Consider the following 44,470-nt stretch of genomic DNA (forward strand, 5'->3'; position numbering starts at 1 on the left):
ATTACAGATAAGTATGCATACAAAAACAACACTTTCTACGACCGTATAACAGGTGAAATTGTAGATTTACCAAAAAAAGAAGCTCAAGCCCTCATTAAACGTGCACAAAATGAATTACGAATGTCTGACAAAATTATTGAAGGCGATTTATTACGCTTCTCAGAAAGCAATAAAATTAAAACTGGCGAAGTACAAACTAAAATTAAAGAAACAGAAAAATAATCTATATATGAAAAAGGAGCAACTTATTACAGTTGCTCCCTTTTACTTTTATTCTACGCTTGTTTCTAAAGCTACATCCGTATAGGTATTATCATTACCTATATTTAAAATTACTTCACATTGACGCAATCTCAATTCAAAGAGCATGATAGAATCATGATAGATTTCAGGATTTGATTTCATCTTATGTAATATCTCTTGTTTTTCTTGTATTTCTAAATGCGTGTTTTCTACAGCTTGCTTTAAGGAGTTAAATGGATTCCTAAAGAATATATTAATATCTCGCTCTTGTGTGTTTTCAAACAGCTCAAATTGCAAGAAAAATTTCTTCATAATAGAAGCCGTTACCTCAGTATAATCTTCATTTTCTACATACTGTTTGTATTTGTTATATAGCATAGATTTATTTTTAGGAAGAACTCCAAATAATTTACCGGCACTTTTCAGTAAAAATTGTGCTGGCGTAAATCGACGTAAAATATTTACTTCATCCATTTGTATTCTAGTCGTCATCCTGTCAGTATCTCTGCGCCAGTCATCAAGCACTTTAAAGTCACATTCTAACTGTATTCTATTTTCTCCAAATAGTGAATTAAGCCCTTCACTAAGTTCTTCTAAATACGTTTGGCTTTGAAGAAGCTCATTATTAGAAGTTGCAATCCAATTTTGCATAGAAAGAGCAAGATTAGATAGTACAGTTTGTTCTAAATATTTATGCACTCTTTCATTCATTGCTTTATTTAGTTCCGTATCCATGTGCCCGAAATCACTTTCTTCACTAATTATATTAGAACAACTCTTTAATATCTTCGGGATATTTTCAGTAAGATCATTCGTAATTTCAGTCTTCATTGAACGATATGATTGTGTAATGAAATGAATTTTTTCCCTCTCAAATGCAGTAAGGTTATTAATGCTACCGTTTAGTTTCACTAGCATATCTTCATTCCAATTAATAGCATCCACTAGATTGTTTTCTTTCTCAACACGTTTATCCAAAAGATATGTAATTGTTTTTCGAATGAAATATAATAACTTTTCAGTACGTTCTGCATCGATATGTTTATGATTAAAGTTAAAATGAATAAACTCAGTTAAATCATTTAATTGTTGACTACTTGTATATAACGAAGAATAAGGGAAAATTCTCGCATGTGGGAAATATGTGTTTATTCTCGCTGCCGTATCATGTAATACCCTTTTTACTTCTGCTTCACTGTAAATGTTATCAATTTTATTTAATAAGAAATGAATTTGTAAATTTGGCGTATGTTCTTGAATACTTAATAGAATGTCACGTTCTTTATCAGTAAAAGGTGAATCCGCATTCAATACGAACAGTAATTCGTCTACAGAATTTAAATATTCGAATATCTCATCTCTAGTGTCGTTATTCCTATTAAAGCCAGGTGTCACTACAAATGTAAGTTTATTTTCATTTAAAAATCTGCATGGTAATTTAAATTCAACACATGCTCTATCTCTATATGTTTGATGGTGCTGGGACATCATATTATGGTAATCAGAGACATCTTCCGTTGTTGTAATTGCTGAGTCTGTTATGGCGTTTATTTCTATATGAGCATCATTTTTTAAAACTACTACATTTGAAATTGATTTTTCTAATATATTTTCTCCTAATATAGAGTTAATAAATGTAGTTTTTCCGTTTCCTGAAGTTCCCGTTACTAAAATACGATTTGTTCTTAAATCTGCGAGCTCGTCAACTAGCCATTTAAATCGGTGACCTATTTCTATATTGTGTTTTTGTGCCCATTGTGTAATAGATTCAAAAAGATGTAAGCTGTACTCTAAGCCATTTACATGATTAATAGAATGTGACAATAAGTTTTCTGCATGTTCTATATTTGCTGAATCTATTTTGGAAGGGAAAATCTCATCCCATGCCAATACAGCTGCAGATGGAAATACAGCATAAGATGGATTGACTACCTTTAACCAATTTGCTAACAGATTTGGTATGATATCGTTTAATTGTCTAAGCGTATATTGACCTTGAATTAATGCAAAGTACGTTTCTTCGTAAAGAGCAGAAACTTTGTTCCATATATCGGACGAATGTATTTCAATATGTAAGAAAAATTCATTTATTGTATTAAGCCATAATAAATAATTTTGTTCATCTTTATAACTGTTCCAAAGTGATGAAACCATTTGTGTAAATTGTACTTGATCTACATTATTTAATGTAGCTAATGCATCATAAAAATAGTCTGGTGAAATATGTTTAGTAAACCCTTTATCGATATATCCTTTTAACACCTCAAACCATGGATACGATTCTATTCGAATTAACTCATTCACAGCAAGCTCTACTGCACTATCAAAATCTTGCTGTTCCTCATAAAAGGAACGGGCAATTTTTGTGACATTCGGATAATCAGGATTTAAAGAAACTGCTTCTTTAATAACACCGAAAGCTGAGTCAAAATTATTTTGCTCAATGTAAAGAGAAAGTAATTGTAATCTAATTTCGGTCATCAATATTTTATTATCAGTAGTAATGGAAGTATAAATATTTTCAGCAAATGATAATTGATTAAGTTCGAAATAAGCATCCGCAATATTTTTTTGTGCCCATGGTGCTAATTCATTACTAACCTTCTCCCATTTAAAAATAGCTGCTTCAAAATCTTGATGACGATAATAAAATTCACCTTGTGCAAAACGGATATAAGACCCATCAGAAATCTCATTTTTTTCTTCGTTTACATAAGCTTGTCCAAGTACGTCAAGAGTTGGTTTTGTTTCATTTTCCATTAGGAATGTTTCATAATACACCTTTTTTATTAATTGTTTTTCTAATCTCATCTTTTCCCCCACTATATCTTGAAAATACATTTTTAAGATATGTCAATACTTTTTGTATGTATGCTTTTTATCTTAACAAAGAATATCTTTTGGAAAATTTCATTTTCCTTTCATTTTTCAAGTTAGATTGAATTTTTATGAGAAAAGTTTCAGTTTTTTTTCAATTTCCTTTCAGTTATGAAACAGCATTAAATGTTCCTAATAACCTAATAACACTATAATATCCCACATTATATTATCAGGAAAACCCTATATAAACCATATTATAAAAACAATCTATATTGAATTTATATGCATAATTCACTGTGCTGTCAAACAAAAAAACAACAATAGGAGCTAACAGCTATTCTTACCATTTCTTCTCAAATTGTTTTCCTTTAAAATGTTTCAGTGGTTATGTAATTAAATTCCATTAACCTATATAAATAACTAGTCCAAAAAAAATCTATATGCATATCATGTTATAGTAAAGAATTTAGGAGATCCTAAAAGGAGGCATTTTCATGTTTGAAGATAAATCTAAAATAAATTACCCATATGAATTTACTGAAACTACAACAGTTCCTCTAAAGAACCCCATTGATAAAAAATTCAAGAACGGGACAGGTACACATAACTTTCCAATTAAGAAGCACTATAAAGAACAAGTTCTATACACTGAAAAAATTAATAATAATAAAAATAAATAATTGTATAGATCCTTATAACGATTAGCCATGTATAGTTATTTGGTTAGTAATGTAGAAATCTTTATTATACAATTCATGCACCTTTTAAAAAGTGCTGTATACAGCGCTTTTTTATACATAGATAAATTTAAGCTAACGCAGCCAAGAAATAAACTGCAAAGTTACTCCACCATATTTTCGTTTAACAATTAAATCTACATATTAAAAGGGAGCAACAGTAAATGTTGCTCCCTTTTGAAATGTAATTTTATTCACCCTACATAACCCTCTTAAACATCTTCTCCAACTCATAAGTAGAATGATGCACAAGAATTGGTCTTCCGTGCGGGCATGTGTACGGGTTTGTTGTTGTACGTAGTTCTTCCAGTAAGGCAAATATTTGATCGTTCGTTAAATATTGATTTGCTTTAATGGATGCTTTACAGCTCATCATGATGGCTGCTTCTTCACGTAACTTTTTAATATCAACTTTTTTTAGTTTAACGACTTGCTCCATCATTTCATCGATAATTTCTGTTTCTTGTCCTTTCGGGAACCACGTTGGATGCGAGCGGACGATAAAGGATTGATGGCCGAATTGTTCTAAAAATAGCCCGACTTTTTTTAGTTCTTCTAACTGCTCTTCGACACGTAAAAATTCAGTAAGAGATAGATCAATACGGTACGGTACAAGTAACTCTTGTACTTCTTGCGCTACTCTTCCTACTTTATCACGGAAGTATTCATAATTAATACGTTCCTGCGCGGCATGCTGGTCAATCATATATAAGCCTTTATCATTTTGAGCGAAAATATATGTTCCGTGCATTTGTCCAATTGGATAAAGCGGTGGTAAGTCATTCCCATTCATTTCAATCTCTTTTATTTCCCGAACTTCTTCTTCTAATTCCTCTAGTTCAAAGTCCTCTTCATTACTGTCCCACGATTTCTCTTCTCGAATTGGTTCTTCAATTATCGGTCTAGTAGATGGCTGCCAACCTTGTTCTTCTCTTATGAGCGACTGTGGTGGTTGCCATTCTTGTTTCGGCGGTTGCCACAGTTGTGCTGGCTGTTTCACAGGCAGCGGTTCTTCTTGTTTTTCATCCATGCCAGTTGGTAAAACGATGTCCGGCATGGATGGTTCTTTCGGCTTCGCATGCTCAAACTGGAACTGTTCTTGCACACTTTCGTCTTTTTCTTTTTTCTTCGTTGTTACGCCTGCATCTGGAATGAGCTGTATTTTTTTAAATGCAGCTTGCAATGTTTCTTCGATCAGCTTTAGCAATTCTTGTTCTTTACTAAAACGAACCTCTAACTTCGCTGGATGTACGTTAACGTCAACTAGCATTGGATCCATTTCAATCGATAAGAAGCCAATTGGATACCGGCCGACTGGCAGTAATGTATGGTATCCTTGCTGAATTGCTTTCATTAGTACAAAGTTTCGAACGTAACGACCATTTACGATCGTTGACATATAATTACGAGATGCTCTCGTTACTTCTGGTAATGTTACATAGCCTTTAATTGTAAAGTCTAAAGATTCCGCTTCAATTGGAACAAGCTTCTTCGCAACTTGAATACTGTAAATCGATGCAAGTACTTGTCTTACATCACCGTTACCTGATGTATGAAGCAATTTCTTTTCATTATGAAACAGTTTTAACGATACTTCTGGATGTGACATTGCAATACGATACACGATATCTGTAATATTCCCGAGCTCCGTATGAATGGTTTTCATATATTTAAGACGCGCTGGTGTATTAAAGAATAAGTTTTGTACTGTAATATCTGTTCCTTTTCGGCTCGCAGTTTTCTCTTGCTTTATAATGTCTCCACCTTTAATGATGAGGTGTGTACCAGGCGCATCACCTGTGCTAGTAATTAATTCTAATTCACTAACAGAGGCAATACTCGGCAATGCCTCACCGCGGAAACCGAGTGTTCTTATACGAAACAGATCGTTTTCATCTTTAATTTTACTCGTCGCATGGCGTTCAAAAGCGACGATACAGTCTTCTTCTGCAATACCATCACCGTTATCAATGATACGAATTTTCGATAACCCAGCTTCTTCTAAGTGGATTTCAATAGATGTACTATTCGCATCGATAGAATTTTCCACAAGTTCTTTTACGACTGAGGCAGGGCGCTCTACTACTTCCCCTGCCGCAATTAAATTAGAGAGTTGGTCATCGAGTTTGCGAATTTTCCCCATCTACTTACTCATCCTTTCTTTAACTTCTTCTGTAAGCGATACAATTCGTTCATCGCTTCTAAAGGTGTCATATCAAGTAAATCGATTTTTTTAATTTGTGCAAGTACTGCGCTTTCTTTTTGATCAAGCACAGGCTTGTCTTGTTTTTTTGAAGATTGGTCTCCTCCAAAGAAAGATAGTTGTGACTCTTCTTCAGTCTCTTCTTTCTTTTCTTGTATTTCTGCCGGTTCTTCTTTTACAACTACAGGTTCTGGAACAACTTCTTGTACCTTTACTTCTACACGCTTTGGAATAATAATTTCTTCCTGTCCTTCTAGTTGTGCTAACACTTCTTTCGCGCGGGCAATTAAGCTATCTGGAAGCTCTGCAAGTTGCGCAACGTGAATTCCGTAACTTTTATCAGCTGCTCCATCTTGAATTTTATGAAGGAATACTACTTTTCCATTCTCTTCAATTGCTGAAACGTGTACATTTTTCAGTTGATTTAAACTCTCTTCTAACACAGTCAATTCGTGATAATGCGTAGAGAATAACGTTTTTGCACCAATTTGGTCATGAATATGTTCAATGATCGCTTGTGCAAGTGCCATGCCATCATACGTAGATGTACCGCGTCCAATTTCATCGAATAAAATTAAACTTCTTTCTGATGCGTTTGCAATTGCATTTTTCGCTTCTAACATTTCGACCATAAATGTACTTTGACCTGAAATTAAATCATCTGCTGCACCAATTCTCGTAAAGATTTGGTCAAATACAGGTAATACTGCTTCTGTTGCTGGTACGAAACAACCAATTTGTGACATAACCGTTACAAGTGCTAACTGTCTCATATACGTACTTTTACCAGACATGTTCGGTCCTGTAATTAAAAAGACATCCATCTTCTCTGGCATAATACAATCATTCGGTACATACAATTTCCCGTTCAATACTTTTTCAACGACAGGATGACGACCATCTTTAATAAAGATTTCACGCTTCGTTGTTAGTACAGGTTTTACAAACTGTTCTTCTTCACTAACTGTCGCAAAACTTTGCAGTACGTCTAATTCACTAATTACTTTCGCTAAATGTTGTAATTTCGGAATAAATACTTTTACTTCTTCACGAAGCGCTGTAAATAAATCGTATTCTAGTTGTACAATTTTTTCTTCTGCTTCTAAAATTAACGTTTCTTTTTCTTTCAGTTCATCTGTAATGAAACGTTCAGCATTAGCAAGCGTTTGTTTTCGTTCGTAGCGGCCTTCTGGAAGTGCTGCAAGATTCGCCTTCGTCACTTCAATGTAGTAGCCGAAAATACGGTTGTACCCGATTTTTAACGATTTAACTCCTGTAATATCACGCTCTCGTTTTTCAAGCTCAGCGATCCACGTTTTTCCGTTTTTACTAACGTAACGATATTGATCAAGCTTGTCATTATAACCGTCTTTAATAATATCTCCATCTTTAATAGAAAGCGGTGGGTTTTCTTGAATACTTCTTCCTAGTAATTCAGTTAAGCTCTCACATGGATCCGCCCCTTGAATTAACCTTGCTGCATAAGCATTATCTAACAAACTAATCGCTTCTAAAATAGCTGGTACTTGAAGTAAAGATCGTCTTAACTGTAATAAGTCCCTTGCATTGACATTACCAAATGCAACTTTTCCTGCTAAACGTTCTAAATCATATACTTCTTTTAATTTTTCTTTTAAATCTTCACGTAAGAAGTAATCATTTACAAATGTTTCAACCATTTCTAAACGCTCTTCAACTTTTTCTTTCTGAATAAGTGGACGTTCCATCCACTGTTTTAACATACGACCACCCATAGCTGTTTTTGTTTTATCCAATAGCCATAATAATGATCCTGTTTTTTCTTTCGTTCGAAGTGTTTCTGTCAGCTCTAAATTTCGCTTTGAATGCACATCAATTTTCATAAATTGATTCGTATAATAAATTTCTACAGGTTGTAAATGATCTAATGAACGTTTTTGCGTTCTTATCACATAGTTAAATAAGCGTCCAATTGCTTTAATTAACTTTGCTTGCGAAACATTTTTCACAAGATGTTCTAATCCTTCAGGAATTGCCGTTGCATCTTCATATGAGATTGTCATTTTTAACGTTTCAGTTAATTTATTTAATTCATCTTTAGAAAATGAAGAATCTACAACAATTTCTTTCGAACCAGTTGCATACACTTCTAATAAAATATCTTCTACTGAACCTGTTAACAACGTTACTGTATTTTGTCCAGTCGTTAAATCATTACAAGCTAATGCATATGATCCATCTTCAAAATGTGTTAATGCGGCTAAAAAGTTATTTTCTTTCTCATCAATCGTACGCCCTTCCATCATCGTTCCTGGCGTAATTAGTTGTACTACTTCACGGCGCACTACACCTTTAGCTGTTTTTGGATCTTCCACTTGCTCACAAACAGCTACTTTATATCCTTTTTCAACAAGTTGTTCAATATAGTTTTTAGCTGCATGATGCGGTACACCGCACATCGGTATACGATCACTACTACCACCATCTCGGCTCGTTAATGTAATTTCAAGCTCATGAGCTGCTTTAACGGCATCTTCAAAGAACATTTCATAAAAATCGCCTAATCGGAAAAATAAAAAGGCATCTTGATAGTCTGCCTTAACCTTTAAATATTGCTGTATCATAGGGGTATATTGCGTCATACTTTTCCTCCATAATTCTTACATAGTAATCAATTTTCATATATGTCACATTTCACGGACATCCATATCTCCTATTTCAGGAGTCTTTCTTCATTATAACATATTTCATAAAGAATCATGTTCATTCAGCGCCACTTATATAAAGTAAAAAGCTAGGAAGAACTTCTCCCTAGCTTTCTATTACTCTTCTTCTGCATCAACGATAAAGTTCGGATCTAATTCTTCAAATTCATCATCAGCAATTTGGAAATCATCATCTGATTCTACGCAGCCTTCAGGATTTACACTTACACAAATTTTCGTTTCTCCAACTACTTCTGTTACAAATTCACGTTCTACAGTTACAACAATTTTATTACCGTTTGGTGATACAAGCGCTTCTAAACAATTTGGTGGCTGAATAACACGAGCAATAATTTCTAAATCGTCACCAGAAAAGTTTTTATCACGATAACCAATGCTTACTTCGTCCGTGTAGTTCACACGTTCTGTTACAACTTCAGTCTTTGTATTTCCATCAAATGAATACCAAGTGTTCACATCATAGAAACCTTCAATTTCCACATGCTTCCCATTCTTTCTTGCTTCGTACGAGTGGTTAATTACCCAGCACCCTAAAATACTTGTTGGTTCATTATTCGATTCACATGTATGCGTTGACTTTGTATACTTACGTCCTTTTCCAACCACTGCTTTTGTAATAATCTCTCTAAATTCGGACATTCGTAACCCTCCTCAATCACTATTCACTTAATCATATGCGTGACAATAGCGGAATGTGTCATTCTTTTTTTGAGAAGAACTTACGTTTAATCAACTAAAAAAAAGAGATGTCAATATGACATCTCTTTAACAACCACAATTTCCTTTTTTACTTTCTACCGCTGCGCCAGTTTCACCCTTAAGTACATCGCCACCAGTTGAAATTAATATTTCATCTGTTACGTTGTTAGAAATTGTACTAGCAACTAACTGTAATAAGTCATTTACGTATGTTTGTGAAGATTTAAATTCTTGTACGACTGGAATACTGTCTAACTTATCTTGCAATGCATCAATTTCAGCTTCTACCTTTTTTAAAGCTTCCCACTTCCCGTAATGCTGCAAGTTTACTGCTTGTTTTTGCAGTGCTTTAATTTCATCGATTGCGCGCTTTACATTTTCATTTTTATGAATTTGCGCCTCTGCTTTCTTAAAAAAATCAACTTCTTCTGTTTCAGAAATCATTTTTGCTAATTCTTTCGCTTGTTCAACAATGTCATCTTTCGAATATACTTTCATCTATTATTTCACCTCAATCGGCTCTTCAACTAATTCCCCGTTAAGAGACCAAGTTTTTGCTTCCGTTACTTTTACTTTCACAAGCTGACCAATTAAAGATTTTGAAGCGACGAAGTTTACAAGTTTATTCGTACGAGTATAACCTGCAAGTACTTCCGGATTATTTTTACTTTCCCCATCAACTAACACTTCTACAATTTGACCTTTATAACGACTATTCTTTTCAATTGCCAACGTATTTACTAGTGTATTTAAGCGTTGAAGACGTTCTTTCTTTACTTCCATCGGTACATTATCTTTCATTTTTGCAGCTGGTGTACCTTCGCGAGGAGAATAAATAAATGTAAAGGCAGTATCAAATCCTACTTCACGATATAACGACATCGTTTCTTCAAATTGCTCATCTGTTTCATTTGGGAAACCAACGATAATATCTGTTGTTAATACTGCATCTGGAATTGCTTCTTTAATTTTTCTTACAAGTTCTAAATAATGCTCACGTGAATATTTACGCGCCATAATTTTCAACATATCTGTACTTCCAGATTGAACTGGTAAATGGATATGTTCTACTAGGTTGCCACCTTTGCCAAGCACTTCAATTAAGTGATCATCGAAATCACGTGGATGGCTCGTTGTAAAACGAATACGGGCAATATCAACTTTACGAAGTTCGTCCATTAAATCGCCAAGACCGTATTCTATATCTTCAAAGTCTTTACCATATGCATTTACGTTTTGTCCAAGTAACGTAATTTCTTTATAACCATTTGCAGCTAAATGACGAATCTCTTGGATAATATCTTCTGGACGTCTACTTCGCTCTTTTCCGCGTGTATACGGTACAATACAATACGTACAGAACTTATCACAGCCATACATAATATTTACCCAAGCTTTAATATCACCACGACGTACTTTCGGAAGGTTTTCAATTACGTCGCCTTCCTTTGACCATACTTCAACTACCGTCTCTTTCGAGAACATCGCATCTTTTAGAATGTACGGTAATCTATGAATATTATGCGTTCCAAATACCATATCTACATGCTGATTTTTTTGCATAATTTTATTTACAACAGATTCTTCTTGAGACATACAACCACATACACCAATTAAAAGGTCCGGATTTCTTCGTTTTAGTGACTTTAAATGGCCTAGTTCACCAAACACTTTATTTTCAGCATTTTCACGAATCGCACAAGTATTTAATAAAACTACATCTGCATCCTCAGTTGAAAAAGTTGGTTCATATCCAAGCGTTGTGAAAATACCTGCCATTACTTCCGTATCATGCTCATTCATTTGACAACCATATGTACGAATATAGAACTTTCTTCCTGTACCAAAATTGCGAAACTCTTCAGGTAAGCCAAAATCCCGTTCAATTTTAACTTCTTCTTTCCCTCGCTTTTTCGCATCCTTTAAGGAAGGTGGTTGATATACACTTTCAAAGTATTTACTATAATCTTTCTCTTCTTTTTTCGTAGAGGAATTTGCTTGTTGACTTGCTAATCGTTGTTGCTCGTTCATCGGTAATCTCCTTTCACCCTTAACTATACACACTCTATAGTCCATTTTAATGCGCTTAGACTCACCTCAAAAATGGTTAGATAGCTTGGAGATAACTTGTCCTTTGAAACTTGAGTAATCAATCTAATCATTCATAAGAATGAAGTCTTCCCCACGCAAATAGACATTCCCTTTTTATCATTTCTTGTTGTCCTACCCAAAAGCATATTGCTTTATCCCTATAAACATTACCATAGTATGACGTGTTTCGCCAATTTTAACAATCCAGAGGCCCTTTATTATCTTACATTTCATAAGCAATGAACTTGCCATTTTCATACAACGATTTACATATTATTTTACCATTCTGAATTTTCTAAGTAAATAAAACTACCCTATATTTTTTGCACATAAAAAAAGGTTACCAAATCGGCAACCTCCTCTTCTTACATTACATAAATTCAGCAACAAGCTCATCAAACATTTTCTGATCCATATTTAAATCAGATTTCACTAAAGGCTCTTCACTATAGCCTTTAACAAGTTCTTGATATGATGGTTGCTTAGTATTTTGATAAATTAAACCTGTTACTAATCCGTTATTTTCCATTAACGTTTGCATAGCCATCATGCGATTAGACGGATCATATCCCTCTACTGTACTTAGTTTCGTTAAATTCTCTTTAAACCAATCGTAAGTATTTACTTTATTGTAAGTAACACATGGGCTGAATACGTTAATTAATGAAAATCCTTTATGGTTAATACCAGCTTCAATAATTTGTGTTAATTCTTTTAAATCACTTGAAAAGCTTTGCGCCACAAATGTTGCACCAGCTGTTAAAGCCATTTCCATAACATTTAGTGACGGTTCAATTGAACCTTGTGGTGTACTTTTCGTTTTAAATCCAGCTTCACTACGTGGTGAAGTTTGCCCTTTTGTTAATCCGTAAATTTGGTTATCCATTACGATGTACGTAATGTCGATATTACGACGAATAGAATGGATTGTATGTCCCATACCGATTGCAAATCCATCACCGTCACCACCTGATGCGATAACTGTTAAATCACGATTTGCCATTTTCACACCTTGTGCAATTGGAAGGGCACGACCATGAATACTATGCAAACCATACGAATTAATATAACCTGAAATACGACCTGAACAGCCGATACCAGAAATAACAGCAAGTTCATCTGGGTTTAAGCCAACGTTAGCTGCCGCACGTTGAATTGCAGCTTGCACCGAGAAGTCTCCGCAACCTGGGCACCAGTTTGGTTTTACACTGTTACGAAAGTCCTTAAATGTTGCCATTTAGTACAACCCCTTTTTTGCATTCGTTGTAAATCTCTTTTGGCAAGAATGGGTTTCCATCATATTTTAAAAGACTAGAAATTTTCTCACCATTACCAAGATTCATTTTCATAATGTTAGCAAGCTGACCTGTTGCATTGTTTTCTACAACTACAACGCGCTTCGCATTTTTCACAAGTGGATCGATTTCAGCTGTAGGGAACGGGTGAATTAAGCGCACATGAGCATGGTTTACTTTCATACCCTTTTGTTCTAAACGCTCCATTGCCTCTTCGATCGCACCACGAGTTGAATTAAATCCAACAAGCAATACGTCTGCTTCGTCATGCTTAACATTTTTATAAACAGGGGTATTAAACTTCAAGTTCTCCATTTTACGGAAACGTTTGTCCATTTGATCTTTACGGTTTATTGCTGATTCAGAAGGTTTACCCATTTCATCATGTTCTACACCTGTAACATGGTGAATACCATTTTTCATACCAGGTAAAACACGTGGTGAAACGCCATCTTCTGTTACTTCATAACGCTTGAAGTATGCTTTATTCTCACGTTCTGGTATTTCTATGTCTAAATCAAGCTTACCACGGCGAATTTCCACTTTATCTAACTTAAGTGGTTCTACAGTTTGTTTCCCTAAAGAAAGCTGTAAATCTGTTAAGAAGATAACAGGAACTTGATATTCTTCAGCTAAGTTAAACGCTTCTACAATATCATAGAAAGCTTCTTCAACTGTACTTGGTGCCATTACGATTTTTGGAATCTCACCATGCGTACCGTAAATCATCGCCATTAAATCAGACTGCTCTTGTTTCGTTGGTAATCCCGTACTTGGACCACCACGTTGTGTATCAACAATTACTAATGGTGTTTCTGTAATACCCGCTAAACCAATCGCTTCCATCATTAAAGACAGACCAGGACCAGCAGACGCTGTTAATGTACGAACACCAGCATAGTTTGCACCGATTGCCATTGTACAAGCTGCGATTTCATCCTCAGTTTGGATTACTGTTCCGCCGACTTTCGGTAATTTTTTAATTAAGTATTCCATAATTTCTGATGCAGGTGTGATTGGGTATGCTGACATAAAACGAGCACCACCAGCTACCGCACCAAATGCGATTGCATCGTTTCCAATCATAAACATGCGTTTTTTACCATCAGCTTTTTCAAGCTGCATCATGTTTACTTTCTCACCTAGTAATTCTTTCATATATTGAGAGCCGCGTTTAATTGCGTCCATATTCTTTTGAACGACTTGCTCTCCTTTACGACCAAAGATTTCTTCAACAACATCTAAATAAGCTGTTTCGTCTAATCCTAATACCGCACTTGATGCTCCAACAGCAACCATGTTTTTCATTAATGATGTGCCTAATTCTGAAGCAATATCTGTAAACGGTATCACATATAGATTTACATCTGTATTATCAGGTATTGTTGGATTAAATTTCGCATCCGCAACTACAATTCCACCTGGACGTAGTTCGTGGAAGTTAAAATCAATTGTTTCTTGGTCAAAAGCAATTAAAATATCTAAATCATCTGAGATCGCTCGTACTTCTGTTGTACTTACACGAATTTTATTATTTGTATGGCCGCCTTTTATACGTGATGAGAAGTGGCGGTAACCGTATAGGTAATATCCTAATCGGTTTAATGCAATACAGAAGATTTCTCCTGTACTTTCAATTCCTTCACCTTGTTGGCCTCCAACTTTCCATGAAAGTTGACTAATCATCTCCTACACCCCTTTTGGCTGCATTCATTGTAGTGTATTTTTTTACAGTAATAGTTTAGCATTTTTTATGCAAATAAACTACAACGGACGCAAATTATGCCTCTTCTGATTTCCCTGAATCTTTAGTATAAAGCTATTTTGTTTTTCATTCTAGTATTAGGTCTTAAAAAAATCAATAATATCAAATGAATTTATTTTAATTTTTCTGAATCTTTAAAACAAAAACTCAAAAACTTATATGTTCAACAAAATTATCGTATAAAAATCGTTCGACCATAGATGCATCATAGTGTTTGTAAAGCTCATTAACTACATTTTCATACTCTCTATATGCAGTTAAATCTACAACCGTCTCCAAAATCCCATCAAAGTCTGAACCAAAGCCTATATTCTTTTCTCCACCTAAGGAACAAATATATTCAATATGTCTTACTATATCTGTTATATTCGCCTGTCTTTCGCTCGTTAAAAATTGCGGTACAAAAGTAACTCCAATCACGCTATTTTTCTTTATGAGTGCTCTAATTTGTTCATCATTTAAATTACGTGGATGTTGACACAATTTATAGCAATTTGAATGAGATGCAATTGGGTTTTTAGCCATTTCTATAACATCCCAAAAGCTTCTTTCATTCAAGTGAGACACGTCGGTCCATAAATGTAACATATTCAGTTCTTGTACAATATGTTTCCCAAAGGTTGTTAAACCCGCTCCACGCGTCTCTAGCGCACCGTCAGCTAATAAATTGGCATAGTTCCATGTCAGCCCAAAGGAACGCACTCCCAATCGATAAAACAGCCGTAATTTCATTGCATCCTTTCCAATTGCTTCGCAACCTTCTAATGTTAACAGCGCTCCAATCTCGTCCTGTTTTAACATGTTAATATCATCTTTTGTCTGAATAAACTTCACACCCGGTAATGATAAAATTTCATTATAAAAAATATCTACCATTTGTAATGCCACTTCAAATCGTTTTTCATATAGCACCGTTTCTGGCACATATATAGCAAAACATTGTACACTTCCTTTTCTTTCCTTTAACTGTTCAAATGTAATATGTAATTGCGGATCGTTTTTAAAATTCCTTTTTCCCTGCGCACTCCATAACTGAAAGAGCACATCACAATGAGCATCAAAAATTTTCATTTTCATTCCTCCATTATAAAAACAACCTGTTTGCATACTGCAAACAGGCTGTTTAAACTTAACGAGGTTCTACAATTAATTTTATTGCTGTACGCTCTTCGCCATCAATCATAATATCTGTAAACGCTGGGATACAAATCAGGTCCAAACCACTAGGCGCTACAAATCCTCTTGCGATTGCTACTGCCTTTACCGCTTGGTTCAATGCACCTGCACCAATAGCTTGAATTTCTGCTGTTCCGCGTTCGCGAATAACACCTGCAAGTGCACCAGCTACAGAATTAGGGACCGACGTTGCTTTAACTTTTAATATTTCCATTCCGCGTTTCCTCCTCGTTTCTTTAAAAAGTATTAGCAATTATTTCACTTTAACTTATATTCACGAGGAATGGCGCGTATTCCTGCTAAATTTTCGTAATTTTTCTAAAAAATTAAAATATAATAACTTATCTAAAATTTAACGTTGATTTACTCAAAAAATGGTTGATCGTCATTAATTAAAATGCGCTCAATTTTCTTTGCTTTTCCTGTATTTGGATCCACATCAATTAACACTGCACTTAATTGCGTTCTACCATTTGTTACTTCAAATCGTACCGGTAAGTTCGTTAAAAACTTCTTCAATACCGCTTCTCGGTCCATACCTAATATTCCATCATATGGCCCTGTCATCCCAACATCTGTAATATATGCCGTTCCACTTGGTAAAATACGGTTATCCGCTGTAGGGACATGCGTATGCGTACCTACTACTGCTGTAGCACGTCCATCTACATACCAACCTAGCGCTTGTTTTTCACTTGTAGTCTCCGCATGGAAATCAACAAAGATAATATTCGTACGTTTTTTCGCGATATTAATTAATTCATCCACTTTACGGAATGGACAATCAATCGGAGGAAGGAAAGTACGTCCCTGTAAGTTAATGACTGCAACTTCTGTTCCATTACAGTTCACAAAGATAAGTCCTTTTCCTGGAGTTCCTTCTGGGAAGTTAGCTGGTCTTGCAAGATATTTTGCATCATCGATGAATTCAAATACTTCACGATTATCCCAAGCATGGTTTCCAAGTGTAACTGCTTGCGCCCCACACTCTAAAAAGTTTCGATATATTTTTTCTGTAATCCCACGGCCACCTGCTGCGTTTTCTCCATTAATGATTGTTACTGTAGGTGTATATTTTTTCTTTAATGCCGGTACGTATTGTTGAATCATACCTCTACCAGGAGATCCTACTACATCCCCAACAAATAATATTCTCATATGTCTTACCCTTTCTATGTACTGCATTTTTTATTGCTATAGCATTAAGGAAATTCCTTATAATATGTTTATTATAAGTTTGTTTCACTTTTACGCTATATAACTAACTGTCTTTATTTTATCCAATTCCAACACAAAAAAATAAAGTGGTGTTTCACCACTTTATTTTGCGTATTCCACTGCACGTGTTTCACGAATAACAGTTACTTTAATATGTCCTGGATAATCCAGTTCATTTTCAATACGTTTTCGGATATCACGAGCTAAACGATGAGCTTCTAAATCATCGATTGTATCTGGTTTTACCAAAATACGAACTTCACGTCCTGCTTGAATTGCAAATGATTTTTCAACGCCTTCATAAGACTCTGAAATCTCTTCTAACTTTTCAAGACGACGAATGTAGTTTTCAAGCGTTTCACTACGAGCTCCCGGTCTTGCAGCTGATAAAGCATCTGCTGCTGCAACTAAAACTGCAATGATAGAAGTTGGTTCTGTGTCACCATGGTGAGATGCGATACTGTTTATAACCACAGGATGCTCTTTATATTTCGTTGCGAGTTCAACACCAATTTCAACGTGGCTACCTTCTACTTCATGGTCAATCGCTTTTCCGATATCATGTAATAGACCAGCACGTCTTGCTAGTTTTTCATCCTCGCCAAGCTCTGCTGCCATAAGTCCAGTTAAATATGCAACTTCCATAGAGTGTTTTAAGACGTTTTGTCCATAACTTGTACGGTATTTTAAACGACCTAAAATTTTAATTAAATCTGGGTGTAATCCGTGAACACCCACTTCAAACGTTGTTTGCTCTCCGACTTCGCGAATATACTCGTCCACTTCACGTCTTGATTTTTCGACCATCTCTTCAATACGCGCTGGGTGAATACGTCCGTCCTGTACTAGTTTATCAAGAGCGATACGAGCTGTTTCACGACGAATTGGATCGAATCCAGAAAGGATTACCGCCTCTGGTGTATCATCGATAATTAAGTCAATACCCGTTAACGTTTCTAACGTACGAATATTACGACCTTCACGCCCGATAATACGTCCCTTCATTTCGTCATTTGGAAGATTTACAACCGAAACGGTTGTTTCAGCAACATGATCAGCTGCACATCTTTGCATTGCAAGAGATAAAATCTCTTTTGCTTTCTTATCCGCTTCTTCTTTCGCGCGAACTTCACTTTCTTTTACCATAACAGCGATTTCATGAGAAACTTCATTTTCTACTTTACCAAGAATAATTGCTTTCGCTTGTTCGCGTGTCAGATTGGAAATGCGCTCTAATTCTGTTTGTTGCTTTTGAACTAACTCTCCCACTTTGCTTTCCAACTCTTCAATCTGTTGTTGTCTCGCTACAAGAGAATCCTCTTTCTTCTCTAACTGCTGCTCGCGTTTATCGAGCGTTTCGTCTTTACGATCAAGGTTCTCTTCTTTTTGCATTAAACGATTTTCTTGTTTTTGTAATTCGCTTCTACGGTCACGAATTTCTAATTCAGCTTCTGTACGAAGTGTATGAATTTCATCCTTTGCTTCTAAAAGCGCTTCTTTCTTAAGTGCTTCAGCCTCACGATTCGCTTCGTCTAGAATACGTTTCGCTTCATTAGCCGCACCATTAATCTTCGCTTCAGCAATAGACTTTCGAACAAAAAAGCCAACAACTGCACCGACTGTTGTTGCAAGCAAAATGGAGATGAGTATCCAAACTGTACTACTCATGATTTCACCTCCCCTTGCTATGAATGAAAAAAGACTGTCGGCATGTACATTAAATTACAATATACAGCAAAGACCGTCGTCCCGCTTTTTTAAGGGACTTTCTTCATTTCACAATTAAAATGTCATATTATTATTTCGGTAAGTTTTAAACCTTACTCCGAATATTACTTCTCTTCTTGAGAAGAGTATATCGTATATAAGAAAAAATATACATTCTCATTGTATCTATCGTAATTTTCATTGTCAAGCGTTGTCTACTTTTACTTTCTTTACCTTCAGTCCTGAATGTTATCTGAATTTGAAAAATTGATAGCATATTATCCTGGAAAACCTTAGTAAATACCATTTTATTCCCTTAAAACGCATGAATATTCCTCTTTACACATCCCATTTGAGTCAAAAAAATATTTTAGCCACTACGATAAATACCCCTTTAATAGAAGGTAAAAAAATAAAAGACACGGGACCCGTGTCTTTTATTTTTTAATCTTGAAGAGTTGAATCTTCCGTGTCTTCCACACCAGAATCTTCACCAATTCCGTGATGATCACGAACAAAGAAGGCAATTTCCTCTCTTAAGTCCGTATTCTCTTTTAAGAATTGCTTCGAATTTTCACGACCTTGTCCTAAACGTTCTTCATTATAAGAATACCAAGCACCGCTCTTTTGAACGATATCAAGCTCAGAAGCCATATCCAAGATTTCACCTTCTCTTGAAATACCTTCTCCGTACATAATATCAACTTCAGCAACACGGAATGGTGGCGCTACTTTATTTTTCACTACTTTTACTTTTGTTTTATTACCAACGATGTCGTTACCTTGCTTTAATTGCTCCGCACGACGCACTTCAAGACGGACAGTTGAATAGAATTTCAACGCACGACCACCTGGAGTTGTTTCTGGGTTCCCAAACATAACCCCAACTTTTTCACGAATTTGGTTAATAAAGATTGCAATTGTTTTTGATTTGTTGATTGCTCCTGAAAGCTTACGAAGTGCTTGTGACATTAAACGTGCTTGTAAACCTACGTGTGAGTCACCCATGTCGCCTTCAATCTCTGCTTTCGGTACAAGAGCTGCTACAGAGTCAATTACGATAATGTCAACCGCACCACTTCGCACAAGAGCTTCCGCGATTTCTAATCCTTGCTCCCCTGTATCAGGCTGTGATAATAGTAATTCATCTATGTTAACACCTAATTTTTGTGCATATACAGGATCCATTGCGTGCTCCGCATCGATGAATGCTGCTTGTCCGCCTTGACGTTGTACTTCTGCAATTGCATGTAATGAAACTGTCGTTTTACCTGAACTTTCAGGTCCGTAAATTTCGATAATACGGCCACGTGGGTATCCGCCTACCCCTAGCGCCACATCAAGTGCTAAAGAACCACTTGAAATTGTAGAAATTCTACGTTCCGCTTGTTCTCCTAATTTCATAATTGAACCTTTACCGAATTGCTTCTCTATTTGTTTTAACGCCATATCTAATGCCGCTTGACGATCACTCATTCAAAATTCCTCCTTAACTGAATTGCTAATCTTATTATACCTATTTTCAATTCAATTTGCCAATAAAAATCGAACATTTATTCGATTTTTTTATTTTCCATCACACAAATACGGAATTTAACTATAAAAAAAGCTAGAAGAAACTTATATCTCTTCTAGCTTTTTATATAAATGATAAAATCCATATTTTGCTGATCGTTCTCTAATTTGTTGACGACTTCCACTTAAATTAAGAGGAAAGACTGCAGTTTGTTCACCTTTAATCGCTAATCCAACAAATACTGTTCCTGGCTCTTTCTGTTCTGAAGCATCTGGCCCTGCTACCCCAGTGAAACTAATTCCGATATCCGCTTTTAATAAATCCTTAACATTTTCAGCAAGATAACGAGCACATTCCTTACTAACTGCACCATCAGTATGCAACACCTCTTCAGGCACACGTAAAACATGTTGCTTCACATCATTATGATAACAAATGACACCGCCCTTAAATACAGAAGAAACACCAGCATTTTCAGTTACTTGATTTCCAAAAAGACCACCTGTTAAACTTTCTGCACATGCTAAAGTTAACCCTTTTCTCTTCAATAACTCAATTGCCTTATAATGCAAAAATTCTTGGTCATATCCGTAGAAAAATTCTCCTACTCTTTCTAAAATCAAATCTTCCACATGTTGAATTAGTTTCTCCGCTTCGCTAACATTTTGATGCTTAGCGGTTAAACGTAATGTCACTTCTCCATCATTTGCTAGCGGGGCAATTGTTGGGTTTGTTTGTCCATCAATTAAATCTTGAACTTTCACCTCTAATTGGGACTCCCCAATACCGAAGAAACGAAGCACACGTGAATAAATGTTTTCTCCTGTTGTAAAATTACGTAAAAAAGGCTCTACGTAACTTACATACATTGGTTTCATTTCTTTTGGCGGCCCTGGTAATAAAATATAGACTTTTCCGTTCTTATTTACCCCCATACCCGGCGCCATACCATGGTCATTTGCAAATACTGTTGCTCCATTTAAAACGAGCGCTTGCTTTTTATTATTCTCCGTAAATTCACGGCCTGTACGCTTAAAGTAATTACTTATTAAGGCTAATGCCTTTTCATCATACACAAGCTCTTCATCTAAACTAGCAGCTATCGTTTCTTTCGTTAAATCATCTTTTGTCGGTCCTAATCCACCTGTAAAAATAAGTATATCAGCACGTTCTTCCGCAGCTTCAATCGCCTTTTGCAGTCGCTTATTATTATCACCCACAACAGTATGATAGTACACGTTAATTCCGATTGAAGCTAACTTTTCAGATAAAAACTGGGCATTTGTATTTGCAATTTGTCCAAGTAATAATTCAGTTCCAACCGCAATAATCTCAGCATTCATCCCAATTCCCCCATAAACTTCTATTTTGAGTTTACAAAAGCAGCTCTATTTTTCCAGAAATAATCCCATCCTGAAATAACAGTAAAGATTAATGCAATCCATATGAAGATATCAGCAACTGGAATATGGATTAAATTTAAAGGTACATCGTGTAATAAATATGCTGCAATCGCAATAATTTGTGTCCATGTCTTAATTTTCCCTAGCTGATTTGCCGCAACTACTTCCCCTGTTCCAGCAAGTACAAGACGTAAACCTGTTACAGCAAACTCACGACTGATAATTACAATAACAATCCAAGCCGGTACATATTGCATCTCTACCAATGTAATAAGTGCTGCCGAAACAAGTAATTTATCAGCTAACGGGTCAAGAAACTTCCCTAAATTCGTTACAAGATTATACTTTCTTGCGTAATGTCCATCAATCCAATCTGTAGCTGAAGCAATGATAAAGATAAGCGCCCCTACTAAATGTTGAATTGGCAAATCAACATCACCAATTTTGTATGAACCCCAATCAAAGGGCGCTAACATAATTACCATAAAAATTGGAATTAAGAAGATTCTAGATATTGTAATTTTATTTGGTAAATTCACAGCTATTCCTCCATCATATCAAAAACATTTGTTCATCGAAAAAAAGTCATCGAAGCGATGACTGTTATTGTGCAGGTTGCTCTATCCCTTGGTTTTTAATCACCAATCTTTGGTGATATTCTTTTTGTGGATCTAACGGGAAAGCAAGCACTTGGCCATTCAGTTTAATTTCAACATTCGGTGCACTTCCAATATTAAGTCGTACTTCTTTTAATGTTGATACATCGCGTTTTTCTGTTTGACCGCTTTGTACTGTAGTGTTTAGAATTTCGTTACCCGCATCATCCTTAACATCTACATAACTTGCACCCTTCGCTGAAATTTCCAATTCTAACGTTTTATTATTATGAATTTCCAAAGTAGATACCTTACCAGTTGTTCCAACTACTTTCACTTCTTGCTGTCCCGTTGGTGGTGCTGGTTGCTCTTCTTTCTTTGGTTCTTCTTTCTTTGGTTCCTCTTTTTTTGGCTCTTCCGCTTTCGCTTCATCTTTCTTCGTATCTAGCGGAGAATCTTTCGCTTTTTGAACTTCAATTTTCTCACTTTGAGCACTCGGAACTTTTTCATCATCTTTTCCAGTTAACGCTTGAAACACAAACCAGATTACCACTCCAGCTGCAATTACTAACAGCGCAACTAAGATTTTCGGCATGTGATCTGCAACTGGCCATGATGAAGATTTTTGCATTGTTTCTTGTGTCTTTTGTCCCGTTGATACTTGTGGAACTTCACGCTTTTCAGATTGTGGTATCGTACTCTGATGTTCTACAAGTAGTTCCTCTCCATTTAATCCAACCGCATCTGCGTATTGTTTAATGAATGCACGCGCATAAAAAGCTCCTGGCAATACATCATAATTGCCTTCCTCAATTGCCACTAGATGGCGTTTTTGAATTTTTGTAATCTCATGCAGCTGATCAATAGACAAGCCTTTCGCTTCTCTTGCTTCTTTCAGCTTTTGTCCCAATTCCGTCACTACTAACACCTCAATATTTCTTTAAAAGTCAAACATAGAGAAATTATTTTGCGTACCTTGCTCAATTTCATCTACTAAATTATATTGAATTTCTTCATCATAATCATTACGCAACTCGATAATATAATCAAAATCATCCAATGTGTATTCTGACTGACTCACAAATACATCAGGATGTTCCACAACTTTCGTTGCAGGCAATCTCATAATTTCACGAACGAGCTGCCAATGTCTTTCGTTGGCACGCTTCGTTGACACAATTCCATCTAGGATGAAAATATTGTCATCGCTATACTCATCTTCAATTAATTGACTACGAACAGTTTGCTTAATAAGAGTAGATGATACAAATAACCACCTTTTATTTGCACAAACACTTGCAGCAACAATGGATTCTGTTTTTCCGACACGAGGCATTCCGCGTATCCCAATTAGTTTATGGCCTTCTTTTTTCATAATTTCTGCCATAAAGTCTACCAGTAAGCCTAATTCATCACGCACAAATCGAAATGTTTTCTTATCATCTGCATCTCGTTGTATGTACCTACCATGCCTAACCGCTAGCTTATCTCTTAGCTTGGGCGGACGATATTTCGTTACCGTTATGTTATCCATCGTATTTAAAATTGATTCAAGTCTAGAGATTTGCTCTTGATTATCACACATAAGAAGTAACCCACGTCGTGCATTATCTACACCATTAATTGTGACAATATTAATGCCGAGCATACCGATTAACGAAGAAACGTCACCAAGCAAGCCAGGTCGGTTTTTATGTATTTCATATTCAAAATACCATTCAATCATCCAAGATCACTCCCCTTGCTTACTTTACACCTACGTACTATATTATATGATTTCACCTTAATAGGGAAGCTAAATGTATAATCTATCCTGTGTAATTATTATACAAAAAAAGTAGAGAGGAGATTCTCCTCTCTACTTTTACTTATGTTGTACAAACTTAACCATTAAGTTTGCAATTGTATGTTGCTCCTGTTCATCAGCAACTTTCCAAAGCTCAGCTAATAATTTCTCTTGGTCATTGCGTCCTTCTACTTCATTAGCAAGGTAGTCGCCAACACGAAATGCCATATCTGATACTGCACCGCCATCTAAACCTTTTCCTTGCGCTTGCTCTAAACGATCTCCTAAAAAGCTCTTCCACTGATCAAAATTTTCTAATACTGACATAATTAAGCACCTCACTATTGAGTAATAAAATCATGCTTAATTTGTGCAACTGTTCATTTTTTATGTAAGAAATTTTTAGCAGTGCCAACCGCCATTCACTCCGATGATTTGTCCAGTTATGTAAGATGCTCCTGGTGATACGAGGAATGAAACTGTTTTCGCTACCTCTTCTGGTAACCCTATTCTACCTAATGGTATATCTTCAGCAATTCCCATTTTATCTTCTTCAGAAAAAACACTTAACATTTCCGTTTCAATTGCTCCTGGTGCTACTGCATTCACACGTAATCCACTTAAAGAAACTTCTTTCGCTAGAGCTTTCACATATGAATTTTGCGCCCCTTTTACCATTGAATAAAGCACTTCACAAGAAGCCCCTATTTGTCCCCATATAGATGAAACAATTACAATATTACCGCTTCTCCTCCCGATCATAGACGGAAGTGCCATTGAAAGTAATTTATATACGTTCTTCACTTGAAGTTCTACCATATAATTCAATTCATCGTTTGTTACATCTGTTACTAGTCCAAAAATACTCTTCCCAGCTGCGTATACGATAACATCAATAGGATGTTCAATTTGCCTCCACAATCGCTCTGCTCCATCACTAGAAGCCAAATTCGCTTGAACAGGGATAACTTCCCCCCATGCTTTCTGCAATTCCAATACCTTTCCTTCACTGTTATTGTAATGAACATAAACTGTATATCCATCTTGAATTAATTGTTCCGAAATAGCAGAGCCAATCCCTCCGCTCCCTCCAGTTACTAACGCATACTTTTTCATAAATTCCCTCTCTTATCTCTACAAGTTCAATTTTCACACAACTAAATAATACCCTCACCTTACAATTTTTCAATGATAAGATGAGGGTATCTTTAAAATGTTATTTTTTCGGTAACACCTGACAAACACTCATTTTTTCTTCTGACAACAATAATTTTGCCACTTCTTGTAAGTCTTGAACGGTTAGGCCTTCTAATACAGTCAATGCCTCAAATAGACTAGATTCATTAAACGCATATCGTGTAAATTGATTTGCAATATATTCTGGTGAATTCAACGAGCGTAAAAAACCACCAATTTTCTTTTTCTTCACTCGCTCTAATGCCGCCGCATCTAATTGATCATAATCTGTTTTTAATAAAATATCTTTTAAACGATCTGCCAATTCATCAGGTTGTTTCGTATCACCGCCAACCATTGCAAAACCGAAGTTATTTTCTTCTGTATAGTCATACGAGAATGAATCATCAATAAGCCCTTCATTATATAAAGCTTCGTAATGAACAGAACTTTTTCCAAATAAATAATCTAAAAGTAACGTAAGCGCAATTTCTTGTTTTAAAAGCGCTTGCCCTTTTTCTTTTAAATTAGTTGCTTTAATACCAACTAAACATTTCGGTGTTTGCACAGGCATTGAAATAATTTTTTTCTTTTCATTTACCTCATTTGGTTCCTCTTCAAATGAACGCACAATTTCTGGCTGATTTTTATAATCTTTTTTCGCTTGATTTTCACGTACTAAATCCATTGTTTTCTCTGGATCAATTGCACCCACAACAAATAATAACATATTGCTCGGATGATAAAATGTTTCATAACATTCATATAATAAATCTTTCGTAATTTTACTAATAGATTCGATTGTCCCTGCAATATCAATTTTAATTGGGTGTTTTACAAACAAGCTATCAATTAACCCAAAGTACAAACGCCAATCTGGGTTATCTTGATACATTTGAATTTCTTGCCCAATAATTCCCTTCTCTTTTTCAACTGTTTTTTCAGAGAAATAAGGCTCTTGCACGAAGTTTAGCAATGTATTTAAATTTTGTTCTACGTTTGAAGTACATGAAAAAAGGTAAGCTGTTCGTGTGAAGGATGTAAAAGCATTTGCCGATGCTCCTTGTTTACTAAACAATTGGAAAGCATCGTGATCTTCTTTTTCAAATAATTTATGCTCAAGAAAATGCGCAATCCCATCAGGCACACGAATCATTTCTTCTTTCCCTAATGGTACAAATGTATTATCTACTGAACCATATTTCGTCGTAAACGTCGCAAATGTTTTATTAAATCCTTGTTTCGGTAAAACATATACATCTAATCCATTAGGAAGTTTTTCATAATAGAGTGTTTCTTTTAATTGCTCATAAACAATTTTCTCCATTTATTCTCCCTCCGTTCCTTGTAACAAGTAAATTGTATCTAGTTCAATATTTTTAGCAACTTTTACAATTTCTTCTTTTGTCACACTTTCTATACCTGTAAGCCATTCTTCAACTGGACGTGTACGATCTGAAATAATACCATGATATAGCATTTCTACAAATCCACGCGGTGTATCAATCGCCTCTAATATTTGATTTTGGATGACACTTTTTGTTTGATGTATTTCTTCTTCAGAAAACTCTCCGTTTTGCATCGCCAGCATTTGTTCTTTAATAATCTCAACTGCTTTTTCATAATTTTTCGCTTCGATTCCTGACATAACAAATAATAAACCTTTATGACTTTCAAAGCGCGATGCTGCATAGTACGCTAAACTATTTTTTTCACGCACATTTACGAATAACTTCGAATGAGAAAAACCACCAAACAATCCATTGAACAATTGCAATGCAAAATAATCTTCATCTTTATATGTGACAAATGTACGATAACCGATGTGTAATTTACTTTGTTTTAATTCTTGTTTTTCAACAACTTCTTTTTCTTCATTATTTCGTCTATGAAGGAGTACATTTCTTTCTCTCACTGGACGAGCTGAAATAGAAAAATATTTACTTACAAGATCAACGGCGTTTTCTGAAATATCACCAATAATATATAGATCCATTTCATCTTCCGCTAACACCTTTTGATAATATTGATACAGACTTTCATTTGTAATAGACGTAACACTCTCTTTCTTTCCATTTGCACTTAAACGATACGGTTCTACTTTGCACATTTCTTCAATTAAACGCTCGTTTGCATAACGCATTTTATCATCATAAGTAGCTTCAATTCTCTGTAACAGTGCTCTTTTTTCACTTTCTACGATAGAAGATAGGAAACCGTTCCCCTCCGTTGCTGGATGTAACACAATATCAGACAACATAGAAAGCGCTTTTTCAAATAACGGTGGTGCATCATGTAAATAAACTTCATTTGCAATGTCTACATAAATGGAGATAATATGGTCTTCCCCTTTTTTACTTACATCTACCGCTAAAGAAGACCCGTATAATTCTTCTAAATATTGACGAAGACGAATTACAGAAGGTAATTTTTCTGTCGCACTTTGCAATACGTATGGCAATAGAGCACGCTCTGTCACCGTCTCCTCATTTAAAGGCGCTTTAAAACGAAATACAAAGGTATTCGTTTTATATTTATCAGTCGGAATAATATGTACGCGCAAACCACCTAACTCATGTAGTTGTTGTTCCATTAGTTTCATTTATAGCCCTCCTTTACTTATATAGGAATATTCCTCTTCAATATACAGTTTTTAGAAATAAAAAATCAACTTTTCTCCCTTATTATGCTTACATATGATTCTTTCTAAAAACTTTAATATGTAAGGAACATAGTAAAATTCCGTATTAAATATATTCTATGTAAAAAAGCCCACACTAATGTGCGAGCTTTTTTATACTTATAAAATACTTATCGTTTTCCTTTTTCATAAGGAGTTCCTAATGCTTTCGGAGCTTCAGAACGACCTACAAAACCAACAAGCGCTAATATTGTGAATACATATGGTAATATCGTTAATAAAACACTTGGAATTTGATCTAATACAGGAATTGTTCCGCCCGTTACACTAAGAGATTGCGCAAAACCAAAGAATAGAGCTGCACCTAGTGCGCCTAGTGGATTCCACTTTCCAAAAATCATAGCAGCTAAAGCTAAGAAACCTTGTCCTGTAATAGTTGCCCCTGAGAAGTTATTAGAAATTGACATTGCAAAAATCGCTCCACCAATTCCAGCAAACACTCCTGAAATACAGACTCCAATATAGCGCATTTTATATACGTTAATCCCCATCGTATCCGCTGCCATTGGGTGTTCACCAACAGCACGTAGACGAAGACCGAACGGTGTTTTATAAATAACATACCAAACAACGAATGCTAAAATAATGGCAATATACGACGTTATTGGTACGTTCGAGAAAAATATTTTCCCTAAAACTGGAATATCCGAAAGGCCTGGAATATCAATCTTTTCAATACGATACTGAATAAAGTCAGTCTGCCCTTTATCAAAAATCTTCTTAATTGCAAATACTGTTAAACCAAGAGATAAGAAGTTAATTGCTACACCACTTACAACTTGATCCGCTCGGAATGTAATAGAGGCTACCGCATGAAGTAATGCAAATAATCCACTACCAATTGCCGCAAATAATAACGCAATCCATGGAGTCATCGTTCCCCAAGTATCACCCATTAATAAGTTTGTAACTACTCCAATAAATGCACCAAATAGCATTAGTCCTTCTAATCCGATATTTACAACACCCGATCTTTCACTAAACACACCACCTAATGCTGTGAAAATGATAGGTGCCGATGTATATAACGTACCCGTCACAAGAATGGCTAATATATCTAAAAAGCTCATTTATTTCCCCTCCTTGCTCATGCGTGTAAGCGCCCATCTTAACACATAACTACATGCAACAAAGAAGATGATACATGCAATAATTACATTAATAAGCTCTGATGGTACATCTGCCTCAAAGTTCATTTGAGGGGAAGCACTTTTCAAACCACCAAATAATAAAGCTGAAAGGATTATCCCAAACGGATTATTCCCTCCAAGTAATGCTACAGCAATCCCGTCAAATCCTACTCCTGTAAACGAAGACATCGCTGTCATACTTTGGAATGTCCCTAATCCTTCCATTGCTCCACCAATCCCTGCAAATGCACCAGCAATTGTCATGGAGAATACTACATTACGAGAAACTTTCATACCTGCATATTGAGAAGCATGCTGATTAAATCCTACCGATTTTAATTCGTAACCTAAAGTTGTTCGATCTAATAAGAACCACATTAAAATAGCGATTAATATTGCTACAATAATTCCCCAGTGAAGACGCGAACCATCAGTAATAGAAGCAAGCCAGTCTGAAGATAGTGACGCACTTTCTTTAATATCATACGTTTTGTCATTACCCGCATGTAAGAAACGCTTAATGATGTCATACGTTACATACAACGCGATATAGTTCATCATAATGGTTACAATAACTTCATTCACTTGAAACTTCCCTTTTAAATATCCCGGAATGAAGCCCCAAATTCCGCCCACCAATGCTGCGAATAAAATAGATAATGGAATATGAAGGAACGCTGGTAGTGAAACTGCATAACCGAACCAAACCGCTGCAAGCCAACCAACTAACAATTGACCCTCTACCCCGATATTAAATAAACCTGTACGAAATGCAAACGCCACTGATAAACCAGCAAGAATAAGCGGTATCATTGTACGAAGCGTTTCACCAATCGCACTTGCGCTACCGAACATGCCCGTCCAAAGTGCACTATAACCAACAATTGGATCATAGCCACTAACTAGCATTACAATCGCTCCGACAAGTAAGCCGAAAATAACGGATAGTACTGGGACTAAAATATTTATCGTTCGCTCTGTTAAAAGTTTTTTAGCCATTGGTACCCACCTGCTCCTTCTTTGTTCCTCCAGCCATTAACAATCCAAGCTGTTGTTCATTCGTTTCTTTCGCATCAACTATTGCTACAATTCTCCCTTCATAAATAACAGCAATTCGATCGCTAACATTTAAGATTTCATCTAACTCTAGTGATAAAAGTAATACACCTTTTCCTTTATCCCTTTGCTCTATTAATCTCTTATGAATAAATTCAATTGCTCCTACATCTAAACCACGTGTTGGCTGTGCCGCGATTAATAAATCTGGATCACGATCTACTTCACGTGCAATAATTGCTTTTTGTTGATTTCCCCCAGATAGAGCGCGTGCTAACGTTTGCTCACTAGGTGTACGTACATCAAACTGTTCAATCAGAGCCTTTGCTTTTTCTGTAATTTTGCTGAAATTTAAAATCCCTTTCTTTGAAAACGGATTTTTATAGTACGTTTGCAGAACTATATTATCTCTAACAGAAAAATCAAGGACGAGTCCGTGTTTATGACGATCTTCTGGAATATGACCAATTCCCTCTTCTGTTATTCTTCTAACAGGCCAATTTGTTATTTCTTTTCCTCTAATTGCAATAGAACCTGACTCAACTTTTCGTAAACCAGTAATTGCTTCTATTAATTCACTTTGTCCGTTTCCATCAATCCCTGCAATCCCAACAATTTCCCCCGCACGAACAGTTAAGTCAAGGCCTTTTACAGCAGGTAGTTGACGTGCATCGTGAACAACAAGGTTTGCAATTGAAAGTACCTCTTCTTTTGGCTTCGCGTCTATTTTTTCTGTTTTAAAATTCACTTGACGTCCGACCATTAATTCTGCAAGTTTATTTTCATCCGTATTTGCAACGTCAACCGTTCCAATCCCTTTTCCTTTACGAATAATCGTACAACGATCGCAAACTTCCATAATTTCTTTCAACTTATGTGTAATAAGAACAATAGATTTTCCTTCTTGCACAAGCTTTTTCATAATTTGAATTAGCTCATGAATTTCTTGTGGTGTTAACACAGCTGTCGGTTCATCAAATATTAAAATTTCTGCACCGCGGTAAAGAGTTTTCAAAATCTCAACACGCTGTTGCATACCAACTGAAATATCCTGTATTTTCGCATATGGATCTACAGCTAAGCCGTATTGTTCAGACAGTTTTTGAATTTGTTTAGCAGCTTCCTCAACAGCAATTTTCCCTTTTTTCTTCGGTTCATTTCCGAGAATAATATTCTCTGTAACTGTAAAATTATGAACAAGCATAAAGTGCTGATGAACCATTCCAATACCAAGGTCATTTGCCACATTCGGATTGGTAATGTTTACAGACTTTCCTTTAATTTTAATTTCACCTTGTTCTGGTTGGTACAAACCAAATAGTACATTCATCAATGTGGATTTCCCTGCACCATTTTCTCCAAGTAAAGCATGTATCTCACCCTGCTTTACTTGCAGCGTAATATCATCATTCGCTACAATGCCTGGGAATACTTTCGTAATATTATTCATTTCAATTACGTATTCCATTGTGTTCCTCCTTTTAACAGGGAACATTCCCTATTACACTATTAACTTATTAAGCAATTCGGAAGTTTTATACATACAAAGGTTAGTTCTATGAACTAACCTTTGCTATTTCTCTATTTATTTTTTTAGAGAAGCTTCATATTCTTTATACTCTTTATCTGTAGCCGGTACTTTAATTTCACCGTCTGTAATTTTCTTTTCAAATTCTTCTACTTTTGTTAAAATTTCAGGGTTAACTTTTTTCACGTTATCAGTTGTTTTTGAAATACCAATACCGTCATCTTTTAAGCCAAACGCTTCAATTTTTCCACCTTTTAACTTTCCATCTTTTGCTTCTTTAGCTACTTTTTCTACAGCTACATCAACGCGTTTTATCATTGAAGTTAATGTTACATTTTCAGGCATACCTTCTTGATGTTGGTCACGGTCAACACCGATTACCCAAACATTTTCACCTTTTTTCTTACGATTTTTCGCTTCAGTGAACACACCGTTACCTGTACCACCAGCAGCATGATAAATTACATCTACACCTTGACCGTACATTGCTGAAGCAAGAACTGTGCCTTTTTCAGGCTTATCGAATGCTTCTGCATATTCAGATACGATTTCAATGTTTGGATTTACTGCCTTTGCACCAGCTTTAAATCCATTTTCAAATTTACTAATTAAATCACTCTTCATTCCACCAACAAATCCTACTTTATTCGATTTTGTTGACATAGCCGCTACCGCACCTACAAGGAATGATCCTTCATGATCTTTAAATGTAATGCTCGTTACGTTCGGTGCATCTACAACAGTATCTACGATTGCAAATTGTTGTTTTGAAGATTCTTTTGCAACTTCTTTAATTGCACCTTCTAATTTATAACCAATTCCGAAAGTTAAATCATATTTATCTTTTGAGAATTTTTTTAAATTCGGAATATAATCAGCTTCTTTTTCAGACTGAAGGTAACGATAATTTGTCTTTTCTTTTAAACCATTATCTTTACCAAACTTTTGTAACCCTTCCCAAGAAGATTGGTTAAATGATTTATCATCAACGCCCCCAACATCTGTTACGAGACCAACCTTGAAGTCTTTATTGTCTTTCGTGTCTTTCTTGTCACTGCTCGCCTTATCCGAGTTACCACATGCACCTAAAACTGTACTTGCTGCTAATGTTAATGATAATAAAAGGCCTGCTTTTTTCTTCATACTAGAAACCCCTCCAAAAATGATATATATTTATTTATTCTTACGCTGCTGTCCCTTACTTCTTGCTGTCACCTCCCTAAAAAGAAATTTACCTACATACGCTTTCTTAATACGTGGAAGCTAAACTTATCAGCTCTAAAGTAATTGATAGAATATAAGATTGGCTCATCATTTTGATCATAGTGCATTTGTTTTAATACAAGCAGTGCTGTTTCAGGCTCACATTCTAAAATCGGTGAGATTTTCGGATGATAGCCAATTGGCTCAATGTGAGCAACCGCATATGTTATGCGTTTATGCGTGTTATTATGTATCACCGTTAATAATGATTCCTCATTGTAACCCGATAAATCTGGCAATATTTCTTTTGCAAGTTTATCGATACAATACACAACAGGTTCCCCATCTGCTGTACGCACGCGTTCAATCATCACTGCATTAAAACCATCTTCACTATTAAACTTCTCTTTTTCCTCTTCTGTTAAAGTTGTAGTAGATGATGATAAAAAGATTGTTCCTGGTGTTTTCCCCACACTAGAAATCATATCTGTAATACTAGAAAGTTGTTCTATTCCAGAAGAAAATAATGGCTTTGCATTTACAAATGTCCCTACACCATGTCTACGAATGACAACATTTTCTTCTTCTAAAATACGCAACGCTTCCCTTAAAGTCGCTCTACTTACGCCAAGTTCTTTCGCTAAATCAAACTCTGATGGTAACTTTTGTCGTTCTTTATAAGCTCCATCTTTAATTTTTTCTTTGATGTGATCAATCACCCGTAAATATAGGTGACGACTATCGGATTTTACTGACATAAGACTCCCCCGCATTTCAATTATTCGACCTCTGATGTAAGACTTCTTTTCTCTTTTTTCAACTTACAACATAGTACAAATGACTAACCACTAAAAATAAGCGCAATTGTCGAATAAATAATAATAATTTTTTAAGATGAAATTTTCACTCTTTACTGTATAAAAAAAACTTTGCACCATAAACATTCCTCATTTCGAGAAAAAGTTCGGCACAAAGATCCTTTACATCCTTTGTTACACACTTTTCCCCTCATAGTCTAGCAATTCATGGTTGCCAGGTAGAAACTTATGGACCTTATCTCCAAGATTATATGAGGCAGTGATTCTTTTCGAAGTAATCTTACCATTTGCTCTCATACGTGTCAACAAAATCTAACATTTTTCTACATTAAATATCGAACATTTACAAAAAACACAATCAAAGTATTCGTATTCTAAAGAGTACCTCTAAATGTAAGCCCTTTCTTTACTGCTGAGTATAGTATATAACAAAAACACTATATAAAAAAGCCTAATTGTAAAAACAATTAGGCTTTTTTTAAGAACTTTTTTCTTGTACATCATTAATGAGCACTTCTCTTGGTTTACTACCTTCATATGGACCTACTACACCATTCATTTCCATTGCATCAATTAGACGAGCAGCTCGCGTATAACCTACTCTAAACCTACGTTGCAGCATAGAAACAGATGCTGTTTGCATTTCCACTACAAGTTGAACTGCTTCATCGTATAATTCATCTTCTACTTCCTGCTTTGTATCAGGAACATCTTGCGGAATCATATCTTCTTGATATTGCGCTTTTTGCTGTCCAATAACATATTCTACAACTCTCTCAACTTCATCATCTGATAAAAATGCACCTTGTACACGTACAGGTTTCGATGCACCAATTGGTATAAACAGCATATCTCCACGACCTAACAGCTTCTCTGCACCACCACCGTCAAGAATTGTGCGAGAATCCGTTTGAGAAGATACAGCGAATGCAATACGTGATGGAATATTCGCTTTAATAACACCTGTAATAACATCAACCGATGGACGCTGCGTCGCAATAATTAAATGAATACCAGCAGCACGAGCCATTTGCGCGAGACGCATAATCGCATCCTCTACATCAGACGAAGCAACCATCATTAAATCCGCTAACTCATCCACAATGACTACAATATACGGTAATTCGGGTTGTTTCGCTTCTGATTGACTATTATGTTCTTTAATATGGTCATTATAACCTTCAATGTTACGCGTACCACTATGAGCAAATAATTCATAACGACGTTCCATCTCACTCACAACTTTTTTCAATGCTTGCGATGCTTTTTTCGGATCAGTTACAACTGGCGTTAACAAATGAGGTACACCGTTATATACATTTAACTCTACCATTTTCGGGTCAATCATCATTAATTTCACTTCATGTGGTTTTGCACGCATTAAAATACTAACAATAATACCGTTAATACATACACTTTTCCCGCTACCTGTCGCACCAGCTACGAGTAAATGGGGCATTTTATTTAAACGAGCTAATACAGCTTCACCTGTAATATCCCGTCCAAGACCAATTAACAACTTCTCTTCCGGATGATTATTAGCCTTAGAATCAAGAACTTCCCTCAGCGTTACCATCGAAACTTCTGAGTTCGGAACTTCGATCCCTACAGCTGATTTCCCGGGAATTGGCGCTTCAATACGAATGTCCTTTGCAGCTAAAGCAAGCGCTAAATCATCACTTAAACTGACAATTTTGCTTACCTTTACCCCCATATCAGGATACACTTCATATTTTGTAACTGCAGGACCTCTATGTACTTTTGTTACTTTCGCTTTCACACCGAAACTTTGGAATGTACGTTCTAATTTTCGAGCATTCTCATAAATTTCAGCATTTTCATTTGTAACTTGCTTATTCTTTGGAAATTTCAATATATCAAGTGAAGGAAGCTTGTAATCTTTATTTTCTACATTTGAAAATTGCATAGGAGGTGCTTGTGCTTCACTCTCTAACGATTCAACGATTTTTTCCCCACGCTTTTTCTTTGGTTCTTCAATTGGTGGAGTCTCTTCAATAGACGGCGAAGTTATCAAATCTTCTTGCTCTACTTCGATTCGTTTATCCTCTTCTTCATTTACAGGATAATTCTCAGTGAAATTTGAAATAATTGGCGGATCAATTTGAATTTCTTCCATCGGCTCAATAACTTCTTCTTGTTCTGCAACACGTTTGCTTCTTGTACTTCTTGTTGTTTTTTTCTTTTCTGTTTGTTCAGCCGTTCTTTTGGATCTCCAATCTTTATAATCCCCTTGCATCGCTTGAAATTGACTTCTAAGAATTCTACCAACTGGAGCTAACACTTCTCCAATATGTTTATTTGTTATACAGAGTACCCCAAGAATAACTAAAATAATTCCAATGATATAGGCTCCTACTTCGTCGAATAAGAAGTAACATGTCGCGAACATAAGCGCACCAAACATACCACCGCCTAAATGAACGCTATCTGGCCCCTTTTTCATTTCAAGAAAGAAGTTATCTTTCGTACTCACAATCACAGAAGTATTTTGCACTGCTCCATCTTTTGTAAGAAGGTTAAATAATGTAATATGACTAAACATTAATATCGCCAATACAATTAAATAAAATCCAATTAACCGTTTATTTAAAAGGTTCGGCCATCCGCGTTTTATAACAAAGGAAATCGATAGAGCTATTACACCTAACACACCAATTATGTACCACTCACCAAAGAAGAAGCGAAAAAATAACACAAACGATTTCCCTACAACGCCTAGCTGCAAAATCGTAATGATTGAAAGTGCAAAAAGAGTTAAACCGACGATTTCATAATACAAAGTTGGCTTTATCGTACGTCTTGCCTTTGCCTTCGTCCCTCTTTGCTTTTGTTTTGCCATTTCTTCACCTCGTGTTCTACATATAAGTAAAGCTCCCTTAAAAACGCTCTACTTATATGTCTGTTTTCTCTATTTTTCAGGTCTTTATATCTTCTATTTTTACACTTCTTGTAAAATGCTAAATAAACAGAAGAAAGCAGCCTACTCATGGCTGCTCAACCGTCTTGTTTTTTATATTATACCATAGCTCCTAAACAAAATCCTTCTTTTTGCTAAAAGGTTATTTTCTGACCAGGCTCAAATTCTAAGTAGTGAAGTGGGTTCGTACTGAGCACACGTACAATAGAATAATACCCATGTTCCTCTTCAGAAACCATTAATTCTACACCATTTATATTTACAACTTTTTGACTTTCACATAGTGAATAATCGGCCGGATACACAAGTTGCTCTGGCATAATTGTATATAAAATCATTGTAGCATTGTCCCTTCTGCACTATCTTCCGCGCGAACATCTATTAATTCGTTTAATTTTCGAATCGCATTTCCAATACCACCAACATCATCTATAAGACCGTACTTTACTGCATCCCCACCAATTACATTCGTCCCAATATCTCGCGTTAAATTCCCTTTCGCAAACATAAGCTCTTTAAAACGATCTTCTGTTACTTTCGAGTGCTTCGTCACAAAACGAATGACTCTTTCCTGCATTTTATCCAAATACTCAAATGTTTGTGGCACACCTATGACAAGACCTGTTAAACGAATGGGATGAATTGTCATCGTTGCAGTTTCCGCAATAAACGAATAGTCAGTAGAAACGGCAATCGGTACACCTATGGAATGTCCCCCACCTAAAACTAAAGATACTGTTGGTTTTGAAAGTGAAGCTACCATTTCAGAAATTGCTAGCCCAGCTTCAACGTCACCTCCAACTGTATTTAATATTAAAAGCAAACCTTCAATTTTCGGATTTTGTTCAATCGCAACAATTTGCGGAATGATATGCTCATATTTTGTTGTTTTATTTTGCGGTGGTAATTGAACATGACCTTCCACTTGTCCAATAATCGTTAAACAATGAATACGTGATTCATTCATCTGTGGTACATTTGTCTGTCCAAGCTGTTGAATTTTTTCTACTATTGAAGCCTCTTTTCCAGCTTCTTTTGGCTCAGCTTCTTTTTCTTCATTTGTATATCGTTCACGTTCTGTCATTTCGCATCCCCTTTCACTCGTATATAACTATTATTTCTTAAGTTATAAATTTCATTCGATAGGGTTAAAAAGAAAAAAAAATCACCCATAAGGGTGATCTTTTTTATACTTCCATAATAATCGGTAAAATCATAGGTTTTCTCTTTGTCTCTTCGTACAAGAACTGTCCTAATAATTCACGAATATTTTGTTTTAACATTGACCATTCAATTGAATATTCTTTAATTGACTGCTCAACAATCATACGTACAATCTCTGTAGATCGTTCAATTAACGCTTCTGATTCACGAACATATACGAAACCACGTGAAATGATTTCTGGACCAGAGATAATTTTCTTTTCATCTTTACCAAGCGTTACAACAACTACTAATATCCCATCTTGAGATAGCATCTTTCTATCTCGAAGAACGATATTACCAACGTCACCTACACCTAGTCCATCAATTAAAACATTACCAGCTTGTACTTTACCAACTAAATTCGCTTCATCGTCACCAAAAGCAATTACATCGCCTTTTTCTACGATAAAGATATTTTCTCTTATAATACCTACATCTTCAGCTAAATATGCATGTGCTTTTTGCATACGGAACTCACCATGTACGGGTACAAAGTACTTCGGTTTCATTAAATTCAACATTAATTTTAATTCTTCTTGGCTACCGTGACCTGAAACGTGAACTTTTCTTTCGCCGTAATAAACAACTTCAGCTCCAGCTCTAAATAACAAATCAATAATTTTTGATACAGATATTTCATTACCCGGAATTGGCGAAGCAGCAATGATAACAGTATCACCTTTACGAATTGAAATTTGTTTATGTGCTTGTTTTGCCATTCTAGATAGAGCAGCCATCGGTTCACCTTGACTACCTGTTGTTAAAATAGCTACCTTTTTCTCTGGGAAGTTGTCTACTTCTTGTAATGAAATAACCATACCTTCTGGAACATCTAAATAACCAAGACGTCTTGCAATGTCTACTACTTTCACCATACTACGTCCTACTACTGCTACTTTTCGCCCTGTTTCGGCTGCTGCATCAAATACTTGTTGAATACGATGTACATTCGATGCAAATGAAGCAACGATAATACGACCTTCTGCGCCGTAGAACACTTTAGAAATTTCTACACCAACTTCTTTTTCTGAACCTGTATACCCTGGACGCTCTGCATTTGTACTATCAGATAATAGGCAAAGTACACCTTCATTTCCGATTTGCGCCATTTTCCCAAGATCTGCTCCACTATTTCCAATTGGAGTTTGATCGAATTTAAAGTCTCCCGTATATACGACTGCACCTTTTGATGTATGGAAACAAACGCCAACAGAATCCGGAATACTATGTGTCGTTCCGAAGAATGACACTGTTGTAGTGTTAAACTCTACCGTTGAGTTTGAATCGATTGTTTTTAGGTCTACACGGCCTAACATGCCCGCCTCACCAAGTTTTTCTTGTATAAGCCCTACTGTTAATTTCGTTGCATAGACTGGAATAGATAATTTACGAAGTACATACACAATTCCACCAATATGATCTTCATGACCGTGAGTAATAAATAAACCCTTTACTCGCTCTTGATTTTCCACTAAATATGTAATATCAGGAATAACGATATCAATTCCAAACATTTCATCTCCCGGGAACATTAACCCCGCATCTACGATAAAGATTTCAGAATCAATTTCAACACAGTACATGTTTTTCCCGATTTCACCTACTCCACCAAGAGCAAATACTTTAACAGACTCATTCTCTTTTCTCTTCATGTTGTTGCCTGGTTTAAAAATCTTGCAAACACTGATTTCACTAAAATTGCAGAGACACCAGGGGAAACTCTACAACCACCATATTTTCACCGTCCAAGACGAATGTCCTTACCGTTATGCGATATCATGTCCTTGTTTATTTTTAAACCAGGTTTCACCTCTCTTTCATTATATAAATCAAATATCTTATTCGATATGATATGAAAATTTAATTAAATTATAATTTTTCCCAATTTTGCTAAGCATACCCGTACTAAGCTACTTAGCCATATTATACCTGATACAAGAAATAGAACACAAGTTAAATCGTGCGAAAGAAAAAGTAAAAGAAAGGAACAGCACTAAAAGTATATGGCTTATTTCCGCTGCTTTTATACTCCATGTTATTTGGAAAAAACTACCCTAAATACTTTAAATTACTTTCATTTGATGGATTTCCTAGATTTTTTTCTTGAATTGCACAAAAACACTTATAAAATGAAGCTTTTTTATAGATTACGTCATATTTGAGGCAATTCCTATAAAAACATAACCGAAAGTATTTTCTGTACTAGCAACTACTTTTCAACAAAATTAAAGATGTAAGATCCTTTTCTTATAAACATTGCATTACATGACAAAAAGCTATGAATTACAAAATCCCGCTAAAAATTTAATAAGGTTAAATTTTTAGCGGGATTTGACAGTCACTATCGAGAACAAGAGGTTGAAACAAAATTAACGAAAGGACCATATCATACTTTAGCCAGTAGAGAACGCGTAGCGTAATATACTCGTTTTCAACATAAAATGTTTTCTATATAGGGTCATATACAGACGAGAAAGGCGAGCCTAAAATCATTTTACAAAAGATTTACATTAAAACAGATTCAAACATTTTCATATCAATAAAAAAATGACCTAGTTCCACACTAGGTCATTTTTATTAACGAGGAATAGATTGCATTACAGATTGTAACGTTACTCTTTCTTCTTCTGTTAATGGAAGAAGTGGTAAACGTACAGAACCTACATCTAATCCAACCATTTGTAACGCTGTTTTTACTGGAGTTGGACTTGGCGCCATAAATAACGAATCAGTTACTCTTACAAGTAATTGATGTAATTTTTGTGCCTTCTTAAACTCTCCTGCTTGAAATGCTGTAATCATTTCTTGCATTTCGTTCCCGATGACATGAGATGCTACCGAAACGATACCTTTCGCTCCAACTGCCATAGCCGGTAACGTTAAACCGTCATCACCGCTGTATACCGCAAAGTCGTCCGCTGTTTTTTCAATGATTTCTGTCATTGTTAACACATCGCCGCCGGCATCTTTAATAGCAACAATGTTTTCTATTTCTGATAAACGAACAACTGTATCAACGGAGATTTGTACAATAGATCGTCCTGGAACGTTATATAGCATAACCGGAAGCGGCGTGCTTTCAGCAATTGCCTTAAAATGCTGATACATTCCTTCTTGACTCGGCTTGTTATAATACGGTGCTACTAGCATTACTGCATCCACACCAACTTCTGTTGCCTTTTTAGTCAAGTCAATAGAAGCATGCGTATTATTGCTACCTGTTCCAGCGATTACGGGCACTCTTTTATCGACAACAGATACGACATGGCGATATAACGCTACTTTCTCTTCTGAAGTTAATGTAGGAGATTCGCCTGTCGTTCCTCCTACCACGATTGCTGTTGTACCGTTATCAATTAAATAATTTACCAATTTCGTTGTCTTCGCAAAATCGATATTACCGTTTATATCAAACGGTGTTACCATCGCAGTTGCAATTGTCCCAAAATCTATCATGGTCTCACTCCTTATTGTTCCAGTTGCTTTTCTTTTGAAAGCTCAAACGCACTATGTAATGCATTTACAGCCTCCACTAAATCAGTTTCTTTTACAAGAACCCAAATTGTTGTATGACTATCTGCCGATTGCAGGATTTGAATACCTTTTTCTGCTAAAGCTGTAACGATTTTCGCAGTAACCCCTGGGTATCCTGCCATTCCAGCTCCAACGATAGATACTTTCGCACAATGCTCTGTCACAATTGGCTCATATCCAAGGTTCTTTAATAATTTAACTGCATGACTTGATACATTATCACTCACCGTATATGCTACGCCAGTAGGTGAAATGTTAATTAAATCGACACTGATTCCTTCGTTCGCCATTTCTTTAAACACATGTTGCTGCAAATCATATGCCGTTTCTTTTGCAAGCACTTTAATTTGCGTTACGTTTGATACGTGGGCAATACCTGTAACAGGACGTTCTTCTACATCACGACCTCTTGTAGCACCGTCATATGCTGAAATAAGCGTACCTTCACTCTCAGAATACGTAGAACGTACACGAAGCGGTACTTTTGCATGCATCGCAATTTCAACTGCACGTGGATGAACGACTTTCGCACCTTGATAAGCCATGTTACAAATTTCGTTATACGTTACAGTTTGAAGATGACGTGCATCTTTTACAATACGAGGATCCGCAGTCATAACACCTTCTACATCAGTGAATATATCGATGTATTCAGCATGAAGCGCAACACCTAATGCTGAAGCTGAAGTATCGCTACCTCCGCGTCCAAGTGTTGTCGTATCACCTTTTTTCGTTTGCCCTTGGAATCCTGTAACGACGATTACATCTACATTTTCTAACTCTTCATGTATACGATCGCAATTCATTTCAATAATCTTTGCATTCGTAAAGTCATCATTCGTTACAAAACCAGCTTGTGCACCATTTAATGCTGCTGCTTTTATACCGTTCTCATTCAACATATTAGAGAAAACAATTGCAGAGATTAACTCTCCGCACGATAATAATAAATCTTGCTCACGTTTAGAAATAGTAGATTCCTCTTGATTTACAAGACTTAATAACGTATCCGTTGCATATGGTTCACCTTTACGACCCATAGCAGATACGACAGTAACTACTTTATAACCAGCAGCTAATGATTTTTTTATATGATGAAGCGCATGCTTACGTCCATTGTCATCACGTACTGATGTGCCACCAAATTTTTGAACAATTATTTTCATATTTTGCACCTTCTCTTAGCCGTTTACACTAATTGTAATTTTACTAAGCGCTCTGCAATTTGAACAGAATTCCATGCAGCGCCTTTTAATAAGTTATCAGATACGACCCAAAGATGGAATCCTTTATCGTTATTTAAATCTTTACGGATTCTTCCAACGAATACTTCGTTTTTACCTACTGCAGTAGCTGGCATTGGATATAACTGCTCTTCTGGATTATCTTGCAGAACAATACCTTCCGCATTTGCAAGTAAGCTCTTTAATTCTGCTACTGTTACGCCTTCTTTTTCTACTTCGATGTAAACAGACTCAGAGTGTCCTGATACAACTGGTAAACGTACACATGTTGCCGCTACTTCTAATTCAGGCATATGCATAATTTTTTTCGTTTCATTAATCATTTTCATTTCTTCAAACGTAAATCCATTATCTTGGAACTTATCAATCTGTGGAATCGCATTAAAAGCAATTTGGAAATGCTTCTTATCGCCTGATACAGGAAGAACATTTGCCTTAACTTCTTCGCCATTTAAGATTGCTTGTGATTGTTCATGAAGTTCTTCAATAGCTGCCGCACCAGCACCTGATACAGCTTGATATGTGGAAACGATTACTCGTTTTAAACCATATTGCTGACGAACTGGCTCAAGAGCTACTACCATTTGAATTGTAGAACAGTTTGGATTTGCAATAATACCATTATGTTCTTTTAAGTCGTTTTCATTTACTTCAGGTACAACAAGTGGCACGTTTTCTGTCATACGGAATGCACTTGTATTATCAACAACAATCGCACCGCGTTTTGCTGCTTCTGGCGCTAATTGTTTCGATACAGATCCACCAGCACTAAATAGTGCGATATCTACTCCTTCAAAGCTTTCAGGAGTTGCCTCTTGAACTGTAAATTCTTCGCCTTTAAATACAAGTTTCTTACCTGCAGATCGTTTAGATGAAAGTAACGTTAATTTCCCGATTGGAAATTCTCTTTTCTCTAAAGTATTTAACATTTGTTCACCAACTGCGCCGGTTGCTCCAACTACAGCGACATGAAAAGTTTTTTGCTTTTCCATCACTATGCCCCTTTCTAGATACCAATCCTTCTATAACTTAGAATCAGAAGGAGTATACAATACCCCTTCTAATCTTAATAACGTTAATTTTATCATATTCTACAGTAAGAATGATGGTTTCATCAAAAATTGTCCGTTTTTTTTCGTTTTTTAATTCATATATCTGAATTTTTCTACGACCACCGGTTGCAATTGCTTTCCTTGCAGCGCTTCTAATACTGTATCTTCCAGTAACTCCATACGAGCTACCATTGAGTTCGGTTTTTTCTCTGGCGCATCTTGACCAAATGGGACGAAGTAGATGTTTTTTGTGGCCATTAGGCGCATGAGGTTGTTACCAACAGGGTGATAACAAAGCTAATGAATTTTTCATTTTTCTTCTATTATATATTTTTCCTCAAGTTTAGAAAAATTGCAACGGGACTTCTTGAAAGAAATGAACTATGTCCCCGTAGGAGTTATATCCACAGCTGTAATTTTACAAGTTGAAATAGCGAATCTAAAGAGTGTAGGTGGAGGTGGATTTATAGGTATTGGCAAAGTACCTATAACTATACCAAGAGCTGTTTGTTCCACATTAAAACCTGTTGCCATAGAGCCATTACTTACTAAAAGATTCACTGTAGAACCAATCAGTGTATCTAGTAATTCTCTAATTGGTCGTTCACGACAATCGCATTCGCACCCTAAATCGGCAGGTGGAAGTAATGTTAGAGGTGGGACTGTTAGTGAAAACCCTACCCCTATTACATCAGAAATATTGACCACGAAGGTTGCGTTGCTAACTGGATCTGTAACTGTAACTAAAAAATCATTCACAGAAGTAATATTGAATAAAAAGAAAAGAGGGGCTACGTTTGGTGCGTCTGCAATAGTGGCAAGAATCACAGTCTGCCCGACAAGTTGTTGCAAAACCTCCTGCATAGGGAAAACACAACAATCACAAAGACAACCTTCAGTTGCTCCCGTTGGACCTGTTGGACC

35 protein-coding genes, 2 pseudogenes and 1 riboswitch (1 of these 38 running past the window's edge) are annotated in these 44,470 nt (G+C 35.9%); of the genes and pseudogenes, 2 read left to right on the forward strand and 35 right to left on the reverse strand.

Annotated elements, in window-relative coordinates; genetic code table 11:
- Positions 1–222, forward strand: partial view of an LTA synthase family protein gene (locus MR170_RS04385; RefSeq protein WP_043936378.1) — the final stretch only. It extends 1,698 nt beyond the left edge of the window; only the last 222 of its 1,920 coding nucleotides appear in the window; its start codon lies beyond the left edge, outside the window; it ends in the stop codon at positions 220–222.
- 48 nt (positions 223–270) lie between these two features.
- Here MR170_RS04385 and MR170_RS04390 read toward each other — a convergent pair whose 3' ends face one another.
- Positions 271–3,054 carry a dynamin family protein gene (locus tag MR170_RS04390; RefSeq protein ID WP_043936379.1) on the reverse strand — a complete coding sequence of 928 codons (2,784 nt, stop codon included), beginning with the start codon at positions 3,052–3,054 and terminating at the stop codon, positions 271–273.
- 503 nt (positions 3,055–3,557) lie between these two features.
- Between MR170_RS04390 and MR170_RS04395 the strand changes: the two genes are divergently transcribed.
- The gene (locus MR170_RS04395; protein WP_000461138.1) at positions 3,558–3,743 is read left to right on the forward strand and encodes a hypothetical protein; all 186 of its coding nucleotides are present in this window, start codon (positions 3,558–3,560) and stop codon (positions 3,741–3,743) included.
- A gap of 256 nt (positions 3,744–3,999) precedes the next feature.
- Here the strand turns inward: MR170_RS04395 and mutL are convergent, their stop codons facing one another.
- The 34 genes and pseudogenes from mutL to MR170_RS04565 all read right to left on the reverse strand — a co-directional run.
- Positions 4,000–5,943, reverse strand: coding sequence for a DNA mismatch repair endonuclease MutL (gene mutL, locus MR170_RS04400; protein WP_242307359.1), 1,944 nt, complete (start codon positions 5,941–5,943; stop codon positions 4,000–4,002).
- 8 nt (positions 5,944–5,951) lie between these two features.
- Positions 5,952–8,624, reverse strand: a complete 2,673-nt coding sequence (gene mutS, locus MR170_RS04405; RefSeq protein WP_029443103.1) for a DNA mismatch repair protein MutS — start codon at positions 8,622–8,624, stop codon at positions 5,952–5,954.
- Between the two features lie 180 nt (positions 8,625–8,804).
- Positions 8,805–9,347 carry an outer spore coat protein CotE gene (cotE, locus tag MR170_RS04410; protein WP_001288799.1) on the reverse strand — a complete coding sequence of 181 codons (543 nt, stop codon included), beginning with the start codon at positions 9,345–9,347 and terminating at the stop codon, positions 8,805–8,807.
- 126 nt (positions 9,348–9,473) lie between these two features.
- On the reverse strand, positions 9,474–9,905 hold the full coding sequence (locus MR170_RS04415; RefSeq protein WP_000870460.1) for a YlbF/YmcA family competence regulator: 432 nt from the start codon (positions 9,903–9,905) through the stop codon (positions 9,474–9,476).
- Between the two features lie 3 nt (positions 9,906–9,908).
- Positions 9,909–11,438, reverse strand: coding sequence for a tRNA (N6-isopentenyl adenosine(37)-C2)-methylthiotransferase MiaB (gene miaB / locus MR170_RS04420; RefSeq protein ID WP_001005391.1), 1,530 nt, complete (start codon positions 11,436–11,438; stop codon positions 9,909–9,911).
- Between the two features lie 430 nt (positions 11,439–11,868).
- Complete coding sequence (locus MR170_RS04425; RefSeq protein ID WP_029443104.1) at positions 11,869–12,735, reverse strand: 2-oxoacid:ferredoxin oxidoreductase subunit beta; 867 nt, start codon at positions 12,733–12,735, stop codon at positions 11,869–11,871.
- Entirely contained in the window at positions 12,722–14,479 is a 1,758-nt protein-coding gene (locus MR170_RS04430) for a 2-oxoacid:acceptor oxidoreductase subunit alpha (RefSeq protein WP_242307361.1), read from the reverse strand. Before MR170_RS04430 ends, MR170_RS04425 begins: the two co-directional genes overlap by 14 nt.
- A 226-nt stretch (positions 14,480–14,705) precedes the next feature.
- Positions 14,706–15,665, reverse strand: a complete 960-nt coding sequence (locus tag MR170_RS04435) for a dipeptidase (protein ID WP_242307366.1) — start codon at positions 15,663–15,665, stop codon at positions 14,706–14,708.
- Between the two features lie 22 nt (positions 15,666–15,687).
- A complete protein-coding gene (spoVS, locus tag MR170_RS04440) occupies positions 15,688–15,948 on the reverse strand; it encodes a stage V sporulation protein SpoVS (RefSeq protein ID WP_000404341.1) in 261 nt (86 codons plus the stop codon).
- Between the two features lie 149 nt (positions 15,949–16,097).
- The gene (locus tag MR170_RS04445; RefSeq protein ID WP_001221095.1) at positions 16,098–16,892 is read right to left on the reverse strand and encodes a TIGR00282 family metallophosphoesterase; all 795 of its coding nucleotides are present in this window, start codon (positions 16,890–16,892) and stop codon (positions 16,098–16,100) included.
- Between the two features lie 162 nt (positions 16,893–17,054).
- A complete protein-coding gene (gene rny / locus MR170_RS04450; protein WP_000099769.1) occupies positions 17,055–18,620 on the reverse strand; it encodes a ribonuclease Y in 1,566 nt (521 codons plus the stop codon).
- A gap of 483 nt (positions 18,621–19,103) precedes the next feature.
- Complete coding sequence (gene recA / locus MR170_RS04455) at positions 19,104–20,135, reverse strand: recombinase RecA (RefSeq protein ID WP_001283854.1); 1,032 nt, start codon at positions 20,133–20,135, stop codon at positions 19,104–19,106.
- Positions 20,136–20,279: 144 nt separating this feature from the next.
- Positions 20,280–21,518, reverse strand: a complete 1,239-nt coding sequence (gene cinA, locus MR170_RS04460) for a competence/damage-inducible protein CinA (RefSeq protein ID WP_016080551.1) — start codon at positions 21,516–21,518, stop codon at positions 20,280–20,282.
- 20 nt (positions 21,519–21,538) lie between these two features.
- Complete coding sequence (gene pgsA / locus MR170_RS04465; protein WP_001052967.1) at positions 21,539–22,117, reverse strand: CDP-diacylglycerol--glycerol-3-phosphate 3-phosphatidyltransferase; 579 nt, start codon at positions 22,115–22,117, stop codon at positions 21,539–21,541.
- Positions 22,118–22,181: 64 nt separating this feature from the next.
- Complete coding sequence (locus MR170_RS04470; protein ID WP_242307367.1) at positions 22,182–23,093, reverse strand: helix-turn-helix domain-containing protein; 912 nt, start codon at positions 23,091–23,093, stop codon at positions 22,182–22,184.
- A gap of 21 nt (positions 23,094–23,114) precedes the next feature.
- Entirely contained in the window at positions 23,115–23,900 is a 786-nt protein-coding gene (locus MR170_RS04475) for a DUF3388 domain-containing protein (RefSeq protein ID WP_000574107.1), read from the reverse strand.
- Positions 23,901–24,038: 138 nt separating this feature from the next.
- Complete coding sequence (locus MR170_RS04480; protein ID WP_000114504.1) at positions 24,039–24,287, reverse strand: DUF3243 domain-containing protein; 249 nt, start codon at positions 24,285–24,287, stop codon at positions 24,039–24,041.
- A gap of 75 nt (positions 24,288–24,362) precedes the next feature.
- Complete coding sequence (gene ymfI / locus MR170_RS04485; protein ID WP_242307370.1) at positions 24,363–25,076, reverse strand: elongation factor P 5-aminopentanone reductase; 714 nt, start codon at positions 25,074–25,076, stop codon at positions 24,363–24,365.
- Between the two features lie 100 nt (positions 25,077–25,176).
- Positions 25,177–26,463, reverse strand: a complete 1,287-nt coding sequence (gene yfmH / locus MR170_RS04490) for an EF-P 5-aminopentanol modification-associated protein YfmH (RefSeq protein ID WP_043936384.1) — start codon at positions 26,461–26,463, stop codon at positions 25,177–25,179.
- Positions 26,464–27,738, reverse strand: coding sequence for an EF-P 5-aminopentanol modification-associated protein YfmF (gene yfmF, locus MR170_RS04495; protein ID WP_242307371.1), 1,275 nt, complete (start codon positions 27,736–27,738; stop codon positions 26,464–26,466).
- A 209-nt stretch (positions 27,739–27,947) separates the two neighbouring features.
- Complete coding sequence (locus MR170_RS04500) at positions 27,948–28,907, reverse strand: ABC transporter permease (protein ID WP_000008857.1); 960 nt, start codon at positions 28,905–28,907, stop codon at positions 27,948–27,950.
- The gene (locus MR170_RS04505) at positions 28,908–29,966 is read right to left on the reverse strand and encodes an ABC transporter permease (RefSeq protein WP_001085254.1); all 1,059 of its coding nucleotides are present in this window, start codon (positions 29,964–29,966) and stop codon (positions 28,908–28,910) included.
- Positions 29,959–31,491 carry an ABC transporter ATP-binding protein gene (locus MR170_RS04510; RefSeq protein ID WP_242307372.1) on the reverse strand — a complete coding sequence of 511 codons (1,533 nt, stop codon included), beginning with the start codon at positions 31,489–31,491 and terminating at the stop codon, positions 29,959–29,961. Before MR170_RS04510 ends, MR170_RS04505 begins: the two co-directional genes overlap by 8 nt.
- Before the next feature lie 117 nt (positions 31,492–31,608).
- Positions 31,609–32,694 (reverse strand): BMP family lipoprotein, encoded by a 1,086-nt coding sequence (locus MR170_RS04515; RefSeq protein WP_000725769.1) that lies wholly within the window; start codon positions 32,692–32,694, stop codon positions 31,609–31,611.
- Between the two features lie 92 nt (positions 32,695–32,786).
- Positions 32,787–33,512, reverse strand: coding sequence for a GntR family transcriptional regulator (locus MR170_RS04520; protein WP_000114182.1), 726 nt, complete (start codon positions 33,510–33,512; stop codon positions 32,787–32,789).
- A gap of 233 nt (positions 33,513–33,745) precedes the next feature.
- A riboswitch (purine riboswitch) is annotated at positions 33,746–33,847 on the reverse strand.
- A 203-nt stretch (positions 33,848–34,050) separates the two neighbouring features.
- A complete protein-coding gene (locus MR170_RS04525) occupies positions 34,051–36,432 on the reverse strand; it encodes a DNA translocase FtsK (protein ID WP_242307373.1) in 2,382 nt (793 codons plus the stop codon).
- A gap of 212 nt (positions 36,433–36,644) precedes the next feature.
- Positions 36,645–36,848 (reverse strand): YlzJ-like family protein, encoded by a 204-nt coding sequence (locus MR170_RS04530; protein ID WP_016080546.1) that lies wholly within the window; start codon positions 36,846–36,848, stop codon positions 36,645–36,647.
- Positions 36,845–37,594 (reverse strand): translocation-enhancing protein TepA, encoded by a 750-nt coding sequence (gene tepA, locus MR170_RS04535; protein WP_016080545.1) that lies wholly within the window; start codon positions 37,592–37,594, stop codon positions 36,845–36,847. The genes MR170_RS04530 and tepA overlap by 4 nt, the downstream gene beginning before the upstream one ends.
- Before the next feature lie 103 nt (positions 37,595–37,697).
- Positions 37,698–39,368 (reverse strand): ribonuclease J, encoded by a 1,671-nt coding sequence (locus tag MR170_RS04540; RefSeq protein WP_242307374.1) that lies wholly within the window; start codon positions 39,366–39,368, stop codon positions 37,698–37,700.
- 925 nt (positions 39,369–40,293) lie between these two features.
- Positions 40,294–41,172 carry a 4-hydroxy-tetrahydrodipicolinate synthase gene (dapA, locus tag MR170_RS04545; protein WP_000564763.1) on the reverse strand — a complete coding sequence of 293 codons (879 nt, stop codon included), beginning with the start codon at positions 41,170–41,172 and terminating at the stop codon, positions 40,294–40,296.
- Positions 41,173–41,183: 11 nt separating this feature from the next.
- Positions 41,184–42,416, reverse strand: coding sequence for an aspartate kinase (gene dapG, locus MR170_RS04550; protein ID WP_000692456.1), 1,233 nt, complete (start codon positions 42,414–42,416; stop codon positions 41,184–41,186).
- Positions 42,417–42,439: 23 nt separating this feature from the next.
- Positions 42,440–43,486: an aspartate-semialdehyde dehydrogenase gene (asd, locus tag MR170_RS04555; RefSeq protein WP_016080543.1), complete on the reverse strand. Its 1,047-nt coding sequence runs from the start codon at positions 43,484–43,486 to the stop codon at positions 42,440–42,442.
- 150 nt (positions 43,487–43,636) lie between these two features.
- Positions 43,637–43,825 (reverse strand): annotated as a pseudogene (gene spoVFB / locus MR170_RS04560) (dipicolinate synthase subunit B); the annotation flags it as partial.
- Positions 43,826–43,927: 102 nt separating this feature from the next.
- Positions 43,928–44,470 (reverse strand): annotated as a pseudogene (locus tag MR170_RS04565) (bclA protein); the annotation flags it as partial.

It is taken from the genome of Bacillus cereus group sp. BfR-BA-01524, assembly GCF_022662595.1.
Taxonomy (GTDB): Bacteria; Bacillota; Bacilli; order Bacillales; family Bacillaceae_G; genus Bacillus_A; species Bacillus_A thuringiensis_S.

Coding starts and splice junctions, on each gene's coding strand:
- MR170_RS04505 (WP_001085254.1), bottom strand. CDS start 29,966: ATGGCTAAAAAACTTTTAACAGAGCGAACGATAAATATTTTAGTCCCA.
- MR170_RS04435 (WP_242307366.1), bottom strand. CDS start 15,665: ATGCAAACAGGTTGTTTTTATAATGGAGGAATGAAAATGAAAATTTTT.
- dapA (WP_000564763.1), bottom strand. CDS start 41,172: ATGATAGATTTTGGGACAATTGCAACTGCGATGGTAACACCGTTTGAT.
- MR170_RS04510 (WP_242307372.1), bottom strand. CDS start 31,491: ATGGAATACGTAATTGAAATGAATAATATTACGAAAGTATTCCCAGGC.
- spoVS (WP_000404341.1), bottom strand. CDS start 15,948: ATGGAAATATTAAAAGTTAAAGCAACGTCGGTCCCTAATTCTGTAGCT.
- asd (WP_016080543.1), bottom strand. CDS start 43,486: ATGGAAAAGCAAAAAACTTTTCATGTCGCTGTAGTTGGAGCAACCGGC.
- dapG (WP_000692456.1), bottom strand. CDS start 42,416: ATGAAAATAATTGTTCAAAAATTTGGTGGCACATCAGTACGTGATGAC.
- yfmH (WP_043936384.1), bottom strand. CDS start 26,463: ATGGAGAAAATTGTTTATGAGCAATTAAAAGAAACACTCTATTATGAA.
- MR170_RS04415 (WP_000870460.1), bottom strand. CDS start 9,905: ATGAAAGTATATTCGAAAGATGACATTGTTGAACAAGCGAAAGAATTA.
- cotE (WP_001288799.1), bottom strand. CDS start 9,347: ATGTCCGAATTTAGAGAGATTATTACAAAAGCAGTGGTTGGAAAAGGA.
- MR170_RS04425 (WP_029443104.1), bottom strand. CDS start 12,735: ATGGCAACATTTAAGGACTTTCGTAACAGTGTAAAACCAAACTGGTGC.
- tepA (WP_016080545.1), bottom strand. CDS start 37,594: ATGACAGAACGTGAACGATATACAAATGAAGAAAAAGAAGCTGAGCCA.
- yfmF (WP_242307371.1), bottom strand. CDS start 27,738: ATGAAACTAATGGAACAACAACTACATGAGTTAGGTGGTTTGCGCGTA.
- rny (WP_000099769.1), bottom strand. CDS start 18,620: ATGAGTAGTACAGTTTGGATACTCATCTCCATTTTGCTTGCAACAACA.
- MR170_RS04395 (WP_000461138.1), top strand. CDS start 3,558: ATGTTTGAAGATAAATCTAAAATAAATTACCCATATGAATTTACTGAA.
- MR170_RS04480 (WP_000114504.1), bottom strand. CDS start 24,287: ATGTCAGTATTAGAAAATTTTGATCAGTGGAAGAGCTTTTTAGGAGAT.
- MR170_RS04390 (WP_043936379.1), bottom strand. CDS start 3,054: ATGAGATTAGAAAAACAATTAATAAAAAAGGTGTATTATGAAACATTC.
- mutS (WP_029443103.1), bottom strand. CDS start 8,624: ATGACGCAATATACCCCTATGATACAGCAATATTTAAAGGTTAAGGCA.
- MR170_RS04475 (WP_000574107.1), bottom strand. CDS start 23,900: ATGATTGAATGGTATTTTGAATATGAAATACATAAAAACCGACCTGGC.
- ymfI (WP_242307370.1), bottom strand. CDS start 25,076: ATGAAAAAGTATGCGTTAGTAACTGGAGGGAGCGGAGGGATTGGCTCT.
- cinA (WP_016080551.1), bottom strand. CDS start 21,518: ATGAATGCTGAGATTATTGCGGTTGGAACTGAATTATTACTTGGACAA.
- MR170_RS04500 (WP_000008857.1), bottom strand. CDS start 28,907: ATGAGCTTTTTAGATATATTAGCCATTCTTGTGACGGGTACGTTATAT.
- MR170_RS04515 (WP_000725769.1), bottom strand. CDS start 32,694: ATGAAGAAAAAAGCAGGCCTTTTATTATCATTAACATTAGCAGCAAGT.
- miaB (WP_001005391.1), bottom strand. CDS start 11,438: ATGAACGAGCAACAACGATTAGCAAGTCAACAAGCAAATTCCTCTACG.
- MR170_RS04525 (WP_242307373.1), bottom strand. CDS start 36,432: ATGGCAAAACAAAAGCAAAGAGGGACGAAGGCAAAGGCAAGACGTACG.
- mutL (WP_242307359.1), bottom strand. CDS start 5,943: ATGGGGAAAATTCGCAAACTCGATGACCAACTCTCTAATTTAATTGCG.
- MR170_RS04520 (WP_000114182.1), bottom strand. CDS start 33,512: ATGTCAGTAAAATCCGATAGTCGTCACCTATATTTACGGGTGATTGAT.
- MR170_RS04445 (WP_001221095.1), bottom strand. CDS start 16,892: ATGAGAATATTATTTGTTGGGGATGTAGTAGGATCTCCTGGTAGAGGT.
- MR170_RS04540 (WP_242307374.1), bottom strand. CDS start 39,368: ATGAAGAGAAAAGAGAATGAGTCTGTTAAAGTATTTGCTCTTGGTGGA.
- MR170_RS04530 (WP_016080546.1), bottom strand. CDS start 36,848: ATGATTTTATATACAATTATGCCAGAGCAACTTGTGTATCCGGCCGAT.
- recA (WP_001283854.1), bottom strand. CDS start 20,135: ATGAGTGATCGTCAAGCGGCATTAGATATGGCGTTAAAACAAATAGAG.
- MR170_RS04430 (WP_242307361.1), bottom strand. CDS start 14,479: ATGATTAGTCAACTTTCATGGAAAGTTGGAGGCCAACAAGGTGAAGGA.